Source organism: Achromobacter sp. GW823-FHT04E03 (assembly GCF_058796095.1).
Genome location: NZ_JBXAIJ010000002.1, coordinates 561483 through 617887, shown reverse-complemented (window position 1 = coordinate 617887; position 56405 = coordinate 561483). Strand labels below are relative to the sequence as shown.

53 protein-coding genes (2 of these 53 cut by a window edge) are annotated in these 56405 nt (G+C 65.3%); 17 read left to right on the top strand and 36 right to left on the bottom strand.

What is annotated here, in order from left to right; translation table 11 throughout:
- A protein-coding gene (locus tag AC1RHV_RS14195; protein ID WP_492301132.1) for a bifunctional metallophosphatase/5'-nucleotidase crosses the window boundary here: on the top strand, positions 1–435 show its final stretch. The gene continues 1485 nt to the left of window position 1, outside the view; the window shows 435 of its 1920 coding nt (coding positions 1486–1920); its start codon lies off the left edge, out of view; its stop codon occupies positions 433–435.
- A gap of 22 nt (positions 436–457) precedes the next feature.
- Here the strand turns inward: AC1RHV_RS14195 and AC1RHV_RS14190 are convergent, their stop codons facing one another.
- Both AC1RHV_RS14190 and AC1RHV_RS14185 read right to left on the bottom strand, forming a co-directional pair.
- A complete protein-coding gene (locus AC1RHV_RS14190) occupies positions 458–1582 on the bottom strand; it encodes a glycosyltransferase family 4 protein (RefSeq protein ID WP_492301130.1) in 1125 nt (374 codons plus the stop codon).
- Positions 1579–2571, bottom strand: coding sequence for a WaaZ-like lipopolysaccharide core biosynthesis protein (locus tag AC1RHV_RS14185; protein WP_119449895.1), 993 nt, complete (start codon positions 2569–2571; stop codon positions 1579–1581). Before AC1RHV_RS14185 ends, AC1RHV_RS14190 begins: the two co-directional genes overlap by 4 nt.
- 320 nt (positions 2572–2891) lie before the next feature.
- Between AC1RHV_RS14185 and panB the strand changes: the two genes are divergently transcribed.
- From panB to AC1RHV_RS14170, 3 genes are all read left to right on the top strand, one after another.
- Positions 2892–3737 carry a 3-methyl-2-oxobutanoate hydroxymethyltransferase gene (gene panB, locus AC1RHV_RS14180; RefSeq protein WP_119449894.1) on the top strand — a complete coding sequence of 282 codons (846 nt, stop codon included), beginning with the start codon at positions 2892–2894 and terminating at the stop codon, positions 3735–3737.
- A gap of 56 nt (positions 3738–3793) precedes the next feature.
- Positions 3794–4903 carry a YcjF family protein gene (locus AC1RHV_RS14175; protein ID WP_119449893.1) on the top strand — a complete coding sequence of 370 codons (1110 nt, stop codon included), beginning with the start codon at positions 3794–3796 and terminating at the stop codon, positions 4901–4903.
- Positions 4904–5098: 195 nt separating this feature from the next.
- Complete coding sequence (locus tag AC1RHV_RS14170) at positions 5099–5311, top strand: DUF1059 domain-containing protein (protein ID WP_054455373.1); 213 nt, start codon at positions 5099–5101, stop codon at positions 5309–5311.
- Between the two features lie 106 nt (positions 5312–5417).
- Here the strand turns inward: AC1RHV_RS14170 and ocd are convergent, their stop codons facing one another.
- Positions 5418–6458, bottom strand: coding sequence for an ornithine cyclodeaminase (gene ocd, locus AC1RHV_RS14165; protein ID WP_125470603.1), 1041 nt, complete (start codon positions 6456–6458; stop codon positions 5418–5420).
- A 124-nt stretch (positions 6459–6582) separates the two neighbouring features.
- Between ocd and AC1RHV_RS14160 the strand changes: the two genes are divergently transcribed.
- The 3 genes from AC1RHV_RS14160 to lhpI all read left to right on the top strand — a co-directional run bounded on the left by AC1RHV_RS14160 (position 6583) and on the right by lhpI (position 9230).
- Positions 6583–7008, top strand: coding sequence for an Lrp/AsnC family transcriptional regulator (locus tag AC1RHV_RS14160; protein WP_119449891.1), 426 nt, complete (start codon positions 6583–6585; stop codon positions 7006–7008).
- Positions 7009–7262: 254 nt separating this feature from the next.
- On the top strand, positions 7263–8195 hold the full coding sequence (locus tag AC1RHV_RS14155) for an N-carbamoyl-D-amino-acid hydrolase (RefSeq protein ID WP_175162049.1): 933 nt from the start codon (positions 7263–7265) through the stop codon (positions 8193–8195).
- A gap of 90 nt (positions 8196–8285) precedes the next feature.
- Positions 8286–9230: a bifunctional Delta(1)-pyrroline-2-carboxylate/Delta(1)-piperideine-2-carboxylate reductase gene (gene lhpI, locus AC1RHV_RS14150; protein WP_125470604.1), complete on the top strand. Its 945-nt coding sequence runs from the start codon at positions 8286–8288 to the stop codon at positions 9228–9230.
- A gap of 19 nt (positions 9231–9249) precedes the next feature.
- On the opposite strand, the gene AC1RHV_RS14145 is transcribed toward lhpI, so the two are convergent.
- Positions 9250–10149 (bottom strand): LysR substrate-binding domain-containing protein, encoded by a 900-nt coding sequence (locus AC1RHV_RS14145; protein WP_492301126.1) that lies wholly within the window; start codon positions 10147–10149, stop codon positions 9250–9252.
- A gap of 122 nt (positions 10150–10271) precedes the next feature.
- On the opposite strand from AC1RHV_RS14145, the gene dkgB reads away from it, so the two are divergent.
- Positions 10272–11075, top strand: a complete 804-nt coding sequence (gene dkgB / locus AC1RHV_RS14140) for a 2,5-didehydrogluconate reductase DkgB (protein ID WP_492301125.1) — start codon at positions 10272–10274, stop codon at positions 11073–11075.
- 178 nt (positions 11076–11253) lie between these two features.
- Complete coding sequence (locus AC1RHV_RS14135) at positions 11254–13278, top strand: C1 family peptidase (protein ID WP_492301123.1); 2025 nt, start codon at positions 11254–11256, stop codon at positions 13276–13278.
- Positions 13279–13298: 20 nt separating this feature from the next.
- Here AC1RHV_RS14135 and AC1RHV_RS14130 read toward each other — a convergent pair whose 3' ends face one another.
- Positions 13299–14078 (bottom strand): fused MFS/spermidine synthase, encoded by a 780-nt coding sequence (locus tag AC1RHV_RS14130; RefSeq protein WP_492301122.1) that lies wholly within the window; start codon positions 14076–14078, stop codon positions 13299–13301.
- Positions 14079–14237: 159 nt separating this feature from the next.
- Here AC1RHV_RS14130 and AC1RHV_RS14125 point away from each other — a divergent pair, with 159 nt between their 5' ends.
- Complete coding sequence (locus tag AC1RHV_RS14125) at positions 14238–15293, top strand: J domain-containing protein (protein ID WP_492301120.1); 1056 nt, start codon at positions 14238–14240, stop codon at positions 15291–15293.
- Between the two features lie 18 nt (positions 15294–15311).
- On the opposite strand, the gene AC1RHV_RS14120 is transcribed toward AC1RHV_RS14125, so the two are convergent.
- The 5 genes from AC1RHV_RS14120 to AC1RHV_RS14100 all read right to left on the bottom strand — a co-directional run bounded on the left by AC1RHV_RS14120 (position 15312) and on the right by AC1RHV_RS14100 (position 19840).
- Positions 15312–15731: a universal stress protein gene (locus AC1RHV_RS14120; RefSeq protein ID WP_054455392.1), complete on the bottom strand. Its 420-nt coding sequence runs from the start codon at positions 15729–15731 to the stop codon at positions 15312–15314.
- 23 nt (positions 15732–15754) lie between these two features.
- Positions 15755–16738 carry a TerC family protein gene (locus AC1RHV_RS14115; RefSeq protein ID WP_054455394.1) on the bottom strand — a complete coding sequence of 328 codons (984 nt, stop codon included), beginning with the start codon at positions 16736–16738 and terminating at the stop codon, positions 15755–15757.
- A gap of 169 nt (positions 16739–16907) precedes the next feature.
- On the bottom strand, positions 16908–17684 hold the full coding sequence (locus AC1RHV_RS14110) for an SDR family oxidoreductase (protein WP_492301118.1): 777 nt from the start codon (positions 17682–17684) through the stop codon (positions 16908–16910).
- A gap of 12 nt (positions 17685–17696) precedes the next feature.
- A complete protein-coding gene (locus tag AC1RHV_RS14105) occupies positions 17697–18611 on the bottom strand; it encodes a beta-keto acid cleavage family enzyme (RefSeq protein ID WP_119449882.1) in 915 nt (304 codons plus the stop codon).
- 5 nt (positions 18612–18616) lie between these two features.
- Entirely contained in the window at positions 18617–19840 is a 1224-nt protein-coding gene (locus tag AC1RHV_RS14100; RefSeq protein WP_370126395.1) for an ABC transporter substrate-binding protein, read from the bottom strand.
- Between the two features lie 140 nt (positions 19841–19980).
- On the opposite strand from AC1RHV_RS14100, the gene AC1RHV_RS14095 reads away from it, so the two are divergent.
- Together AC1RHV_RS14095 and AC1RHV_RS14090 are read left to right on the top strand one after the other, a co-directional pair.
- A complete protein-coding gene (locus AC1RHV_RS14095) occupies positions 19981–20730 on the top strand; it encodes a Crp/Fnr family transcriptional regulator (protein ID WP_225588860.1) in 750 nt (249 codons plus the stop codon).
- 129 nt (positions 20731–20859) lie between these two features.
- On the top strand, positions 20860–21354 hold the full coding sequence (locus tag AC1RHV_RS14090) for an Ohr family peroxiredoxin (RefSeq protein ID WP_054455400.1): 495 nt from the start codon (positions 20860–20862) through the stop codon (positions 21352–21354).
- A gap of 54 nt (positions 21355–21408) precedes the next feature.
- Here the strand turns inward: AC1RHV_RS14090 and AC1RHV_RS14085 are convergent, their stop codons facing one another.
- The 5 genes from AC1RHV_RS14085 to AC1RHV_RS14065 are packed head-to-tail and all read right to left on the bottom strand — an operon-like array spanning position 21409 to position 25665.
- On the bottom strand, positions 21409–22071 hold the full coding sequence (locus AC1RHV_RS14085; RefSeq protein WP_492301115.1) for a hypothetical protein: 663 nt from the start codon (positions 22069–22071) through the stop codon (positions 21409–21411).
- On the bottom strand, positions 22068–22883 hold the full coding sequence (locus tag AC1RHV_RS14080) for an SDR family oxidoreductase (protein WP_175161999.1): 816 nt from the start codon (positions 22881–22883) through the stop codon (positions 22068–22070). The genes AC1RHV_RS14085 and AC1RHV_RS14080 overlap by 4 nt, the downstream gene beginning before the upstream one ends.
- The gene (locus AC1RHV_RS14075) at positions 22880–23551 is read right to left on the bottom strand and encodes an iron-containing redox enzyme family protein (RefSeq protein WP_125470612.1); all 672 of its coding nucleotides are present in this window, start codon (positions 23549–23551) and stop codon (positions 22880–22882) included. Before AC1RHV_RS14075 ends, AC1RHV_RS14080 begins: the two co-directional genes overlap by 4 nt.
- 6 nt (positions 23552–23557) lie before the next feature.
- Positions 23558–25039 (bottom strand): AMP-binding protein, encoded by a 1482-nt coding sequence (locus AC1RHV_RS14070; protein ID WP_492301113.1) that lies wholly within the window; start codon positions 25037–25039, stop codon positions 23558–23560.
- Positions 25036–25665 (bottom strand): thermostable hemolysin, encoded by a 630-nt coding sequence (locus AC1RHV_RS14065; protein ID WP_192330737.1) that lies wholly within the window; start codon positions 25663–25665, stop codon positions 25036–25038. The genes AC1RHV_RS14070 and AC1RHV_RS14065 overlap by 4 nt, the downstream gene beginning before the upstream one ends.
- 126 nt (positions 25666–25791) lie before the next feature.
- On the opposite strand from AC1RHV_RS14065, the gene AC1RHV_RS14060 reads away from it, so the two are divergent.
- Together AC1RHV_RS14060 and AC1RHV_RS14055 are read left to right on the top strand one after the other, a co-directional pair.
- Positions 25792–26463, top strand: a complete 672-nt coding sequence (locus AC1RHV_RS14060) for a response regulator (RefSeq protein ID WP_125470614.1) — start codon at positions 25792–25794, stop codon at positions 26461–26463.
- On the top strand, positions 26460–27830 hold the full coding sequence (locus AC1RHV_RS14055; RefSeq protein WP_306651879.1) for an ATP-binding protein: 1371 nt from the start codon (positions 26460–26462) through the stop codon (positions 27828–27830). The genes AC1RHV_RS14060 and AC1RHV_RS14055 overlap by 4 nt, the downstream gene beginning before the upstream one ends.
- Positions 27831–27847: 17 nt before the next feature.
- Here AC1RHV_RS14055 and AC1RHV_RS14050 read toward each other — a convergent pair whose 3' ends face one another.
- Positions 27848–28978, bottom strand: coding sequence for an MFS transporter (locus AC1RHV_RS14050; protein WP_492301111.1), 1131 nt, complete (start codon positions 28976–28978; stop codon positions 27848–27850).
- A 92-nt stretch (positions 28979–29070) separates the two neighbouring features.
- Here AC1RHV_RS14050 and AC1RHV_RS14045 point away from each other — a divergent pair, with 92 nt between their 5' ends.
- Positions 29071–29838, top strand: a complete 768-nt coding sequence (locus AC1RHV_RS14045) for an AraC family transcriptional regulator (RefSeq protein ID WP_492301109.1) — start codon at positions 29071–29073, stop codon at positions 29836–29838.
- 30 nt (positions 29839–29868) lie between these two features.
- Here AC1RHV_RS14045 and AC1RHV_RS14040 read toward each other — a convergent pair whose 3' ends face one another.
- From AC1RHV_RS14040 to glmS, 12 genes are all read right to left on the bottom strand, one after another.
- A complete protein-coding gene (locus tag AC1RHV_RS14040) occupies positions 29869–31221 on the bottom strand; it encodes a type II toxin-antitoxin system HipA family toxin (protein WP_175180368.1) in 1353 nt (450 codons plus the stop codon).
- 4 nt (positions 31222–31225) lie between these two features.
- Positions 31226–31486 (bottom strand): helix-turn-helix domain-containing protein, encoded by a 261-nt coding sequence (locus AC1RHV_RS14035; protein WP_054455917.1) that lies wholly within the window; start codon positions 31484–31486, stop codon positions 31226–31228.
- A gap of 185 nt (positions 31487–31671) precedes the next feature.
- Positions 31672–32892: a pectate lyase family protein gene (locus AC1RHV_RS14030; protein ID WP_054455409.1), complete on the bottom strand. Its 1221-nt coding sequence runs from the start codon at positions 32890–32892 to the stop codon at positions 31672–31674.
- A 12-nt stretch (positions 32893–32904) separates the two neighbouring features.
- Positions 32905–34809, bottom strand: a complete 1905-nt coding sequence (locus tag AC1RHV_RS14025; protein ID WP_175180367.1) for a Vi polysaccharide transport protein VexE — start codon at positions 34807–34809, stop codon at positions 32905–32907.
- The gene (locus AC1RHV_RS14020) at positions 34802–35977 is read right to left on the bottom strand and encodes a KpsE/RkpR family capsule polysaccharide export protein (protein WP_119449878.1); all 1176 of its coding nucleotides are present in this window, start codon (positions 35975–35977) and stop codon (positions 34802–34804) included. The genes AC1RHV_RS14025 and AC1RHV_RS14020 overlap by 8 nt, the downstream gene beginning before the upstream one ends.
- Positions 35955–36671 (bottom strand): P-loop NTPase family protein, encoded by a 717-nt coding sequence (locus AC1RHV_RS14015; protein WP_054455412.1) that lies wholly within the window; start codon positions 36669–36671, stop codon positions 35955–35957. The genes AC1RHV_RS14020 and AC1RHV_RS14015 overlap by 23 nt, the downstream gene beginning before the upstream one ends.
- A 9-nt stretch (positions 36672–36680) precedes the next feature.
- Positions 36681–38021, bottom strand: a complete 1341-nt coding sequence (locus tag AC1RHV_RS14010; protein WP_492301105.1) for an ABC transporter permease — start codon at positions 38019–38021, stop codon at positions 36681–36683.
- Positions 38022–38028: 7 nt separating this feature from the next.
- A complete protein-coding gene (locus tag AC1RHV_RS14005) occupies positions 38029–39183 on the bottom strand; it encodes a polysaccharide biosynthesis/export family protein (RefSeq protein WP_054455416.1) in 1155 nt (384 codons plus the stop codon).
- Positions 39184–39224: 41 nt separating this feature from the next.
- Complete coding sequence (locus AC1RHV_RS14000) at positions 39225–41279, bottom strand: glycosyltransferase (protein ID WP_119449876.1); 2055 nt, start codon at positions 41277–41279, stop codon at positions 39225–39227.
- On the bottom strand, positions 41276–43756 hold the full coding sequence (locus tag AC1RHV_RS13995; protein WP_054455420.1) for a hypothetical protein: 2481 nt from the start codon (positions 43754–43756) through the stop codon (positions 41276–41278). Before AC1RHV_RS13995 ends, AC1RHV_RS14000 begins: the two co-directional genes overlap by 4 nt.
- A 39-nt stretch (positions 43757–43795) precedes the next feature.
- A complete protein-coding gene (locus tag AC1RHV_RS13990; RefSeq protein ID WP_119449874.1) occupies positions 43796–45055 on the bottom strand; it encodes a nucleotide sugar dehydrogenase in 1260 nt (419 codons plus the stop codon).
- A gap of 589 nt (positions 45056–45644) precedes the next feature.
- Entirely contained in the window at positions 45645–47477 is a 1833-nt protein-coding gene (glmS, locus tag AC1RHV_RS13985; protein ID WP_054455423.1) for a glutamine--fructose-6-phosphate transaminase (isomerizing), read from the bottom strand.
- Positions 47478–47629: 152 nt separating this feature from the next.
- Here glmS and AC1RHV_RS13980 point away from each other — a divergent pair, with 152 nt between their 5' ends.
- Positions 47630–48118: an Lrp/AsnC family transcriptional regulator gene (locus tag AC1RHV_RS13980; RefSeq protein WP_119449873.1), complete on the top strand. Its 489-nt coding sequence runs from the start codon at positions 47630–47632 to the stop codon at positions 48116–48118.
- Between the two features lie 11 nt (positions 48119–48129).
- On the opposite strand, the gene AC1RHV_RS13975 is transcribed toward AC1RHV_RS13980, so the two are convergent.
- The 6 genes from AC1RHV_RS13975 to AC1RHV_RS13950 form a co-directional block, all read right to left on the bottom strand.
- Positions 48130–49188 carry a glycosyltransferase family 4 protein gene (locus tag AC1RHV_RS13975; RefSeq protein WP_054455428.1) on the bottom strand — a complete coding sequence of 353 codons (1059 nt, stop codon included), beginning with the start codon at positions 49186–49188 and terminating at the stop codon, positions 48130–48132.
- Positions 49185–50507 (bottom strand): UDP-glucose dehydrogenase family protein, encoded by a 1323-nt coding sequence (locus AC1RHV_RS13970; protein WP_054455429.1) that lies wholly within the window; start codon positions 50505–50507, stop codon positions 49185–49187. Before AC1RHV_RS13970 ends, AC1RHV_RS13975 begins: the two co-directional genes overlap by 4 nt.
- Positions 50508–50632: 125 nt before the next feature.
- Complete coding sequence (locus tag AC1RHV_RS13965) at positions 50633–52045, bottom strand: MFS transporter (RefSeq protein WP_119449872.1); 1413 nt, start codon at positions 52043–52045, stop codon at positions 50633–50635.
- Positions 52018–53391, bottom strand: coding sequence for a bifunctional UDP-N-acetylglucosamine diphosphorylase/glucosamine-1-phosphate N-acetyltransferase GlmU (glmU, locus tag AC1RHV_RS13960; protein WP_175161978.1), 1374 nt, complete (start codon positions 53389–53391; stop codon positions 52018–52020). The genes AC1RHV_RS13965 and glmU overlap by 28 nt, the downstream gene beginning before the upstream one ends.
- A gap of 75 nt (positions 53392–53466) precedes the next feature.
- Positions 53467–54228 (bottom strand): PhaM family polyhydroxyalkanoate granule multifunctional regulatory protein, encoded by a 762-nt coding sequence (locus tag AC1RHV_RS13955; protein ID WP_175212841.1) that lies wholly within the window; start codon positions 54226–54228, stop codon positions 53467–53469.
- 40 nt (positions 54229–54268) lie between these two features.
- A complete protein-coding gene (locus AC1RHV_RS13950) occupies positions 54269–54946 on the bottom strand; it encodes a glycine zipper 2TM domain-containing protein (protein ID WP_492301100.1) in 678 nt (225 codons plus the stop codon).
- 131 nt (positions 54947–55077) lie between these two features.
- Here AC1RHV_RS13950 and AC1RHV_RS13945 point away from each other — a divergent pair, with 131 nt between their 5' ends.
- Positions 55078–55296 (top strand): DUF3717 domain-containing protein, encoded by a 219-nt coding sequence (locus AC1RHV_RS13945; protein WP_054455439.1) that lies wholly within the window; start codon positions 55078–55080, stop codon positions 55294–55296.
- A gap of 18 nt (positions 55297–55314) precedes the next feature.
- Here AC1RHV_RS13945 and AC1RHV_RS13940 read toward each other — a convergent pair whose 3' ends face one another.
- Positions 55315–55920 carry an SCO family protein gene (locus AC1RHV_RS13940; RefSeq protein WP_119449869.1) on the bottom strand — a complete coding sequence of 202 codons (606 nt, stop codon included), beginning with the start codon at positions 55918–55920 and terminating at the stop codon, positions 55315–55317.
- Between the two features lie 17 nt (positions 55921–55937).
- A protein-coding gene (gene cyoE, locus AC1RHV_RS13935) for a heme o synthase (protein ID WP_492301099.1) crosses the window boundary here: on the bottom strand, positions 55938–56405 show its 3' portion. The gene runs 426 nt beyond the window's last position; the window shows 468 of its 894 coding nt (coding positions 427–894); its start codon lies beyond the right edge, outside the window — the gene reads right to left on this strand; its stop codon occupies positions 55938–55940.

Below are 56405 nucleotides of genomic sequence, written 5' to 3'. Positions count from 1 at the left end.
CTCTGGCGCCTGGATGTGACCGGCGCCGAGGTCAAGAGCATGCTGGAAGACGGCATGCAGGCAGTCTACGGCGCGGGCGGCTCCACCGGCCCCTATCCTTATGCCGGCGGCCTGCGCTGGGACGTGAATGCGGCCCAGGCCCAGGGCAGCCGCGTGTCCAACATCGAAGTCCGGGATCAGGCCAGCGGCAACTGGCTGCCGCTGGACGCGGGCCGCAGCTACAAGCTGTTCGTGCTGAGCTTCAACGCCACCGGCGGCGACGGCTACAAGACCCTGGCCAACGTGCCGACCTCGCGCCGGCAGGACATCGGCGTGCTGGATGCCGACGTGCTGCAGGCCTACATCGACAAGCAGGCCAAGGACCCGGTCAGCGGCCTGCCGGTGCTGAATCTGCTGCCCGTGAGCCTGTACAGCACCAAGACGTACAGCGAGTAGCGGCAGGCGCCGGGCGCGGCCATCAGGCCGGCTGCGCCCGGCTTTCGCGGTAGACGCGCTCGGTATTGCCGACGAACGTCGTCAACGAGAACTCCCGCAGCGCGGTGCTGCGGGCCTCGGCGCCCATCACGCCCAGGACCTCGCGGTTTTCCAGGATCTTCGACAGCGCTTCGACGATGCTGTCCACCGAGGCCGGCGGCACCACCCAGCCATCGCGGCCATCGGTGACGTTCTCGGGCAGCCCGCCCACGGCGCTGACGATCACGGGCTTGCCTGCGGCCATCATCTCGCGGCAGGCAAAGGAAATCGTCTCCAGCTTGGACGACAGCACAAAGCCCACGTCCAGCGCCGACAGGAAGGGGCTGACGTCCTCCATCAAGCCCGTAAACACCACCTGCTCCGACATGCCCAGTTCGGCCACGCGGCGCATCTGCTCCGCATCGGGCAGCTTGCCCGCAATCAGCACCACCACCTGCCGCCGCTTGTTGTCGGGCAGCATGGACACGGCGGTCACCATGTCCAGCCAGTTCTTGTAGACCGCGGTGCCGGCATTGCTGCCGATGACCAGCCGACCCTGCATGTCGTTGGGCAACAGGCTGCCGCGCGCCTGCGCCGCCTCTCGGCGCGAGGCCGGACTGCACTTTTCCGTATCCACCCCGTTGTGCACCACCCGCAGGTCCTCGTTGCGGAAGACCGACTGCTTCATGCGGCGAAACGTATGGGTGCACACGCAGATGACGCGGTTGGTGCCCCATTTGGCGCGCACCCGCGCACCCAGGCTGTTGGCGCTGCGGTCGGTGTGCTGCGTGTAGACCATGAAGGGACGCCGCGCCCCCATGCCCACGGTCGCCAGCATGCACAGGCGGTGGTCGGCCGAGCCGTTGACGTGGACCACGTCGAACTGTTCGTCGCGCAGCAGGGCGCGCAGACGGCGCAGCGCGCGCAGCTGCTGCAGCGGACGGCCCTTGAATTCCAGGGCCAGCGTGCGAACGCCGGGCAGGGCCGCGGCCTCGGCCAGCAGGCGGCTGCTGGCGGGCGCGGCCACGGTCACCTGCGACTTCTCGCACAGGATGCGCGCCAGCGACATCACGTAGGTGGTGTGGCCGCCGCCATCGCCTTGGTGGAAATTGGTGTACAGAATCTTCATGGGGTCATACTCGAAAACGGCTGCTCGGGCAGCAGGCAGCTCCAGTCGCGCTTCTCGAACACGTCATCCCCCAGCCGGCTGGCGGGCGACAGGTTGTAGACCTTGATGCCGCGTTCGCCGAGCAGCCGGCTGGCTTGCCGGAAGGCGGGTTCGATGTGTCCGGAGAATTGCCGGTCCAGCGCGGTGGACAGCTGCGTTGCCGCGCTTTCATAGAATCGGGGTCCCGCCGCGGCCGTCAGGTCCAGGCCGTGCAGGTATATGGTTTTCGCGCCCAGCCACGCCAGCAGCTGCAAGCCCGTATAGGCCACGGTGCCGCCGCCGAACAGGCCGCGCGGCGGGTCCAGGCTGAAGCCGTGCGCATGCACCGGGTTGCGCGCGTCGAACAGCACCAGTCCGGGGTCGTCGGCCAAGCGCGCTTCCAGCTGCTCGGGGCGCGCGCGCGGCTGCAGCGCGCGCTGGTGCACTTCTTCGAACAGCGCGATGCGGCAGCGCACGTCCTTGCGGTCGAACAGGAAGCCTATCCAACGGTAGACCTCGGGCGTGACGAACAACGTCAGATCCTGCGCCAGCACTTGCGCCACCAGATCGCGCCTGCGGTTGACGAAACCGGCATCGAGCATGGCGTAGTAGTCAAAGCGCAGGGTAGGGTGCTGACGCCGCAGCGCGATCGAGCCGTTGACGCCCATCGTCACATCCAGCCGGCAACGCGCGTAGTCGATCTGAGCCACCGAGGGGCCGCTCAATATCAGATGGGCGTCGGCGGCGATGTCGCGCGGCAGTTGATCCAGCGGGGTGGTGGCAGGGCCTTGCACGCCGCGCAGTTCACATCCTGTCAGCCGCTCCTGCCCACCGCGCTGAACCGTCACAAAGGGCCACAAGGTTTCGTTGTGCCGGTATGCGGCGGGCCGGGTGTGGCGATAGAAGTAACGCAGGCCCTTGGTCAGCGGACGCGAACACAGCAGACGTGGAATGAGCCCGGGACTAGGCATGAGCAATGTTGCGCGGAAGCCGCGAAATAACCTTGTAAGCGGCGAATTCTACGCAGGCAGACCTGTCGAAAAAGCGAGTGAACCCTTGAAGATGTAACGCTTTTATGGAAACTCCAAAACGTCCCTAAATTTGTTGCCGACGCTTTCCACAGAGCACGGCATCGCGGCGCCCCAAAACTTTCGATTACGTTTTGCCGCAAAGATTAGCCTGCTGGGCACAGCCATGCGCTAGCTGCGGGCCGCGCCTGCGGCCTTCCGCTACGATGCGGGTATCGCAATGTCCCGATTCAAGCAATCAACCCTGGATAGGAAGAATTTCGATGTCTACGACCGCCACCCTGAACACGGCTGCCGCCCACGCACCCCGCCTGAGCGTGCCCGCGTTCCGCGCGCGCAAGCGCCAGGAGCCGCTGGTGATGCTGACGGCCTACACGGCGCGCATGGCCGAACTGCTGGACCCGCATTGCGACGCCCTGCTGGTGGGCGACAGCCTGGCCCAGACGATCTACGGACTGCCTTCCACCGTGCCAGTCACGCTGGACATGATGATTGCGCACGGCGCCGCCGTGGTGCGCGGCTCGCGCCGGGCGCTGATCGTCGTCGACATGCCTTTCGGCAGTTATGAGGAAAGCCCCGAGCAGGCCTTCCGCTCCGCCGCGCGCATCATGAAGGAAACCGGCGCGGGCGCGGTCAAGCTCGAAGGCGGCCAGAGCATGGCGCCGACCGTCGCCTATCTGTCCGCGCGCGGCATCCCGGTCATGGGCCATGTCGGCCTGACGCCGCAAGCCGTGAATATCCTGGGCGGCTACGGCGCGCGCGGCCGCGGCGAAGCCGAATACGCCCGCATCGCCGCCGACGCCGCCGCCGTGGCGGACGCCGGCGCCTTCTCGCTGGTGATCGAAGGCGTGGTCGAGCCGCTGGCGGCGTCGATCACCGAGGCCGTCGCCTGCCCGACCATAGGCATAGGCGCATCCGCGCGCTGCGACGGCCAGGTGCTGGTGGTGGACGACATGCTGGGCATGTTCGAGCGCACCGCGCGCTTCGTGAAGCGCTACGACGACCTGGCCGGCCGCATTCAGCAGGCGGCGCAGACCTATGCCACCGAAGTCCGCGCGCGGACCTTCCCCGAATCGGCCCATCTCTACGGCGCAGCGGGCGGCGCCTGATGGCGGCGCGCGTTTCTCGCTAGAATCTTTCCCATGCCTTTCTACGCACACACCTCATGAGCACGCCCCGCATGGACACGCCCCAGCTGCAGGACGCCATCGCGGACGCCATCAGCACCGCCACGCGCGGCGCCGGGCGCGTGAACATCCTGGTCGCGGGCAAGACCGGCGTGGGCAAGAGCACGCTGATCAATGCCGTATTCCGCGGCGACCTGGCCAAGACCGGCGCGGGCAAGCCCGTCACCCAGTCGACCCAGGAATTCACCCGGGCCGGCCATCCGCTCACCATCATCGACACGCGCGGCCTGGAGGTCGGCGACTACGAGCGCTCGCGCCAGCAGCTGGCGGACCTGATCCAGGAACGCTCCGCCGCCGACGATCAGGACCGGCACCTGCACGTGGCCTGGCTCTGCATCCAGGACAGCAGCCACCGCGTCGAAGACGCGGAAATCGAACTGTGCAACATGCTGTCCGATGCCGGCATCCCCGTCGTGGCGGTGCTGACCAAGGCGCGCAAGAACAGCCCCTTCGTCGACGAAGCGCGCAAGCTGCTGCCGCGCGCCAAGCAGGTGGTGGCGGTGCGCGCGCTGCCGGAATGGATCGAGGAGCTGGACGCGGAACTGCCGCCCATGGGCCTGGACAACCTGATCGAGGCCACCGCCCTGCACATCCCCGAGGCGCAGCAGCGGGCCTATGCCAACGCGCTGTCCACCCGCAACAAGAAGGCCCTGGAAGTAAAAAAAAAGCGGGCTGAGATAGAGGTCAACGTGGCCGCGGGGCTGGCCGCGTCGGCCGCCGCCGCGCCCATCCCGTTCTCGGACGCCGTTGCGCTGGTGCCCATCCAGGTCGGCATGATCGCCAAGATCGGCATCACTTTCGGCATGGAACTGAATACCGCCGCCATCACCACGCTGGTCACCTCCACGCTGGGCGCGTCCGCGGCCACACTGATCGGGCGCTCGGTGGTCTCCGGGCTGCTGAAATTCATCCCCGGCGCGGGCAGCGCAGTGGGCGGCACCATTGCCGCCACCACCGCCGGCGCCATCACCAAGCTGCTGGGCAATGCCTACGTGGCCGTGCTGTACGACTTCTGCCTGAAGCATCCGGGCAAGGACATCGACATCGCGATGATCGCCCAGGCCTTGAAGCAGCGCGTCAGCTTCTGAAGCCCGCTGCGGCCGCACTGGTATCCAAGCACTAGCGCCTGGTGGCATTTGCCGAATTGCGCCGCGACTGCGGCGTCGGATCTATACTTTTCTGACCGCCCCCGCCGCTGCGACGCGCCAGCGGCCCGGACGTCCCGCGCCGCGCGCCGGATGCTCTTGCGCAGGCCCAGGCAGCCTGCGCGCAGGGAGACGTTCATGACTCGCAAATACATCGATTGCCGCGAATACCCCAGCGCAATGAACTGCACGGTGGCGCTGGCGGCGGATTCCGAAGGCGAATTGCTGGAAGCCGCCGTGCAGCATGCAACCACGGTGCACAAGCATGCCGACACCCCCGAGTTGCGTACGCAGCTGAAATCGCTGTTCCACGACGGCACGCCGCCAGTTGAAATACCCAGCCGCACATGAGGCGGCCGCCATTGGCGCCGGCGCGGTTCGCCACGCCGGCGCTTGCGCCCATCAAAGCGTCACGGAAGCGTCCCGGTTTGCGCGGACGGCTCCGCGCGCGCCGGCATCAGGCCCGGGCCGCGACAGGTTGAGCGGCCCGCACCGCTTCGAACAGATTCTTCGGATCGGGCAGTTGCGGCGCAACCTCGATGCGGGCGCCCACGCCATGGCGCACGGCGGCGTCGCGCAGCCAGCGCAACGCCGAGAAGTCTTCCAGTGCAAAGCCCACCGAATCGAAGATGGTCACGTCGGCTGCGTTCTTGCGTCCGGCGGATTGGCCCGTCAGCACCCGCCACAATTCCGTCACCGCGAAGTCGGCAGGCATCTGCTGCAGGTCGCCCTCGATGCGTGTCTGCGGCTCGTATTCCACGAACACCGGGCCCGCGCGCAGCACGTCCGCATGCAGTTCCGTCTTGCCCGGGCAGTCGCCGCCGACAGCGTTGATGTGCATGCCAGGCTCGACCATGTCCGCGGTCAGGATGGTGGCGTAGGCCTTGTCCGCCGTCACCGTGGTGACGATGTCCGTGCCCTTGACCGCCTCTGCCGCACTATCGAAGCGCACCACGCGCAAGCCGGGCACTGAAGCCAGATTGCTTTCAAGCTTGCGTGTGGCGCCTGCGTCCACGTCATAGACGTGCAGCGTGTCGACGCCGAGGATGTAATGGAAGGCCAATGCCTGGAACTCGCTCTGCGCGCCGTTGCCGATCAGCGCCATCCTGCGCGAGTCCGGCCGGGCCAGCGCGCGCGCCGCCAAGGCGGAGGTCACGGCCGTTCGCAGCGCGGTGGTCAAGGTCAGCTCGCTGATCAGCAGCGGCTCGCCCGTGCTGACCTGCGCCAGCGCGCCGAATGCCATCACGGTGGACAGGCCGGCCTGCGGATTGCCCGGGTGGCCGTTCACGTATTTGAAGGTGTAGTACTCGCTGTCGGCGGTGGGCATCAGTTCGATCACGCCGGTTGCCGAATGGCTGGCCACCCGCGCGCTCTTGTCGAATTCCTGCCATCGAAGAAAGTCCGACAGCAGGTAGTCCAGCAGACCGGAAAAGACCTGTTGCGGGCCTTGCAGGGCCACGATTTTGGCCACGTCGGAAGTTGAAAGCAGCGTCGTCAATTTGTTCTCCCCGAGTTATGGAATAGAAATTCTGGGGGATGGGCAAACCAATTAATAGTGACAACAATCAACACAAAACGCTAAGATTCTGCCACTCTGATAGCAATAATTAGCACTTTTCACAATGGACACGCTAGATCAGAACCTGCTCGGCCTGTTGCGCGCCGATGCCCGCATGTCGGTCGCCACGCTGGCGAAGAAGCTGGACGTCTCGCGCGGCACCATCGACAACCGCATCCGCAAGCTGGAAGAGCGCGGCATCATCCGCGGCTACACCGTGCGCCTGCGTCCAGAGGTTGAAACCGAAGATATCGTCGCCTGGATGAGCATTGCCGTCGAAGGCCACGAAACCCGCAAGATCGTGAGCCTGCTGATGGGCGAACCCGCCGTGGCGGGCCTGCACGACACCAACGGCCGCTGGGATTTGCTGGCCGAGCTGCGCGTACCCACCATCGACCAGCTGTCCGAAGTGCTGGACCGCCTGCGCACGCTCAAGGGCATCGCCGCCACCGAAACCAGCATCCACCTCAAGACCTTCAAGGCGCTTTGAGCGCCGGCATACGGGGAAACCCGATATAAAACTTTGCATGGGCCCCATGACGCCGCGTTATGCATAAGGTCGCGGCGGCTTGTGTCCGCCCGACCGAATTCCCCGCCAGATCATCGTCTTAGCGTAGCGCCCGGCGCAATTTCCCTGGCTCGCCGCCAGTCGCCACAGCGGTTCCGGATTTCCGCCCGTGCATGCATGCTTGCGCCTTCAGCCTGGAGATCCACATCGTGAGTAATGCATACCCCGCCCGCAAGATGGGCCTGGCGGTCGCCCAGATGGGCGCTGTGAACCTTGCCGATTCCCGCGCGGCCGTGGTCCGCCGCCTGGTCGAAATGATGCGCGAGGCCGCCGCCCGCCGCGCGGAGTTTGTCGTTTTTCCCGAGCTGGCGCTGACCACGTTCTTTCCGCGCTACTGGATGGAAGACGCCGAGGCCGTCGAGCGCTACTTTGAAAAAAGCATGCCCAACGCCGACGTGCAGCCGCTGTTCGACACCGCGCGCGAGCTGGGCATAGGCTTCTACCTGGGCTACGCCGAACTGACGCCCGAAGGCCGCCAGTTCAACACCGCCATCCTGGTGGACCGCAGCGCCAGAATCATCGGCAAGTACCGCAAGATCCACCTGCCGGGCCACTCCGACCACAAGATCGGCGCGCCGTTCCAGCACCTGGAGAAGAAATTCTTCGAAGTCGGCGACCTGGGCTTCGGCGTTTGGGAAACCAACGACGTGAAGATCGGCATGTGCCTGTGCAACGACCGCCGCTGGCCCGAGACTTATCGCGTCATGTCGCTGCAAAGCGCCGAGCTGATCGTGCTGGGCTACAACACGCCGTCCCTCAACATCCACTGGAACGAGCCCGCGCACCTGCGCACCACCACGCATGAGATCGTGCTGCAGGCCAGCGCCTACCAGAACGCGGTGTGGGTCGGCGCGGCCGCCAAATGCGGCCATGAAGACGGCCACCACATGATAGGCAGCTCCATGATCGTTGCGCCTTCCGGCGAGATCGTGGCGCGTTCCAGCGGCGAAGAAGACGAGGTGATCACCGCCCGCATCGACCTGGCCATGGGCCAGGCCTTCCGCGACCATGTGTTCAACTTCGCCAAGCACCGCAATCCGCAGCATTACAAGCTGATCGTCGAGCGCACCGGCGCGGGCGATCCGCTGCCCACGGCGGCCATCGACTGAAGGCGACGCCTGCCCGCGGCGCGGGCGGGCGCCTTCCGCGCTGCTAGACTGCCTGCTGGCCCACAGACCGACCCGCAGCAGGCAACAACCATGCGCTTCATCGACACCGAACAAACCCGCAACGCCCTGTCCTTCGACGCCGTCATTCCCGCCTTGCGGGAGGCCTTCCGCGGCAGCGCCACCGTGCCGCCGCGGCATGTCCACGCCATCCAGTCGGGCAATGCGCACGGCACCTCGCTGATCATGCCCGCCTGGAGCGACCGCGGCTACTTCGGCGTGAAGATCATCAACATCTTCCCCGAGAACACCCACCAGGGCCTGCCCGGCCTGCACGCCACCTACAACCTGTACAGCGCCACCACCGGCGTGCCAATAGCCCAGGTCGACGGCGACATCGTCACTGTGTACCGCACGGCGGGCGCGGCCGCGTTGGGCGCGGATTACCTGGCGCGCGCCGACGCCAGCACGCTGCTCATCGTGGGCTCCGGCCGCATCGCCGGCCTGGTGGCGCAGGCCATGCGCACCGTGCGCCCGATCCAGCGCGTGCTGGTGTGGAACGTGCGTGCGGCCGGCGCCGAGAAGCTGGCGGGCGAGCTGCGCGCGCAGGGCTTCGATGCCGCGGCCGCCGCCGACCTGGAAAGCGCCGCACGCCAGGCCGACATCATCAGCTGCGCCACGCTGTCCACCGTACCGCTGATCCACGGCGCCTGGCTGCGTCCCGGCGTGCACCTGGACCTGATCGGCAGCTTCAAGCCCGAAATGCGCGAAACGGACGCGGCCTGCTTCGACGGCACCTCGGTCTACGTGGACACCGGCGAAGCGCCCACCAAGTCCGGCGACCTGCTGGCCGCCTTCGAGGCCGGCGCGCTCAAGCGCGAGGACATCCGCGGCGACCTGCACCAACTGGCTGCCGGTGAGCTGCCAGGCCGCCGCGACGACCAGGAAATCACCGTGTTCAAGGCCGTGGGCAGCGCGCTGGAAGACCTGACGCTGGCGACACTGGTGTACGAATCGGTCAGCGGCGAACGCGCCTGAACGCGCAGCGTCCGCGCCCCTATTCGAAGCCGCGCGGGCCCAGCGCCTGGACCATGTAGTCGATGAAGGATTTGATGCGCGAAGAGATCGCGGTGTTGCGGTAGTACACCGCGTTGATCGGCTGGCGCACGTCCTGCGTCTGCTTCACCAGCAGCTGCTGCAAGGCGCCGCTGGCGCGGTCTCCGCGCGTCATGAAATCCGACAGGCAGACGACGCCGCCGTCGTTCAAGGCCAGTTGCCGCAGGGTTTCGCCGCTGAACGCGCGCACGTGCGGCTTGATGTGCAGGGCCTCGCCGTCGGCCTCCAGCAGGGGCCATTCGTTCAGCGCTTCCAGCTGGCTGAAGCCCAGCAAAATGTGCGCAGCCAGATCGGCCACGCGCCGCGGCGTGCCATGCGCGTCCAGATAACCGGGACTGGCCAGCACGCGCACGCGGCTGTGGCCCAGTGGCACCGCATGCAGCGATGAATCCTTCAGGCGTCCGATGCGGATGGCCAGGTCGGTGCGGCGCTCCAGCAGGTCGATGTTGCCTTCGTTGCTGTTCAGTTCCAGCTCCACCTGCGGATAGCGCTTGCGATAGCCCGGAACCAGCGGCGCGATCACATGCAGCATGAAAGGCGAGGCTGCGTCCACCCGCAAGCGCCCGGCCGGCTGGTTGCGGCGCAGGCTCATCAGTTCCTCGCTTTCTTCCACCGCGGCCACGATCTTGCGCGCCTGCTCCAGATAGGCGCGGCCTTCCTCGGTCAATTCCAGCCGCCGCGTGGTCCGGCGCATCAGCGTGGTCTGCAACTTCTCTTCCAGCCGGCTCATGGTCCGGCTGGCGGCGGAAACGGTCTGTCCCAGCACGTCTGCGGCAGCGGTGATGGAGCCGCTGTCCACGATGGCGATAAAGACCTGCATTTCATCGAGGGTCGTCTTCATTCTTGCATTTATATCAAAAGTCTTTCGTGCATACCGGACTTTTTCCGCAAGTATCCGACGGGCACACTGCAGGCATTCCCGGGTATCTGCGCCCGGATCCGCGAACCCATCAGGAGTTGCCCATGAGCATTCCCGCCTTCGGCGTCGGCACCTTCCGCTTGCAAGGTCAAGCCGTCATCGATTCCGTGCGCAACGCGCTGGATCTTGGCTACCGCGCCATCGACACCGCGCAAATCTACGAAAACGAAGCCGAGGTCGGCCAGGCCATCGCCGAATCCGGCGTGCCGCGCGAGGCACTATTCGTCACGACCAAGATCTGGGTGCCCAACTACGCCCGCGACAAGCTCATCCCCAGCCTGAAGGACAGCCTGGCCAAGCTGCGCAGCGACTACGCGGACCTGACCCTGATCCATTGGCCCGCGCCTGGCAACGGCGTGTCCATCGAGGAATTCATGAGCGCGCTGGCCGAGGCCAAGACGCAAGGGCTGACCCGCCAGATCGGCATCTCCAACTTCCCCATCGCCGAAACCCGCGCCGCCATCGCCGCCGTGGGCCGCGAGCAGATTGCCACCAACCAGATCGAACTCAGCCCCTACCTGCAAAACCGCAAGCTCGCCGCCTTCCTGCAGGAACAAGGCATCCCGGTCACGTCGTACATGACGCTGGCCTATGGCAAGGTGCTGAAGGATCCGGTCATCGGCCAGATCGCCCAGCGCCACGACGCGACGACCGCGCAGGTCGCGCTGGCCTGGGCGCTGCAACTGGGCTATGCCGTCATTCCTTCGTCGACCAAGCGCGAGAACCTGGCCAGCAACCTGCTCGCCCAGGACCTGCGGCTGACGGACGAGGACATGGCGCAGATCGCGGCGCTGGAGCGCAATGGGCGCGAAGTCAGTCCCGAGGGCCTGGCGGCGCAGTGGGATTAAGCCGCAGCTAGTGCAAATGAACCATTGCAAATCCAGGGACTAATACTTTCAGATACTAGCGCACCGGCTTAGGCGCGCCTATATATCGCACCTACGGGCGCAATCTTCACTGTCGTCATGTCGTCTTGCCTCAAAACGCCGCCCTCGCGCTGAAAGCCTGTCTCCACTGGAGTACGCCATGGCTGCAAAGAAGCAAGCGGGGCGCGCCGCCCCGGCACGCAAGACGGCGGACAAAAAACGGCAGGCCGCCACAGTCAGCACGGCGGCGGCCAAGACGCCCCGGCCCGCAGCGAAGCGCAAAAGCCGCAAGCCGCCGCCAGCGCTGCCGTTTCGCCGCACCGCCAAGCCCGACGCCTTCGACGTCCGCGACCTGCCGTTCCGCCCCAACATCTCGGTCACGCCCAAGACCGAGATGATTCCCGCAATGGGGTTGACGGTGAAGCACCAGGAAGACACCTCGGCCTGCACCGGCTTCGCCTTGTCCACCGTGGTCGAATACCTGCTGCGCAAGTCGGAGCGCGAACCGCGCCCGGCCATTTCGCCATTCATGCTGTACTCCATGGCCAGGCGCTATGACGAGTTCCCGGGGTCGGTCGACGACACGGGATCGAGCCTGCGCGGCGCACTCAAGGGCTGGTTCAAGCACGGCGCGTGTTCCCAGGAATTGTTTCCGGCCCTGGCCATGCCAGCGGCGGCCAACGAGACCGCCGACGACTGGTGGCTGGACGCCGTCAAGCGCCCGCTGGGCGCCTACTACCGCATTGACACGCGCAACATCGTCGAAATGCACGCGGCGCTCAACGAGGTCGGCATCCTGTACGCCAGCGCGGGCTGCCACGCCGGCTGGGACGATGGCCATGGCGTCACCCCGCAGAAGGCGCCGTCCACGCCGGGAGCCCAGCCGTTCTGGATCATCCCGCCCGACAAGCAGGACGCCGCCACCGACGGCCATGCCTTCGTCATTGTTGGCTATACCCAGGACGGCTTCCTGATCCAGAACTCCTGGGGCGAGGAATGGGGAACCCATGGCATGGCGGTGCTGACCTACGACGACTGGATGCGCAACGCCATGGATTGCTGGGTGGTGCAACTGGGCGTGGTCACGCACGAGCACACCAAGATATCGAACAGCATCACGCTGCGCACCGACGGCAAGAAGGTCACGCTGGCGGCGGGAACCGTGTTGCGCAACCGCGAGATCTCGCCCTTCATCGTCAACGTGGGCAACAACGGCAAGCTCAGCAACAGCGGCACGTTCCGCACCACACCCGACGATCTGCGCGCCATTGTCGACGTCCATATGAACGCCGCGCGCGAGAAGTGGGGCTTGAAGGACAGGCCCATGGACGTCTGCGTCTATGCGCATGGCGGCCTGGTGGGTGAAGAAGATGCGGCGGAAGCCGCCGCCGAATGGATACCGCTGCTTTACGAGAAGCAGATTTTTCCAGTCTTCCTGATGTGGGAAACGGACTTCATCACCACCGTGAAGAACATCATCCAGGACGCCGCCCACAGCGTGCCGCGCACCACGGGCGGCCTGGGCGAGCGGCTGGAGCGCTGGTGGAACCAGCGCCTGGAACGCTGGCTGGCCAGGCCTGGCACCGTGGTCTGGGGCGAGATGAAGCAGAATGCCCAGGCCATGAGCGAACCGGCGCCCAAGGGCATGACGCAGGAAGAAGCCGCGATGATCATGCTGTACAAGCACTTCAAATCGCATGTCAGCGAGGGCCGTGTGCGCCTGCACATCGTCGGCCATTCGGCCGGCGCCATCGTCGCCAGCCACTTCGTGCACCGCTTGACGGCGGACGGCGGCAAACTGGAGTCGCTCAACCTGATGGCCCCGGCAGTCACGCTGGACACCTTCCAGAAACTGGTCGTGCCGCACCTGAAGACGCGGGTAAAGCGCTACCAGCAGTTCCATCTTTCCGACCGTGCCGAGGAAGACGATCCCACCTGCGGCCCGTACCGCCGTTCGCTGCTCTATCTGGTGAGCGAATCCTTCGAAGGCGGCACCACCACGCCGCTGCTGGGCATGGAGCGCTATTTCCGCGGCGCCGGCATTCCTTGCGACGCCGTGCATGTATCACCCGCGGGCAGCCCCGCGCCCGGCTCGGCCAATCCGCCCGTGGCGGCCAGCACGCACGGCGGCTTTGACAATGACAAGGGCACTCAGCAGCAGATCATTGCGTTCATCAAGCGTTGAGGGCAGGGACCAGCCGGTCGCTATCTCAACTCCAGCGTCGCACCTATGACCTTCATCGTCGGCATCAGCTGGCGCCACGCATCCTTGGACATGGACGATGGCCGTCTGAGTTCGGCCGCGGCGGGATCGTCCAGCAGGTCGCCCTTGCAGGCGAACACGATGCTGTTGGTCATGTCGTCATCCACCACCTCGAACATGGACGAACCGAACGAGGCCCGCACCCGGTCCATGTAGTCATGATGGTCCGGGTGATTGACGTGGAAATTGATCACCAGGATGCCGTCCTCGCGCAAAGCGCGGAAACAATCGGCGTAGAACTCCGCCGAGCACAGCGGGCCCGGAATCCCGCCGATGCCGAACCCGTCCAGCAGGATCACGTCGGCATGGTCCGACAGGCTGCGCATATGGTCGGCCGCGTCGGCCTGCAGCACGCGGAAGCGGTCGTCGTCGCGCGGCACCATGAAGGCTTCGCGCAGGGCAATGACTGCCGGATCGATTTCCACCACGTCGATAGCGCTGTCCGCCAGATAGCGATGGCAGAACTTGGGCAGCGAGCCGCCGCCCAGCCCCACCATCAGGATGCGGGCGGGAGCCGGATTGAAAAGCACGAAGCCCATCATCATCCGCGTGTACTCCAGTTCGAGCGCATCGGGGTTGAGGGTGGACATGCTGCTCTGGATTTCCTGCTGCGTGAAATGCAGGGTGCGGCGGGTGCCCGAGTTCTGGATAAAGGGCCGGGGAGCGGCCGCTTGCGGCTCTGCAGGCGGGAAATCTGAGGAGGTTTGGGCGTCGTCGGGCATGAAACGGAGTGGCGTGCAGGAAAATGGGAAAAGATACCACTGCGCCGCGCACCCACCCAGCGATGTAGTCTCTTTGGCTGATACCGACGTCCATGATTGCAGCGTAAGCTCGCCGTGCAGGAAGCTGAGCGCCCGGCTTCGGAACGCGGACCCATGGCAATGGCTGGCATACATACCCATTACGACACGCTCCAAGTTTCGGAAAATGCCAGCGATGAAGTCATCCGCGGCGCATACCGCTATCTCTCGCAGAAATGGCATCCGGACAAGAATCCTGACAATCCCGAGGAAGCCAAGCGCGTCATGGCGCGCCTGAACGAGGCCTACGCGGTGCTTTCCGATCCGAAACGCCGCCAAGAGCATGACGCGTGGATCGCCGAGCAACGCGCCGCCGGCGCGCCCGGCGGCAACGGTGGCGGGACGAACGGGAAAGCGCCGCCGGATTCCGGATCCACCGATACGCTGCGCGACTATTACGCCACCGAAATCGCCAAGGGACGCAATTTCTGGATATGGCCGCTGGCCTTCATCGGTTGCGCCATGGCGTTGGGCCTGGCCGCCAACCTCGTTCCATCGCTGGCCAGCATGCTGATGAAATACCGCTATTTCACCCTGCTGCTGCTGCTGGCCGGGGCATCCGCGGTGACGACCTCGGCCAGGAAAAAACACCGCGATCAACTGCTGCAACAGCACGAGACCCGGATTCTGGAGCAGCGGTACACGGAACACATGCGGCAAAAGACCGTGCGGCAGGTAGTCATCGGCGTCTCGGCCGTATTGGCAATCGGCGGCCTGCTAGCCTATTACGGCATGGGCTGGAATGAACGGCAAGACCAGCTCCAGGCCGCCAAGCCGGACAGCAAGAAGCCTGCGCCGGCCAAGCCTGCGTCCCTCCAGATCGAGAACGCCTGCGGCCGGGACTTGAGATTCGCGGTGCACTATCTGCCCGACGGAGGCGAATGGCGCACCGAAGGCTGGTGGAACGTGGAAGCCAACAGTTCCACCGGCCTGCGCGGCGACCTGGGATTGATCGAATCCACCAACGCCATCTTCTACTACTACGCCGAATCGCTGGACCGGAAAATAGTCTGGCAAGGCCGCGACGACGACGAGACCGACGCGACCTATGCGTTCAAGGGGCGCAACTATCGCTTCGACCGGGTTCGCCTGGCCCGCGACGCCGATGGCAGCTATCAGCTCAAGCTCACCTGCTAGCGCATCAGCCGCGGACGTTCAGATCAGCAGCACCGGACAAGGCGCGTGGGCAATTACCCGCGAACACACCGACCCCAACAATGCGTCCAGGAACGGCGCCCGGTGGTGCGACCCCATCACGATGGCCGTGGCCCCCACCTTGACCGCATGCGCCACGATCTTGTCCGGCGTGTGGCCCGTAAGCTCGTGGCACTCGAAGCCGACCTGGCCCGCGCGCAGGATCTCGACCACGGACTTCATTGCCTTGTCGCTCTCTTCGTGGTGCCAGGCGTCGATGTCGGCCTGGCCGATGAAGGCTTTGACGTCGCCCGTCACGTCGGGCTCGCAATGCAGTACATGCACCGTGAAATCCCGGTTCAGCAAAGGGCCGTCAACCAGATAGCGCGCCGCGGCATCGCTGTGGCTGGACCCATCGGTGGCAAGAATGATCGTGTTCATGACAGATCTCCGGTTCGTGGGACTTATCCCTTATGGCGCGCAGCCCTGGCCGCGGCCCGTCTGGGCAGGATCAGGCTGGCGCCCACGGATGCCAGCAGGATAAGGCCTACCGCCCCTAGCGACCACTGCACCGGCACATGGAACCATGGCGCGGCCAGCATCTTGCCGCCGATGATGATGAGCACCGCGGCAAGTCCGTGCTTGAGGTAGCGGAAACGTTCGCGCATGTCGGCCAGCAGGAAATACAGCGCCCGCAGGCCCATGATGGCGAAGATGTTGGAAGTAAAGACCAGGAACGGGTCGGTGGTGACGGCGAAGATGGCGGGAATGCTGTCGACCGCGAACACCACGTCGCTCGCCTCTATCATCAGCAGCACGACGAACATGGGCGTGGCATGCCGCAGGCCGCCGATGCGCACAAAGAACGACTCGCCGTGATAATCCTTGGTGATGCGCATCGACGAGCGCAACAGGCGCACCAGCGGATTGCGGGCAATGTCAGGCTGATGGTCCGCCCGGGCCAGCATCTTCGCTCCCGTCGCCACCAGCAGCACGCCGAACACATAGAACAGCCAGTCGAATTTCGACAGCAGCCAGACGCCCGCCAGGATCATGCCGACCCGCATCACGATGGCGCCCAGCACGCCGTACAGCAGTACCCGGCGCTGCAATTCCAGCGGCACCACGAAATAGCCGAAGATCAGCGAGAACACGAACATGTTGTCCACGGACAGGGACAGTTCGATCAGGTAGCCGGTATAGAACTCCAGCGTTTTCCGGTGCGCAATGTCGCGCCCCAGGGTGGCATCCAGATACCACCACATCAGGGCGCCGAACAACGCGGCCAGCGCCATCCATACGCCCACCCAGAACAACGCTTCGCGGGGCCGCACGCGGTGCGCATGGCGGCCTCCCAGCACGTAGAGATCCAGCGCCAGCACGACCAGCACAAAGCCTACGAACCCCGCCCACATCGGCAGGGTGGCAAAGGTCTCGACCCGATTCATCAGGACCTCCCGCCGTCGCTGCAAAACCGCTATGCGACAGCCAGCGGTACACAATGCATGTACGAATCCAGTCTAGAACTTCGGGAGGCGTCGAACAATTCGCCTGGATCGAACTGACGCTCAGGTTTTTCGGAACCTTCGCGGCACGCGGGGCGCCGACATCGGCAACTCAGCCCAGGTATTCCACGTTGCCGCAGACGGAAATGCTCTGGCCGCTGATGATGGCGCCTTCGTCTGAACACAGATACGCCACCTGATTGGCCACGTCCTGCGGGCTGGTCATGCGGCGCAACGACACCTTGTCCACAAGCTGCTCGCGCATGGCGTCGTTGGTCACGCCGCCGGCCGCGGCGCGGGCCGCGATGACCCGCTCAACCCGGTCGCCCGACACCACGCCCGGCAGCACGGAATTGACGCGGATGTTCGACGGCCCCAGCTCCATGGCCCAGGTCTGCGTCAGGCCAGCCAACCCGAACTTGCTGGCGCTATAGGGCGTGCGCAGCGAAAAGCCCAGCCTGCCCGCGACGGACGAGATGTTGACGATGGACCCGCCGCCTGCCACCCGCAGCAGCGGCACGGCGCTGCGCGCGCACAGGAAGGTTCCGGTCAGGTTGACATCCAGCGTGCGCTGCCACGCGTCCAGCGCGGTTTCCTCCAGCCGGTTGGTCGGGCCGGCCACGCCAGCATTGTTGACCAAGGCATCGAGCTTGCCCCATTTCCGGGCCAGTTCGCCGAACATGGCTTGGACCTGCGCTTCGCTGGATACGTCCGTCACGCTGACGCCCAGGCTTGGATGCGCTGCGGCAGCGGCCTTGCAAGCCGCTTCGTCCACGTCGCAGACGTGCACCTCGGCGCCCGCCTCCAGAAACTTGCGTGCGATCGCCAAGCCTATGCCTTGCGCGCCCGCGGTGATGAGGACGTATTTTCCTTGCAGTGAATTGCTCATGGCTTTTCCTGGTCAGAGCGCGAACTCGGGCCGGATTCCGCTCTTGAGCGGCAGTCCCAGGATCTCGCGCGCTTCGGCTGGCGTGGCGGGTTCCATGTCCATTTCACGGATGATGCGCACGATGCGCTCGGTCAATTGGACGTTGGTGGCCAGTTCGCCGTGGCGGTAGTACAGGTTGTCTTCCAGGCCGACCCGCGCGTGGCCGCCCAGCAGCAGGGCGGCCATGTTGGCCTCCAGCTGCGCGGGGCCGATGCCGCTGACGCAGAAGATGCTGTTCCTGGGCAGCAGATCCACCATCATCTGCAAATGCCGCACCGAGAACGGCATGGCATTCTGGAAGTTGCGGTGCACGTTCATGACCAGGTTGATGAAGTGCGGCCCTTCGTCCAGCCCTTCTTCGATCAGCGTCGTGGCGTCCTGCAGGATGTGCGTGGGGCTGAAGACTTCCCATTCTGGCTTGATCCCGCGCGCCTGCATGCCGGCGGCCAGTTCGCGGGCCTTGGTGAGCGGCGTGTTCATCAGGTATTCGCGGTCGCCGAACGCAAGGTTCAAGGTCGTGGCGTCCAGCGTGCACATCTCGGCGCCGGCGTCCATGCCCTTGAGCCGCTCTTCCCACAGGATCTCCCACGTGCCGGGAGAGGTTTCCTTGACCATGTCGCCATGCACGCCGCCGCCGGTGGAGTTGTTCAGCACGATGTCGCAGCGGTCGCGGATGAGCCGGTTCATTTCCCGGTACACCGAAGCGTCGCAGGTCGCCTGGTCGTCGGGACGGCGCGCATGCAGCGCCACCACGCTGGCGCCCGCGTTATAGCAGCGGTACACGTCCTCCGCGATTTCCAGCGGCTGCGTGGGCAGGTGCGGATTCTGGCTTTTGAATGCCATGCCCCCGGTCGGGGCGATGGTCACGATGACTTTACGTTTGCTCATGAGGGTCACTTCCAGAGCGCGCAGCGGCTCTCTTCCTTGGTGGTGAATGCCTGGTTGCCGTCGATGGTCTGCACGACGTTGAAGTAGTCCCAGGGCTCCTTGGATTGTTCCGGCGTCTTGACCTGCAGCAAGTACATGTCGTGCACGACGCGACCATCCGGCCGCACCACGCCGTTCTTGATGTAGACGTCGTTCAGCTTGTTTTCGCGCAGATAGGCCAGCACGCGGTCGGCATCGTCCGTACCCGTGGCCTTGACCGCGCGCAGGTATTGCAGCGCCGCCGAGTAGTCGGCCGCCTGCAACGAGGAGGGCATGGCCTTGCGTTTTTCAAAGAAGGCGCGGGCCCAGGCGCGGGTCTCGTCCGACGCATTCCAGTACCAGCTATCGGTCAGGTACATGCCTTGCGAGGCGGGCAGCCCCATGGCGTGGATATCGTTGATGAACATGATCAGGCCGGCCAGGCGCATGGTCTTGGTGATGCCGAATTCGTTGGCGGCCTTGATCGAGTTGGTCGCGTCCGCGCCGGCGTTCGCCAGGGCCAGGATCTCCGCCTTGCTGCTTTGCGCCTGCAGCAGGAACGAAGAAAAGTCGCTGGCCGATAGCGGATGCTTGACCGATCCCACCACCGTGCCGCCGCCGGCCTGGACCACCTTGGTCGTGTCCGCCTGCAATGCGTGGCCAAAGGCGTAATCGGCAGTCAGGAAGTACCAGCTCTTGCCGCCTGCCTTGACCACGGCCGCGCCCGTACCGCGCGCCTGCGCCACGGTGTCGTAGGCGTAGTTCAGCGTGTAGGGCGTGCATTGTTCATTGGTCAGCGCCGGCGCGCCCGCGCCCACCACGATGATGGGCCGCTTCTTGTCGGCGGCGACCTTGGACATGGCCAGCGCCGTACTGGAATTGGTGCCGCCGATCAGCATGTCCAGACCTGCCTGGTCAAACCATTCGCGCGCCTTGGCCGAGGCGATGTCCGCCTTGTTCTGATGGTCGGCCGTCAGCAGCTCGATCTTCTTGCCGTTGATCTCGCCGCCCATCTCCTGGATCGCCATCTTGATGGCCTCGGCACCGCCGGGGCCATCCGGCCCCGAGTACACGCCCGACATGTCGGTGATGAAGCCGATTCGAATAACATCGTCTGAAATCTGCGCCTGGACCGCAGGGGCGTGCAGCAGCGTCACGGCCAGGCCGCAGGCCAGGGCGCTGCGGGACATCATGCCTTGCATGGGCAACATGCTTGTCTCCTCTTGTGGGTTTTGGCGTCTGGCACCTCGGCTATTCTGGTGCCGGCCCCAGACCGCGGACAGTCATCATGGTGACAAAGCGCCCTAGGGTTTACCTGAGCGGCGCCACAACGGCTACGAAGGAGGCACACATGGGCGAACGGCTTGCCGACGCCGGCGACGAACCCTTGAGCGCACGGCGGCGGCGCGCGCAAGGCGCGGTGGACAAGATGCTTGACGTCGTCCCTTGGTACAAGGGCCTGCCGGAACTCGAACGCGACCTGATCCGCGCCGAATTGCGCGTGGTGACCCTGGCCGCTGGCGAGTTCCTGTTCCGCGCGGGCAGCCGTTCGCCAGGATGGTACGGCGTGGTGCAAGGCCTGGTGAAATGGTCCTCGCCCGGCGCGGACGGCAAGTCCCTGTCCCTGGCCGGCTTCAGCACCGGCAGCTGGTTCGGCGAAGCCACCATGATCCGTCGCGAGCGGTTCGAGTACGAGGTGGTTGCGCTGCGGCCCAGCCAGATCGTGATATTGCCGCGCGAGACCTGTGAACGGCTCTGGAACAACAACATCGAATTCACCAAGGCGCTGATGATGCATCTCGCGCAGCGCGTGGACTGGCTGATGAGCAGCTTCACGTCCAACGTGCTGCTCGACGTCGACACGACGGTGGCGCGCGCAGTCGCCGCGCAGTTCAACGCGGAAAGACATTCCGGCACGAATGGACGACTGAAGGTCTCCCAGGAAGAAATCGCCGGCTTGTGCGGCATTTCGCGGCAACGCTGCAATGCAGCGCTTGCGCGACTCGCCCGCGCGGGCGTGCTGGAAACCTACTATGGCGGGCTGGCCATCCTTGATGTGGACGAGTTGCACCGGCTTGCCAATGTCAAGAAGAGCGCCTAGGAAGCTGGCGTCGACGGTACAAGAAAAGATGCCAGTCAGAACAGAAATTCTGTCTTTGCGCCTGTTGGGGACAACTCTATAGTTGCCGCGGAAAAAAACCAACCGCTTATCCGCACTTGAGGAGTTCCCATGAAAGCCCCTTCCGCGCCCTCTGTTTCGCTCCTGGAGCCCTATGCCGGCGCAGAGGACCTGCCCCTGTACACGACCACCGTCTCCGTAACCGGCGGCGCCTCCGGACACGGCAGATCGTCCGGCAGAGCGGTCTCCAACGACGGCGAACTGGAACTCGAACTCAGGCTGCCCAAGGAGTTGGGCGGCAATGGCGGCGGCACCAATCCCGAGCAATTATTCGCAGCCGGCTTTGCCGCATGCTTTCATGGCGCCATGAAGCTGGTCGCCACGAAGAACCGCGTCCCGCTGCCGGCGGATTTCGCCATCCACTGCACCACGACTTTCGCGCGCGAAGCCTTCGACGGCCTGTTCTGCATCAAGGCCAGGCTGGAGATTTCCTTGCCTGGGCTGCCCAAGGACGTCGCCCTGGCGTTGGTCCACGAGACGGAATCGATCTGCCCGTACTCGAAGATGGCGGACCAGGGGATCGCGTCGTCGGTGCATCTGAGTTGATCATGAACAGCGCCCGCCCCGCGCACTGATTGGCATCCTTCGAAGCTGTCCTCCTCAGCCACGGACCTTCTTGAGCAAGGCCTCCGCCTCTTGCCTGCGTCCCCGATCGGCGACCTCGCGGCCAGGACGCGCTGGCGCATGCAGGGCCTTTTCCAGATACGGGACCGCCTCCGCCTTGCGGTTCCGGTAGACCAGATAATCCGCATAGAAGTAGTTGGGGTCGATGCCATCCGGATTGATCGCGAGCGCCTGCTGCAGCAAGGACTCGGCCTTCTTGTTGTCGCCGAAGCCGACGGGCCAGCCAGGAACCTTGTAGTACAGCACGCCGAGGCTATTGAGGGCGGACCCGGCCAGCGCCTGGCTGTCGATCTGGATAGCGGTCTCGTATTCGGCCTTGGCCTGTTTCGCGATGCCAAGCGCGCCCAGGCCGCCCTTGGCGCCAGCCCATGAACTGAGGATGATCCCTTCCCATATGTGCGGCTCGGCGCGATCGTTGTACCTCACGGTCACGGCATGTGCCTTCTGCGCCAGGGCTTCGAAGCTGTTCTCCCGCTTCGCTTCGGGCGTCTGGTATTGGATTTCCGCCCACTCCCTCTGAAGCTTGCCGATGGCGTTGTCCATATCGGCCGGTTCCGCGTGGGCTGTGGAAACGAAGGAATATGCCGTCAGGGCCAGCATGGCCGATGAGACGTAACGCAGGAAAGCTCTGCGGATCATGATGACACTCCTGATTGCGGCGGCGACGACCTCAAGGCACGCCGATGCTTGGTAAATGCGCCATCGAGCAGGCGCGGGAATAGCGAGTTGAGCCGCACGGCCAGGGCTTCGAACGGACCGGCATAGCGCTGGGCGGTCTCCGCCTCCAGCATGCGCAGTACGGCTCTGGCGACCGCCTCCGGGCTGTCCGTCGGCGATCCGGTCGCCTGGTTGAAGGCGATGACATCAGCCGCATTGAACGGCGTATCGATGGCGCGCGGCGCGTAGTACTGCACACGCACGGTAGAGTCCGCGAGTTCGCGCCTCAGGGATTCCGTATAGACGCGCAGGGCTGCCTTGGACGCGCCATACGCGGCAAAGCCGGGAACTCCCAGGCTGCCGAGCACGGAGCCTATGTTCAAGACCTGAGCGCGCGGCTGTCCAAGCAGCACAGGCAGCAGGCTGGCGGTCAACAGCATGGGCGCGACGGCGTTTGTGTCGAAGATCTGTTTGGTCTGTTCAGCGTCCATCGCACCCGCGGCGCCAAACCCCGCTACCGCCGCGTTGTTGATGAGCACGTTGGCGCGACGCGCCGCGGCGGCATCCGCGATCGCCGCCCGACCTTCCTGCGTAGTGATATCAACGACCAGGGCGTCCACGGCGCTGCGGTCGTGCGCGTCCAAGCTCAATGACTTGGCCAGTTCCAGCGTAGGACCGGCGCGCCTTCCGACCAGCAAAACGCGCGCTCCTTCGGCGCGCAACATGCGTGCGATGGCGCTGCCCAACCCGCCGGCAGCTCCCGTAAGCACGACCGAGGTCTGATTGATCTTCATGCCGGCACGCTCCCGGCGGCAGCTCGCGGCAGTCCACGGAAGATCGCGCCGTACAGACGGTAGAACATGTGCGCCGCATGAATGACGGCGGCCTGGTCGTCGGGATGCTCCAGCCGATCCATCAATTCCGCGAAATGCGCGGTGTGCTCCTGATCGAGCGTGCCATGCGAACGCAGGTAGCTGAAGGCGGTGCCGGGCAGTCCCAGCGCCTGCTGGATCCTGTCCGCAGCGTTCAAGGCTAGGGCGACACTCGTTCCCTCCAGGACATGCACCATGCCGAAGAAGCCCACCGGGTTGTTCCGCATGATGGTGTCGTAGGCATAGGCCACCATGATTTCCGTATCGGGACCAGGGCCTGCGCGCCTGATCGCCTCAGCGTCCGCGCCCGCCGCGCGCAGGTCGTTCAGTATCCATTCGTCATGGCCGGTTTCCTCCTCGATGTATTCCTCCAGCGCCGCATCCATCCAGGCCAGTCGACCTGGCATGCGCGTCCGGCACGCGCGCATCAAGGGCACCGTGTGCCGCACATGGTGATAGGCCTCGGCCAGGAAGCGGATATATGAAGGCAGCGCGACCTCGCCGCGCAGGCAATCCTGGATGATGGGCGCCTGGACCAGCGCTTCCCGGCTGCCCCGGGTTGCACCCACGAGAGAATCAAAAAATGGCATGTTCGTTTACACCGGAGAAAGAGGCCGGACGCTTGGGAACAGGTCCGGATGCTGTTGAAGAATCGCGCTTCGGCGGGGCCGTCCATTGGCGGTAGCCATGCCCCCGTCCACCGAAAACTCGGCGCGCGCGTAAAGCCAGCGGCCAATGCGGGCATAGTCAGGCAACCGCTGGTTGGTCCGTGATATGGCCGCGTCGATGGCCGCCGCCGAAGCCGTTCCCTGAGGCCAGATCACGGCGCCCAGCTCGGCTTCGCCATCGCCGTACACGACCGCGTAGCGGATCTCGGGTTGATTGCCCAGTTCGACCTCGACCCACTCCGGCGAAACATTGCGGCCAAAGCCGGTAATGAGGACGTTCTTCTTGCGGCCTTCGACATGCAGGTATCCCGCGTCATCCAGGCGGCCAAGATCACCCGTCGGCCACCAACCGCCCGCAGGCGACGGCGCGCCCAGATAGCCGAGAAACGGCGTCCCGGCGATCTCGATCTCGCCGTCGTCGGCGATGCGGACCCGCGCATGCGGCATTGGCCGGCCAGCCGAGCCCGGCATATCCGCGCCCGGCAGGTTCAGTGTCTGCACCGAAGCGGCTTCGGACAGGCCATACCCTTCGTAGGCGGGGAGGCCAAGCCGGCGCGCCTGCTCCAGCAACGGCGCTCCCACCGCGGCCCCGCCCACGGCCATCAGGCGCAGCCGCGGCGGCGCCTGCGTCCGGGTCGCTGCAAGCCAGCCGGCGTAGGCACGCAGCATCTGCGGAAGCACGATCACGCTATTGGCCTCCGAGGCACCCAGTGCCGCGTGGAACTGTCGGGGATCGAATTGGGAAGATCCCTGCAGGCCGACCTCCGCCAGCGGCGGTACGTGAATGCATGCACCTTCCAGCATGGGCGCATAGACGCCCGCAATGTTCTCCAGCAGCACGGGCAAGGGCAGGGCCGTGAGATGACTGCCGATGCCAATCCCGCGCGTCGCCTCGGCCAGGCCGCGCGCAACGTCCAGCATCTGGGCGCTGCCCAGGCATACGCCCTTGGGCTGTCCGGTGGAGCCTGACGTGAACGTGATCTTGGATGTGCCGGCAGGCAACGACATCGCCGGCAAGGCCAACAGCCTGACGGCCAAGCGGCCGAGCAGGCCGGCCGCGGACGGATCCATGCTGGAACTGGCTTGCCCGGACGAGCCAGCAGGCATCAGCAGCAGACTGGCGCCCGCCGCGATCATGGCGGTCTGCCGCTGCTCCGGCGTGAAGAACAGCGGCAATGGCAAGTGCACGGCGCCCATCGCCAGACAAGCGAGATCGACAACGATCCAATCCGCGCTGTTGTCCAGCAGAGTCGCGACTACCCGCGAACCGTAGGCGGAAAGCGCGTCCGCGCAACCTTGTACCCGCTCCGACAGTTCTGAGTAGGTCAAGGCCCCTGCCGGAGAACGCAAGGCGGGATGCAGGCGACGGTCGCCGCGCGTCAACGACGCCAGGAATTCCTGACTGGTCATGATTGAGGCTCGCCGAATCGGTTCAAAATAAGGCTCAGGCGCCCGGCGAATACCTGAGGATCATGTTCGTAATAGTTGCCCCAGTCGCGCCGTTCGCCCGAATCCAGCTGCGCGGGCGTGGCGGCGGCCAGGGGCTGATGAGCCAGGCCCATGCGCGAGAACAGGTGATGCAGTTCTGAGGTCAGGGTGCTGACCGCCCATTCGAAGCCCTGTTGATGCAGATGCAGTGCCAGATGGGGTACCAGCAGCCGCCCCGCACCCGGCCGGACGGCGGCGAACTGACCGGTCTCGACAATGTGGCGGCGGGCCACGGACATATCGCGCTGGCGCAGGTACTGCTCCACCGGCGCCGACAGGTAGCGCTCCAGGTACAAGGTCTCGGCCGCGCCGCGGAATCCTGCCGCCGCGAGGATCTGGCCGTCGGCCTGCAGACTGACCAGGGTTGGCATCCAGTGCTTCACGCGCGCGCCAAAACGCTGCCGGTAGCGCAGGTAGATATAGGATTCGACGCAGCCGCGCTGCGGGTCGTCGTAGGGATGCACGAGCAATGTCGGGCGGGGCCGCTCGAGCGGGGCCGTGTAAGGCCAATCGGCCGGCCTTGGCGAGGCCTTGCGCTGCGGCGTCATGATTTCTGGTCGGTCCATTTGAAGCGCTTGCTTTAACGATGGCCGCAGCGTACGGGCCGAACCTTAACTCCAAATTAACCGTACCTCGGTGGTAATCTGATCCGGGCCAGCACCAGGAGTTCTTGAATGCGAATTCTTATCGTCGAAGATGATCCGCTCATAGGCGATGGCCTAAAGAACGGCCTGCGGCTGCTGGGATATGCCGTGGATTGGTTCGTCAACGGCAAAGAGGGCGACCAGGCGCTGCGCGCGGTGCGCTACGATGCGGTGGTGCTGGATCTCGGCCTGCCATCTGAAGATGGGGTAACGTTGCTGACACGTTGGCGCCATGCCGGAATCGACCTTCCTGTGGTCATACTGACCGCTCGCGATGCCATCGAAAGCCGGATAGCCGGGCTCGACGCCGGCGCGGACGACTACCTGATCAAACCCATCACGCTGGATGAGCTGGCGGCGCGCCTGCGCGCCGTCACGCGCCGGCTGGCCGGCAAGCCCGAACCCATATGGCGCCATGGAGACCTGGAATACCAACCGGCCTCGCACGAAGCGCGCTGGAAGGGACTGGCGGTGGATCTGACGGTACGCGAGGCGCAGCTGCTGGAGCTATTCCTGACGCATCCCAGCCGGGTGCTGACGCGCGACTTCATCCGCGACAAGCTCTACGACTGGGACTCCGGCCTGGAAAGCAACGCCCTCGAAGTGCATGTGCATCACCTGCGCAAAAAAATCCATCCCAAGCTGATCCGCACGCTGAGAGGCGCCGGCTACGCGCTGGGTCAGGTGGAGGCCGAGGCATGACGCTGCAGCGCAGGCTGATCATTGCCGTGCTGCTGGCCGCTCCCCTGGCATGGCTGTTGACCATTGCAGGCACCTACTGGCGCGCCGCACACGAAATCAACGAGCTCTACGATACCGACATGCTGCGTCTGGCTGAACAGACGCTTGCGGTTGCGGCGCTGATCCCCCCCGACGCCAGCCTTCCCGACCCGCTTGAGGCACGCCATCCGCCGAATTCCGGCGAAGCCAGCGGCGGCGACCTGTCCGTGGCGATCTGGCGCGGCGCAGGCGCGCCGCTTGTGCTGGACGCCGAAGCACTCCAGTTCCCGCGCGATCAGTCCCTGGAAGGTTTTGTCGAAAGCACGGTCAACGGCGCGCCATGGCGGCTCTACTACCTCGCCAGCGATGACAAGGCCACGCGTGTCGCAGTGGGCCAGCGCACGGGCGAACGCGAAGATCTCGTGGTTGCCTACATCGCAAGCCAGATTGCTCCCTGGCTGATCGGACTGCCCGTGCTTATCGCGATGCTGATTCTGTCGGTGCGCCGCGCGCTGCGGCCCGTGCGCACGCTGTCGCTAGCCTTGGAAAATCGCCGCCCCGATGACGGCACGCCCTTGTCCGAGGCTGCAGCGCCGGCGGAACTCAGAATCCTGGTGCGCGCCATGAATGACTTGCTGGCACGAGTCGCCACCCTGATCGAACAGGAACGCCGCCTGACCGCGGACGCCGCACATGAGCTGCGCACGCCGCTTGCCGCGCTGCGCGCGCAGTGGGACGTGGTGCAGCGCGCGCAAGACGCGACGCTGCGTGCCGAGGCCCAGCGCAGCGTGAGTACCGGGCTGGACCGCCTGGACCGGCTGGTGGCGCAGTTGCTGACGCTGGCACGGCTCGACAGCAACGGGCCTTCGGGCTTTGACGATGCAGTCGACTGGGGGCTGGTAGCTGAGCAGGCCGTCGGCGACTGCCTGTGGATAGCAAACCGGCGCGACATCGAGATCGATATCGAATGGCCGGATGGCAAAGAAAACGCGCTTCCGACGGCAGGCAGCAACAATGCGTTGGCCATCATGCTGAAGAATCTGCTGGATAACGCCGTGCGCTATGGCCCGCGGCATACACGCGTGCGTCTGACACTTGGCGCCCGCGGCATCCACATCGATGATGCTGGCGCGGGCATCGCGCCCGAAGTCCTGCCACGGCTGGGCGACCGGTTCGTGCGCGCCGCGGGCAATGAAGAATCCGGCAGCGGCCTGGGCGTATCGATCGCGCGGCGCATCGCACACAATCACGGGCTGATGGTGCGCTATGACATGCGCGGCGCGGCTGCCGACTTTCCCGCCGGCCTGCGTGTTTCGATCCTGCGCCGTGAGAGCACCCTATCGACGTGAGGCGCAGGAGCCCCGCCTCAAGCGCGATGCCGCCATTTCACGTGCACGACGGCCGCGAACAGGGCACAACAGCCCAACAATAGATCCAGCCTCTGCCCCAATCCCGCAAGAACCAACGAGGCCCCCAGCAAGTTGTAGTAGATCAGGCTCAGGATCGCGCCAGCCGTCCCCGCGGCGCAGGAATAGGCGCGCAGGGCGTGGGCCAGGATGTTTGGTATCGCGATCGCGTAGGCGGCTGCAATCACGGCCATGCCGATGAGAAACGCGGGGCTCCGGATAAGCGCGACAACCAGCACCGCGCCTACCAACATCAGGACGATACCCAGCAGGACGAGACGCTCGGACGCGCATCCTCGCCGCAACAGCGCCGTGTTAAGGAACGCGCCGCATAACGAAGCCGCCGCCAGCACCAGGCCGCTTGCCCCGAAACCGATCCAGACGTCCTCCCACCGGGAATACAGGAATGGACCCAGTTGGTAGTAGCCGAAAATCGCCAGGTTGAAAATGGCGATCAGCGCCGCGCTGCGCCAGATCGCCCGATCTTGCAGCATGGCGCGCAACGTCGGCCAGAAGGGCACCGCCGCGTGCGGCCGAGGCCGAGTTTCCGGCCACCGCAACGCGCTGGCCCCAAGCAGTGCGACGGCAATCAGGACAAGCGCGAAAAAGACACCGACGACCCCGCCGGCCTCCGCGATCTTCTGTCCGGCATACATGCCGACCGCAGGACTCACGGCCAGCGCCATCCCCAGAATCGAAAAGACCTGGGCCAACGCCGCGCCCCGGTAGCTATCCCGCAACGCCGTCTGCGTTACGATTGAGCCCACGGCGGCACCGAAGGCGCAGATCAGCCTGGCTGCGAGCAGCTGCGTGAAATCGCCCGCCGCCATGGCCCAGCCCGCGCCCAGCGCATATAGCGCCAGCCCTGCCAGCAGCGCCGGCCGGCGGCCCCTGGAATCACATAGACGGCCCCAAACCACCACGCCGAAGGCAAAGGCCACAAACCAGAGCGACAGCGTCTGCGCAGCTTCCTCTGGTGTGGCTCGATAGGCAGTTGCGATCAACGGCAAGGCGGGGCTGTACATCGTCTCGACGATCTGCGGAAAACTCAGCAGCAGGATAACGAGCACAAGAGGCGGACGGCGGAACATGGCGGTATCGGTAAACGGAGAGCCCGTTTTTTAGCCGGGCGCTGCCGTCGCCGTTGTAGCCAGGAAGACAAAAAACATCGGAACTCGGACAAATGGCCAGGCTTGCACCCACCGACGCATTCAACCCCGACGCCATGGCCCAGCCGGTGACGGGCATCGCGTCGCGCCTGATACGGCACGATTCCGGCCCGCATAGCCACGGCCGGGGCCAGCTGCTGTTTGCCCATGCGGGCTCCATACGCCTCGCAATGCCGGGGTTGATCGCGGTGTTGCCTCCCATCCGCGTGGCGTGGATACCGCCAGGAACCGAGCACCGCGTCCTGATCCGCGGCGAAGTCGAGTACCGCTCGATCTATCTGGACCTGGCGCGTGTCGCGGCGCCGGCGGCCGCCGCCGCCATACTCTCGATGACGCCGCTATTGCGCGAGGTCTTCGAGCGCATCAGCCTGGAACCCTTCGACACCGACTGGTCCCAGGGCGCGCCGCGCAACCTGCTGGCCGTCTGCATGGACGAATTGCGCGCGGCAAGACGGGAACCCATGCTGCTGCCCGTACCCACGGACCGCCGCCTGGCCGGTCTGGACCTGGAGGAACTGCCGCCCGAACTGGAAGCCCTGTCGCAACGCGTCGGCGCGAGCGCGCGCACCATTACACGCATCTTCCAGCGCGAGACCGGCATGAGCTATCAGGCCTGGCGGCAGCTCTGGCGCCTGCTGCGCGCGGTGGATCTGCTGGTTGCGGACCAGAGCGTGACCGCGGTGGCGTTCGATCTGGGCTTTTCCAGCGACAGCGCCTTCATCGCGTACTTCCGCCAGATGACGGGGGAAACGCCGGGGCGGTATGTACTCAACGAGCGATGAATTGCAGTAGCCGCTACGCACGCGGCAAAGCTACGCGGCGAGCCTGTCCGCCGCCGCCTGCAAGCCGCCGAGTATGCCGTCTGCCACCGCCTGCGGAAATCCGGGCGGCAATCTGGCGCGGACCATGCGCACCGCCTCGGGCGTGCGCGCGATCAGATCGTCCACGACGAACTGGACTCCCTGGCCGTCCGGCGTCACGACGCCATGTCGCGCGCCCACCGTCAGCCAGTGGCGCCGCTGGATGTCGCGCATGCGCCAATGCGGGTTCTTCGAACGCACCGCCATCGCCATCTTCGCGCGGACGGGCGACAATTTGCCTGGCCCTTCGCCCAGGATCGGATAAGCGGACAGCACGTCGTATAGCGGCGTAAGTTCATATGCCCCGCCGGGCCGCAAGAACAGGCTGAAGTTCTTCGCGTGGCCGTCCGTTGCGCACAGCATCCAGAACAGGACCTGGGCCTGGAAAAACGTCCGCCGGTCTTGCTCTGCGTGGCGCGAGGTTTCGAGCAGACTCATGATGCGGTCGATGCCGGGTCCGCCGTCCGCCTCGTACTTCAGGTGCGGCGGGGTGCCGGTGGCCTGGCACATGTCTTCCTGCGGCAGGCGGATGAGACTACGCTTTCCGTTTTCGGCGTCCTGCCAGCGGCGGTCGAAACGTTCGACGGCGAGCACCTTCACGTCTTCGAAGCTGAGTACTTCCGTGCGCGCCACGGGCATGCCGTAGGCAGCCAGGATCTCCGAGCACAGCCATTCGTTTTCCACCGATTCGCTCAGGTCGAACTTCATATTGCCGACCAGCCCCAACGGCAACTTGAGGATGTGAGTCGTCGGCGTGGCGCCTTGGGGCAAGCACCATTGCCCGTCCATCCGCAGCAAGGCGGTCTTCTCTTGCGCACCTGCGATGGAAATGCGGAAATCATCCTCAGCGATGGCCAGGCCGCCGAGAGGCGCCGGCGCCAGAACGCTGCGCAACAGCTGCGCAACCTGGGCATCGTTCAAGGGCGAGGCTTGCACCGACGTCACGTCGGCAGGCGCTGTTCCCGCAGGCAGGATCTGCAAGGCGCCCGCGCAATCGCGGCCGATCTCGGCAAGCAAGGCGAACGCGTCGGTCGAGCCTGCCCGGAACCGGCGCGCAACCCGTTCGCGGATTTCCTTGCTGTCGGGCAGCAGGTTTTCGAAGTATGCGCGGACGACGTCGCCCCGATGCGGGCCATTGCCCGGCGTGAAGGGCAGGGACAGCGACAAGGGCCTGCCCGGCGCGGAGGCGACCCAGTCCTTGTCGTACTGCAGGACCTCGCCGGCGTGGGGTCGATTGCTCCATTCTCCGACATAGGTGCCATTCATCCATAGGCCCAGGACCTGCGTGTGTGAACGTCGCCCCATGGCTTTACCAGCTGGGTTCGGATGTTGTTTCGGGTCCCGGCTGCGCCCCTTGCTGGCGCAAGACCATTTCGACCCCCAGGATGCTCAACAGCTGCAGCAGCCGGTCTGCGCTGACCTTGTCGGCATTGCGCTCCAGGGCGGACAAGGTCTGTTGTGTGACCCCAAGGCGCAAGGCCGTGGCCGCCTGGGTCAAGCCGGCCTCTTTGCGGAACCCCTGGAGCAGGGCCGGCAATTGTGTCGCGGTGCGTACGGTGAAATCCATAATACAAATCCCAAGCTGTATTTCAGATATACAAAGTCTAGGCTGTAAACCTGAAATACACAATGTGATTTGTGGTTCTTTTACAGCCTATGATTTGTATTTCTTAAAAACAAATCGTAGGCTGTATTTCACCGATAACGCCAGGCTTCAACTCGCATGGTCCGGCTCCGCTTCTGCGAACCGTGCGACTACCGGCCTGCTGATCCCCCGCAACCCGTCCCGATCCTGGACACCGGCAACGGCGTATCGCCGCCCGTATTCCCCGCGTACTTGCGGATCTTCTCCGCCAGCTCCGTCGTAGGCTTTTCGTAGCCGTAGCAATAGGGCGGCGTCGGCGCAGCCTCGGGCCTGTAGTCCTGCAACACCGGCTTCGCATCGCCCAGGTACAGATTGTCCTTCAGGCGCAGGAAGGCCTTGTAGTCCCGCGTATAGCCGTGTTCGTCCTTCCGCGTTTCATAGGCTCCGCGGTCCGATTCGCCGTTTTCCAGCGCGCTGCGCTTGGCGGCGATGGGAATGTAGTGGCAGTAGTTCACGTTGATGCCTTCCACCGTCGGGAAGAACTCGGGCTCCACGCATTTGCGTTGCGTGGAGTTCTTGAAGATGTTGCCTTCGACCAGCGCCTTGGCCTCCAGGCTGAAACTCATGCCGTAGAAATCCCAGTCTTCCAACAGATTGTTGAAGAGATGGAAGGTGCCGAATTGCCCGCGCGGATTGCGCTGCACGGTGTTGAGGAAGTAGTTATGGTGCAGCGTCACGCGCGCGATCGAATCGCGGTCGTAGTTTGCGTAAAGGTTCTTCGAGGTGATGTTGTTGAGCAACATGACCTTGTTGGAATTGTGGAACTTGGTCCATGAGATCGTCACATCGGTCGAACCGTTCTTCACGTTCAGCAGCCGGTCCGACATCCGCGACAGATCCATGTGGTCCACCCATACGTCGCGGCTGTTGTTGGCCACGTTCACGGCTTGCGTCAGCCGCGACAAGCGTCCGTCTATGGTCAGGTGCGTGAGGATGACGTTCTTGCTGCCATATACACCCAATCCGTCGTCGATCAGGGTCACGCGCTTGCCGCGCCCGTCGATGGTCGTGTTGGACGGCACGCGCAGCTGCTTATCCAGGACGATGGTCATGTCGGAGGCGAAGCGTATCCACGTGGGTCCCTTCTTTGCCTGCGCGAGCGCGGCGCGCAGCGTTCCGGGACCCGAGTCCTGATCGGACGTAACGTCGATGAACTTTCCGCCCAGGCCGCCCGTGGCCTGGGCGCCGTAGCCCTCGCGCTGCTGCAGCAGCGCGGCGACGGACGGACAATGCTCGTCCGGACTTTTGCATGCGTCGGCGGCGGCCGCAGCCCCGCCGTACGACATGGCCAGGACAAGCAGCCAGCGCGCGGTCTTGATTGCAGCCTTCATCGGCATTCGCTCCTATTGCTGCGCGGACTTGTCCGCGGCCGTGACGTGGCGCCAGATGCCGCCGCTCAGGCGCAGGTTTTCCGGAGGACCGGCAAGATGCTCCCTGAGCCGTTCGAAATAGGCCTGCTGCCAACGCAGGGAATACGCCTCGGCGTCCTCGCCAGGCTTGGGCGCGGGCAACATCTCCAGCGTATAGGCGACGCGACCGTTCTCCCAGCGCGGTGCGTAGAACACCGAGGGCACGCCCATGCGATGCGCGAGGTGGGCCGCGAAGCCGGAGTACGTCACGTCCTGTCCTTCGAAGGTGGTCCGTGGCGCCGCCGGATTGGCCGCCCCGTCTATCGCCAGGCATAGCACATAGCCCGAAGTCAACGCGCGCATGCAGGCCTTGGCGACCTGCGCCTCGGTTTGGTCGGCAGTGGAGATCAGGGCTGCGGAGTAGCTGCTCTGCGCGATGCTGGGCGCGGTCGCCAGCCAACGCGACGGAATGCCCACCAGTTCCAGCGCCATCAACCCGGCGTACATGGGACCGACGTGCGCGGTGGCCACCACCACGCCCTTGCCCCCCGCCAGCAGCGGCGCAAAGAAGCGTTCGCCGGTATCCAGCTCTCCCAACACCTGCATGGCTTCTTCGACGCTCTCCTCGCGGCATTCGAGCCAGTCGAACAGCAGGTGGTCCACCAGGTGGCCCCAGCGCGCACGGCGCTCCCATTGCGCGCGGTCGATACTGGTGTCGCCGCGCATCGACCAGGCCCAGTCCAGGCGCGCCTGCGGGATCGGGGCGGTGTGCAGCCGTTCCTCCAGCTGCGCCATGGCCTCGTCGAAGGTCGCCGGCAGCCGCTGGCCGCGTTGCGCCACGTACTGTCCAAAGAGCGCCTCGGCCTCCTGCTTGCGCCCCGCCTGCGACAGCGCGCTGATGGCCGCGCGCTGCCAAAGCTGCTTTTCGGGCGACTTCTCCAGCAGATGCATCATCTGGTCGGCCGCCGCGTCGTACTGCAGCGTGTAGCGCAGCGCGCGTGCGTAGAAAGCCCGCGTCTGTTCCAGGTCTGGCGCCAGGTCGATGGCCTGCTTCAACGGCGTCAGGGCTTCCTTGTAGCGTCCGGCGCGCAGCAGGGTCTCGCCATGCAACGTCAGCAGCCTGACATCCGCGGGCGCCGCGCTCAGGCCGGCCTCGAAGTGCGCCAGCGCATGCACCTTGCGGTCATCTTCGTTGCCGCGCCGCAGATGCGCCAGGCCCAGGGACGAGCGCAGGACCGCGCAGTCGTGGCCCGCGTCCAGGGCTGCGCCGCCAAAGCGGATCGCCGCCTCCACCCTGCCGTCATCCAGCAAGGCGCGCACCGCCATCGTCGCCACGCGCTCGTTGGGCAGTTCTCGCGGGTCCAAGGCGGCAGCCATGCCGGCCGCCTCGGCAGTATCGCCGTTGCGCACGAAAGCCATCAGCCAAGGGTAGGCTTCGCCGGGTTCGTTTTCCGCCAGGTTCCGGGTCGCGCGTGCGACCTCGGCTGCCTCGGCCACACGGCCGGCCTGCACCCGCAACTGGATGCGCGCCGCATGCAGCGCCGCCGCGCCGGGTTCGATGCCGGCGGCGGCATCCGCCTCGGCGATGGCGCGGTCCCATTGCTCGGTGCGTCCGAACAGGCTGGCGAGCAGGCGGCGCTCGTCGGCGCGCGCGGGATAGACCGCGACCATGATCTCCAGCGCGGCGATCGCGGCGCCTAGCTTGCCTTCCCGCACCAGGGGCGAAACCAGCAAGCGGCGGGCGTCGCGCCAACCGTCCGCGGCCTCGCGCAGCGCCGGCTCCAGCATGGGCATGTCGTTCAGCGGCTCGGCCGCGGAATGAATCTGCTTGATCACGTCACGCAAGCGTGCCGTGGCATCAGTGCCGGCGGGACGATCCGCAATTGCCGTATCAACCATGACGCAATCCCCTCAACAACGCCAACGCCACCCGAGCGATGAACATCAGCACAAAGCCCAGCGCCAGCGCCTGCAGCAGCAGGATTCCGGTACGCGGACTGCTCGGGCGGTCCGTGGGTACTGGCTGCGCGATGATGGACAGGTAGCGTTGCAGCCGCAGCGTGTCCGTCATGGCCTGCTGGTAGGTCTGCTGCGCCAGGGTCAGGTTCGAATCCGCGAACGCCTGGGCGTTGCGCAGCGCTTCATAGGACTTGAGCTGCTTCGCTTCCGTGTTGCCCGCGCCGCTCAGGCGCTGGCGCACGGCCGCGATCCGCTTCTTCAGGGAAGCCACCTGCATCTCGGCGGGCCGCAGCATGAAATGGTCCTTGTTGCCCAATGCGCGGATCTTGTCGAGATTGATCTGCGCGGTGTTGAGCTCCCCTTCGAGCTGGCTGGACAGGTTCAGCAGCATCGTCACCGTGGCGGTGGGATCGATATTGCCGTGCGTGGTCCGCCACGCGGTCAGCGTTTCCCGGGCGGCCAGCGCCTTCTGCTCCGCGAGCTTGACCGCCTCCTCGCTCACTTTCAGCTTGTCGGCGACGCCTTTCTCGTTCATCGAGCTGACGAAGCTCTCGGCCAGCTCGATCAATGCCCTGGACAGCAGCGCGGCATCCTCCGAGGAAAACGCGCTCACGCGCAGCACGTCGATCTGTTCCAGCGCGTTGAAGGAGACCTTTACCGAGGCCTGGTAGGCGCGATAGAGATCGTCCTCGCTTGAGTCCTCTGCAAGATGATTCACAGGGTCCATGCCCGCGCGGATCAGGTACTGGCGCAGGCCGACCTTCTTGTCGAGCTGCTGCATGGCATCGCGCGACTTGAGGAAATCGGCGACCGCCCAGCCATCCACGAAGCCGCCGAGCATGCCGCCCGCGTTGCCCGTGGTCAGCAGGCTGGCCGCAGCCCCCCCGCCGCCTTGCTGCCCGGAGGCCGACTGCACGAAAAAGCGCGATTCCGCCTCGTAGCGGGGCGTGGCGAAGAGCAGCAGATACGCCAGGGCGCACGCGACCGGCGCCAGCACGATGAGCGTGTTGATCCAGCGGTGACGGCGCCGCTCTCGCAGCGCCGATTGCCGCTCGCGGCGGCGGCGTTCGATTTCGGACCTGCCCTCAGAGGCCGATTCCGCCCTCATCGAAGCCGCCTCCGAGGACGTCGTCGCCTGTGCCGGATTCGCTCCTTGATCGTCGCGGGGGGAACCTGCGGATGCACTGGTCGAGGTCGTCTTCGATGCTGAGTGCGCTTCGTTCATAAATCAAACCCTTGAAGCAATAGTCCGCCAACTGATTCTGGCGGTAACTGGAAAGAATGAGTGTCCGGCCGACCAGGCGCTCTTCGAACAGAGCCAGCCACAGGCGGGTGAAACGGCAAGGCTCGAAAGGGATGGCCCCTTCGATCACGTAGACATCGAACGCCGGCGCCAGCGCCAGCGCGAAGGAAAACTCCTGCCGCGCGTAGAGCGGCCAATGCTCCATGGGCTTGGCCAGGGTCCTGGGATCGCTGACCAGGTCCGCGACCAGTTCATGCGTGGCATCCGCGTCGATCTCGTACATTTCGCTGACGAAGTCGATCATGCTCAGGCCGTTGGCCTTGCCGCGGATGAATCCCTGGCGCCCTATCGCCCAGGACACGTTGCCATCGTGCTTGACGAAGCCCTGGCGCGGCGGCCGCAGGCCGCACAGCACATCGACGATCTGGCGATGCAATTCCGGCGCGGGCGACAGCAGCGCATAGCGCCCGACCGGAATATCGAGATCGACATTGGAAAGCAGCGCTTGCCTGCTTCCGAATGCATAGGGCTCGTCAGTGACGCCATTGAAATGGATCATCCACTTCCCTCACATCGGCTGGACGTTGGGACGGGCCAGCCGCTCGGCCGCCAACGCAAGCACCATCAAGAAAACCAACGAGGTCAGGAAGTATCCCAAGCTCGCATCGTGCGAGGCGTAAGCCTCGAAATACGCGGAGCGCAGCAGCTGCATGCCGTGCGCCAAAGGCAGCCACAGCATCCAGGGCCGCAGGTTCTCTGGCAACTGTTCCGAAACAAAGAACACGGCCGCGAAGATCTGCAGAAACCGTTCGATGATCGGCGCGAGCCTGAGAAAGAAATGCCAGTAGGTCGCGATCGATCCGAACAACACGCCCAGCGCAGCCCCGAAGCATCCCATCAATACGACGAAAAGCAGAAAACCGGACCAGCTTTTCGGCAGCGTCACGAGTTCCAGCGCATGGCCCGCGCTGATCAGTACCAGGAACACCACCAGATATACCGACACATAGATGAACGCCTGCACCAGCGCGCACATCAAGGGAGTAACGCCCTGGAAGTTCAGCAAACCGCGGGCAGATACGTAGGCCGTGCTGCTCCGGAAGGCGATCTGCCGGAACATGATCCAGGTCGTCGCGCCCAGCAGCGAGAACGTCTGCACGTCCATGCCCATGATGTAGTGCGTGCCCATCAGGATGTACAGCGACGAAATCAGCGTCAACAGCACGACCGGACCCACCAGCGTCCATACCAGGGCGATCCGGCTCTCGCCATGCATCACGCGCAGCTGGTAGATGAACATCGCCAGCAGCGTGCGGCCGACCGGCCGGACCTTCACGGAATGGCTCGGATCATGTCCTTCATGCAGGTCCTGCAAGCGGGCCCGCAGTATCGCGAGATCGCCGGCCTCGTCCTGCGGCACTTCGACTTCCAGCGCAATGTCGTTGCGCGAGGCGTGGCGGCGCGCTTCGCGCGCCTCGTCCTGCTTGCGGCGATCCACGCGGCGCGCATGCGCCGCGGCCAGCCGCTCGTCTTCCGCCACCAGCTTGGCTGGCATGTAGCCGGGCGCGAACACTTCGACGCCGTCGCGGATATCCATTTCCAGCAGGCGCACGATGACGCGCAGGCGCCGGCGCGAAAAATCCGCCAGCGTCTCATCGACGTTGCTGCGCGCGATCTCCGCGTCCAGCTCCGCCTGCACCGCCTCGTACACCGCCCGCCGGGCAGCCACGGAGTCGTGCGGCTCGCCCTGCAGGCGCGCGACCAGGGGCTTGAGCAGGACGGCCGGCGTGGCCTTTGCTTCAAACAATGCCGCCGGATCCAGGCGCCAGGCCGCGACGCCGGATCCTACTGCGTAGCTACTGTCCTTACGGCGCGAACGCCAGCCCTTGATCCTGTCCTCGTTACTCATCGACACGCTATTGGCTTATGCCGGACGAGCCGCCCGAGTCGCTGTCAATGGCGCGCGTGGCGCTGAAGCCGGCGCTCATCGTGACGCGGAACGCGGACAACACCTTCTGCACCTGCGTGAACGGCGCATCCGAGATATAGATGGCCTGGCCTTCCTGCACGGTGAATTCGCGCGCCAACGCCACTTGCTCCGGACGCGTCAGATCGAACTGATAGACCACCGGCAGCAGATCCGGCTTGCCCTCGGCGCCGGCCTTCGCAGGCGTGAACAGGAACACGGAACGCGGGTCCGCCAGCTTGTCGTCCAGGCCGCGGGAATCCGCCAGCGCATCCAGCACGCTGTAGTTGCGCTTGCTGATGGCCACGCGCCCCTGGGTGCCGGCCGCGCCCAGCACGGTCAGGTACTCCTTCGAGTCATAGGCGGTGATGACATCGCCCGCGCGCAGCAGGATGTCGTTGTTCTGGTTGCGGTAGATATCCGACAGCCGCACCGACGCCACCTGGTTGTCGCGGCGCAGGCTGATGACGAGCTGTTCGGGGTTCGTCTGCACCGGCGCGGCCTGGGCCAGCGCGCTGCTCAGGCGCTGCGAGGTCTGGGTGATGGGATACATGCCGGGCTTGGTCAGGTTGCCCTGCACCGTCACCATCTGGCCGCGCGCGTCCGCGGCGCGCGTCACGCTCACGTCGGCGCCGACAACCAGCCTGGCCAGACGAGCGACGACGGCATCATGCAGCTGCGCCAGGGTCATGTTGGCGGCGTGGAACTTGCCGAGGATGGGAAACGTCACGTTCCCTGCCGGGTCGATCTCCTGGTTGCCCAGGTCGCTCACGCCGGAGGGGTCCGCCGCGAACACGCCCAGCCCGCCGCGCTCCCAAACCTTCACATTGATGCCGTCGCCGGGAACCAGGCGGTCGAATCCGGCCTGCGTGAGATCGCGGTAGCGCACGGGAAAATCGGCCACATCGGGCACCCGGCTGGCCTGCACCAGTTCGCGCGAGACGGGCATCACGATGACGTCCTTGTCATCGTGCGCGCCCGTCATTTCGCTCAGCATCGGGCCGGAACGGGGCAGCTGGCACCCCGCGAGAGTCAACGTGGCAAGAACCACCATGGTCAGGGCTGCCTTGCGTCGCAGCCCTGAACCCGGGACGTACATATGCATAAGATCCTTTCGTTTCCGCAGCTTGATCGGTTGGACGCCAATCAGGCTTGCATCAGGCGCATGGGTTCGATATCCATGCGTTCGTCGTTCTCGGACACCACGGGCATGCACAGGCCCATGAACTTGGTCAGCATGGCGTCAAGCGAGAACAGCTTCTGCGCGCGGTGACGGCTGTGCTGCCTGAGCTGCTCGTTGCTGCGCACCTGGTCGACCATGGATGCGACTTTCTCGCAGGCCTCGTGCAGATCCGGGTGATCCACGCAACTGAGCAGATGGCCGGTTTCGTTCTCCACAAAGCACTCGCCAGCGCCGCCAGCCGGAGTCGAGATCACCGGCACTCCCACCAACTGGGCTTCGATCAGCACGTTGGGCAAGCCTTCGTAGCGCGACAGCAGGACGCTGGCATCCATTTGCGAATACCAATAGCCCACGTGGTTGGAAAGACCGACCAGCAAGAGCCTGTCCGTCACGCTCAGCTCTTCGGCCAGGGCCTCGATGTTCTCGCGCAGCCGTCCGTCTCCAACGATGACGAAGCGCGCCTGCGGCCTGTCCTTCAGGTACATCGCCGCCAGCTTGATCCACAGCTGCGGCCGCTTGTCCGGTTCCAGGCGGAACACGCCGCCTATCGTCTCGGTGGCGTCGTTCGTGCTTTCCTGAAAGGCCTTCCACTTTTCCTCATCCACGGCCGAAGCGTCCGTCGACAGATCGGGCACGCCGTTGTAAAGGATGTGAAAGCGCGTGATCGGGATGCCCAGCCATTCCGAGTAGGCTTCCGCGGCCTTGCAGCTGTTGCTGACGAAAACCACCCCCGGCACCTGGGCCAGGGCCTGGTACAGCTCGGGATATTCTTCGCGGAAGCGGTCCTTGCGGATGTTCGGCGGCAGTCCGCGGAAGACCAGGTGTATGGTCGGGGCGCCAGCCAAAAGCGCCGCCAGCGCGCCGAACAGGCAGGTTCCGTCCTGCCACAGGCTCACCACGTCGAACGGGTTCTCGCGCAGCACAGGCGTAAGCCGGGTCACGCCGTAGTGCACCGGAGGCGGCAACTGCTCCAGCAGACGGCTCAGGCTGCCCTCGGGCATGGATTGATGGGACACCGACACGGCCGGCAGCTTGTTGATCTCCGTGACCGGAATCTGCGCCTTCACCAGCACCGGCAGGAAGAAATCCAGCCCCTGCTTCTTGGTGGAACCCGCCGGCTCGGTGTGCTGCTTGACCATAACTTCGACTTTCTTCGGCATCATGATCACGTCTGCCGGCCGGCGCTCGGGCGACTCCGCCAGGCGGGTCAGTTCGCCCGCAAGCCGCGTCAGCTGGCGCTCGGCGCCGCCGGGGCCAAGACTGCCCGTGACCAGCGCCACCGACACCGGCTTCTCCGCCGACTGCTCGACGATCTTGCGGTCGCGGAAGTGCAGGATCGCATGCTTCATGGACACGATCCTGACATCCTTGCCCACCAGCCCCTCTTCCGACTCGAAGCGTTGGTAGAAGGCGTAGTCGCTGGCCAGGTCGTTGGCCAGCTCCGCCGCCTTGCTGCCGGGCGTCAGGTGCTTCATGACGGGCGCGATCGCGTCGAACGCGTCGGCCAGCAGTCCGCGCTTGCGCAGGCGCTTGGCGAACTCGACGCGCATGTTGCGGTCGGTGTTCTCGGAAATCAGCCGGCGAAAGAGTTCGTCGGACTGCTCGTGCGCACGGATGTCGCTAAGCAGCTTGGCCCGCGCGAACAAGCGGTTTGGATTCTGCGTCGAAGGCGGAAGGTGATGGTCGACCAGGGCCAGGGCCTCATCGATCTTGCGTTCCTTCACCAAGCGCGTCGCGCAGTAGCGGACGATCAGGAAATCGTCCGGGCATTCTTGCAACAGCGTGGCCCACTGCTCGGCCATGCCTTCGTTCAGGCCCGCCGCCTCCTTCAGCCTGAGCAGCAGGAAGCGGACCTTGGAGTCTGCCATGTGGTCGCGCGCCAGTTCCTGGGCGCGGGACAGGTTTTCCTGGGCGACTTGAACCCGCACCGACGCCGTGACGATCTCTTCCAACCGGGCTTGCACCGCTTGCAGATCGGATGCAGCCTCCGCTCGCTCGGTAGTCAATGGGGGATTCATGCTGCCTTCCTCCGGTTGATCTTCTCGATCCACACGAGGCAGCGTTCGATGTAGTGATCGAACTGCGCCGGATTCTCGGAACGTTCCTGCAACTTGCGCCAGTACGGCAGGGCCTGTTCGAAGCGATGCAGTCGCATGGCGCCCACGGCGGCCAGGCGCAGGCCGATGGGGTCTTCCGGAACCAGCTTCAGGATGCGCTCGCCCAACGCCAGGCGTTCGGTCGTGCTGGCCGAATCCAGCGCACGCGCTTCGGCGTACAGCACGGCGATGATGCGCCGCTTTTCATGGTCGACTTCCGACATGCCGGGCCACGACTGCGCAACACGCTCCAGCAGGTTCCAGGCTGCCTGGTGATCGCCGGAGGAAAGGATCTCGCGCGCGCCTCGGATGGCGCGGGGTCCCAGCCTGCCTAGCTGGCGCTGCGCTTCGTCCTTGGCGCCCTGGTCCGCGCCAGCATGGTCGAGCACGGTCTTGTAGGCGTCGATGGCCTCGCCATACCAGCCGCCGTGGAAGGCTACCCGCGCAAAATGCAGCTGGGTGCTGAACGAGGCGGAATCGCCGGCGGCAGCTTGCTCGAGGTGCCGCATGGCGGTCTTCTTGTCGCCTAGCGCGTCGGCCGCGCGGCCGCGCATGGCATGCAGTTCCGGGAAATCGATCTGGCTGTCCAGCGCGATGTCGGTAAGGTCGATGACTTCCTTGTGATTGCCCGCCACCAGCGCGGCCCGCACGCCCAGGCGCATCGCACGCTCGAAGGCGCGCTGGGCGCGCACGCCGGCCAGCGCATCCGGAGTCAGCAGGCGGTGCGCGCAGATGCGCTCCGCGGCATCGCGCAGGCGTCCTTCCTCCAGCGCGCGGTTGCCTTCCTCGGCCCAGGCCTGCGACTGCGAATTCAGCCAGGCGACGATATCCTCATGCTCGCTGCTTGCCAGCTTGCACGAGACCGCCAGCGTGGCCGCGGCCATGATGCTGCCGCGCCACGAGGCTTCCTTGACCAGCTCCAACGCGTCGACATCATTGAGCACGGGCGACTCGGACGCCAGGTTGCGCAGTCCCGCGCGATCGCCGGCCAGCAGCCGGTCGCGCCACAGCATGGCGAAACCGCGGCCATACGCGGGCATGGCCGCACGGACCTCGTGGACCCAGCGTATGGCGGATTCCATGTCGCCGCTGGCCTGCAGCAGCGCGAGCACGGTGTCGGCGGCTTCCACCGCGACCGCGTCTTCCGGAGAAGAGATGCGGAACAACTGCTTCCAGTTGCCCAGGGTCTCGTCCACATATCCCAATTGGCCCGCGGAAATCGCCGCGATGCGCACGATTTCGGGGGTTTCGATCTCATCGCCCAGCAAGCCTGCGGCCAGCGAGTACGCCACGTCATGGCGTCCCAGCTTGAACTGGTTGCGCATCAGGATCTGCTCAGCCTTGCTGCCGGACGCCACCGCGCCGTCGGCGCTGCCCAGGAGCGCCAGCGAACCTTCGTAGTCGCCCAGCTCTTCCTGGATGCGCGCAAACAACAGCGTGTGGTCGGGCAAGCCGGGATGGCGGCGCAGCACCTCGCGCACGCGGCGCGAGGCTTCGCGCAGTTCGCCCGAATCCCAGAGCTTCTCGATGCGGTCGGCGCTTTCATCGGCGGAGAGCTTGGGCGCGGAGGGCTGCGTCGTCGACGCATCCAGGCGCGGACGCATGAAGGTCTTGAACCACTCTGCGCACAGGCGTTCGGCGAAAGCCGGCGTGTAGTGGGTCAGGTCCAGTCCGCCATTTTCCATGGCCTCGGCCTGGCCGATCTTGTTCATCAGCGGCGTCGGGTCGTAGCAAGGCACGCCGATGCGCTGCGCGCTGGCGAGCACCGCGGCGATCAGTTGCTGGCGTTGCTCGATGGGCGCGTTGTCCGGCGTCATGGCATTGACGTGCGTGACGAACACCACTTTGTCGCGGCCCAGCAGGTCGACCAGCTGGTTCATTTCCTGCTCGATCTCCTCATCCGTCTGGTCACGCTTGACGATGCGGGCGAGCAGGTTGCGGTCGTCCGGCGTAAGCGCCTTGAAGACCGGGTCCTGGTCCAGCAGCGCGCGGCGCTCGGCCAGGCGGTCGGCGTGGGCCATGGACCAGAACATCCGGGTGCGCGTGCGGTCGGCGAAGAACTCGCTGAAGTAGCGCACCAGGTAGTTGGACTGTATCGGGTAGCCGTCTATGGTCAGCAGCTTGCGCGAAGACAGTTCGACCACATAGAGGTCAGCCGGCTTGTGGGCGCCTTTGCGCGCCTGCTCGCCATTCGAAGGCCGGAAGATCACGCGCTGGACGTCGGCAGGGATGTCGCCCTGGCCGAACATGAATCGCGCCTGCTGCAGCGCCTCGGCGCTGGTGTGCACGAAACCGTAGTTGCGCCCGAGTTGCAGCTTGATCGGGTAGCGGCCCACGGCATCGCGCAGCGGCGTATGGATGCGGCAGGTTCCAATCGGAGCGGTGGTAAAAGCAGCCATTCGGAGGCTCTCCTCTAGTGATCGATAGTGAGCCTGAACTTAAAGAGTCCAGTACAGGAGGTCGGACTGAAGCCGTTTGCTGTCGAGCACGGACTTCAGGTCGCACACCATGCCGTCGCTCTTGACCAGCGTCGGCAGGTCGTCCCAAAAGGTGTTCATGGTTTCACGGTGCGGCACCGCCAGGATCAGCACATCCATGTCGCGGAACTGGTCGCGCTCGACGAGCTTGATGCCGTACTCGTGCTCCATCTGTTCCCGATCGGCCATCGGGTCGCACGCGACCGGGGTGATGCCGTAGGCGCCCAGGGCGTTGTAAAGATCGACCACCTTGGAGTTGCGGATGTCGGGCACGTTTTCCTTGAACGTCATGCCCAGGATGCCGACGCGGGTCGTGGCATTGAGGCGGCCGTTGCGGGCCAGGGTCTGGACCACTCGCGAAGCGACGTGGCTGGCCATGCCGTCATTGATGCGACGGCCCGACAGGATGACCTCGGGGTGATAGCCCAGCTCCTGCGCCTTGGACGTCAGGTAGTACGGATCGACGCCGATGCAGTGACCGCCCACGAGACCAGGCGAAAACTTCAGGAAGTTCCACTTGGTGCCGGCGGCTGCCAGCACTTCCGAGGTGCGGATGCCGACCAGATCGCAGATCTTCGACATTTCGTTCATCAGCGCGATGTTGATGTCGCGCTGCGTGTTCTCCAGCACCTTCGCCGCCTCGGCGACCTTGATGGAGGAGGCGCGGTGCACGCCGGCATCGATGATCTTCTCGTACACGCCGGCAATGACTTCCAGCGACTCCTCGTCCTGGCCGGACACGATCTTGACGATCTTCTCCAGCGGATGCTCGCGGTCGCCCGGATTGATCCGCTCGGGGCTGTAGCCCAGCTTGAAATCGACGCCGCAACGCAGGCCGGACACCTTCTCCAGCTCCGGTCCGCAGATTTCCTCGGTGGCGCCGGGATGGACGGTGGATTCAAAAACCACGATGCAGCCGGGGCGCAGCACGGGGCCGATCGAGCGGCAGGCGCGCACCAGCAGCGAAAAATCGGGGTTGTTCTTTTCGTCGACGGGGGTCGGTACGGCCACGACGAAGAAATCGCAGCCTTCCAGTTCCGAGATCTGGTCGGTGAACTGCATCGGGGAGGCAAGCAACACGTCGCGTTCGATCTCGCCGGTCCAGTCATCACCCTCTTTCAGCCGTGCGATTCTCCGCTTGTCCACGTCAAAGCCGATGACATCAAAGCGCTTGGAAAATGCGACGGCTACGGGCAGGCCGACATATCCAAGGCCACACACTGCGATTCTCTTTACCACGGGGGACCTCACTGTTTTCGTCGTGTCGAAGACACTAGAAATTGACACCCGGGGGCACGAAATCGATGCAGAATCGAATATGTTTGCCCCGGTTCGGGCGGGCGTATTGCTTAAGAATATTTACAGCTCGATACTTGATTAGGCGTACCAAGCGGCGAGCCAACGAATCGTATAGGTGGCAAACAGCAAAATTCTTTCTAAATATTTTTATTGCTGTGCAAGTAAGTCGGATTCGTCGCAATAAACCCCGGGAAATCCCTCAAACAATTACATTCATTACATAAACCGCAACATGGCCGGCCAACGAGATTGTTAGCAAATATATAAAAGGGTTTTTGTTGGTCCGGTTTAACCAAAATGAAAAAACATAATGGCGGCGCGGGGTTATTTATTAATAGCTCGGCGCAATGTCATATTCAAAAACAGCCTGGCTACAGTCATTATTCAGAAATAACAAAGCCTGACTCCCGCTCCCCGGACAAGTAAGTATTCGCACACGCGCCGCCCCAAAAAGCAAAAAGCCCACCGGGCGGGTGGGCTTTTTGCTCGATATGGCAGCGACGATCCGGGTTTACTCCACCGTCACGCTCTTGGCCAGATTACGCGGCTTGTCCACGTCCGTGCCTCGCGCGCACGCCGTGTGGTACGACAGCAGCTGCAGCGGGATGGTGTGCAGGATGGGCGAAAGCTTGCCGTAGTGCTCGGGCATGCGGATCACGTGCATGCCTTCGGCGCTCTGGATCTTGCTGTCGGCATCGGCGAAGACATACAGCTCGCCGCCGCGCGCGCGCACTTCCTGCATGTTGGACTTCAGCTTTTCCAGCAGTTCGTCCTTGGGCGCGATGGTGACCACGGGCATGTGCTCGGTCACCAGGGCCAGCGGGCCGTGCTTGAGTTCGCCGGCCGGGTAGGCTTCGGCGTGGATGTAGCTGATTTCCTTGAGCTTGAGCGCGCCTTCCAGGGCGATCGGGTAGTGCATGCCGCGGCCCAGGAACAGGGCGTTTTCCTTGGAGGCGAAGCGGTCGGCCCAGGCCATGATCTGGGGCTCCAGGGCCAGCACCGAGCCGATGGCCACGGGCAGGTGGCGCAGCGCCTTCAGGTGTTCGGCTTCCTGCTCTTCGGTCAGGTGGCCGCGCACCTGGGCCAATGCCAGGGTCAGCAGGAACAGCGCGGTGAGCTGGGTGGTGAAGGCCTTGGTGGAAGCCACGCCGATCTCGACGCCGGCCCGCGTGATGTACGACAGCTTGCACTCGCGCACCATGGCGCTGGTGGACACGTTGCAGATGGTCAGCGTGTTTTCCATGCCCAGCGAGCGCGCATGCTTGAGCGCGGCCAGGGTGTCGGCGGTTTCGCCGGACTGCGAGATCGTGACCACCAACGAGCGCGGGTTGGGCACGCTGTCGCGATAGCGGTATTCGCTGGCGATTTCCACGGCCACGGGGATCTTGGCGATGGACTCGATCCAGTACTTGGCGGTCAGGCCCGCGTAGTAGCTGGTACCGCAGGCCAGGATCAGCAGGGAATCGACGTCCTTGAAGATCTTGTAGGCCTGGTCGCCGAAGAGTTCGGGCGTGATGGCTTCGATGTCCTGCAGCGTGTCGCCGACAGCGCGCGGCTGCTCGAAGATTTCCTTCTGCATGTAGTGGCGGTAAGGGCCGAGTTCGGCCGCGCCGGTATGCACGTGCACGGTGTGGACTTCGCGGTCCACGTTCTTGCCGTTGGCGTCCACGATCCAGACGCGCGAGAGCTGCAGGTCGACGACGTCGCCGTCTTCCAGGTAGATGATCTGGTCGGTGGTGCCGGCCAGGGCCAGCGCGTCGGAAGCCAGGAAGTTCTCGTTCTGGCCCACGCCCACGACCAGCGGCGAGCCTTGGCGCGCGCCGACCACGCGGTGCGGCTCGTCGCGGCAGAACACGGCGATGGCGTAGGCGCCATGCAGGCGGCGCACGGCGTTCTGCACGGCTTCGAACAGGTCGCCGGCATACAGGTGGTTGACCAGGTGCGCGATCACTTCGGTATCGGTCTGGCTTTCGAAGACATAGCCCACGGCCTGCAGCTCGGCGCGCAGTTCGTCGTGGTTCTCGATGATGCCGTTGTGGACCAGCGCGATGCGCGGCTCGTCGTTGCCCAGGCGCGAGAAGTGCGGGTGGGCATTGTGCGTGGCCGGCACGCCGTGGGTAGCCCAGCGGGTGTGGGCGATGCCGGTGAAGCCGCTGACCTTGTCCTGCGCAACCTGTTCGGCCAATTCGGCCACGCGTTGCGTGCTGCGCGTGCGGCGCAGATGGCCGTCGGCGTAGACGGCGACGCCGCAGGAGTCGTAGCCGCGGTACTCAAGGCGCTTGAGGCCTTCAACGAGGATCGGGGTGATGTCGCGCTGGGCGACGGCGCCAACAATGCCGCACATAGGAGAGTGCTCCGGTAAGTTCGTGTACCGACGCATTGTGCTCGTCCCCGCAAGAAATTTGATTTCTTTATGCAGTAAAAAATGGAAGTTAATTCCCTTACATGATTGTGATTAAATAATATTTCTTCTAGATCATTTTTTTGAAATTAATCATGCAAAACGCACAGATTTCCCTGCCAGAGCTGGATGATCTGGACCGGCGCATTCTTGAACAGTTACAAGAAGACAGCTCGCTGACCAACCAAGAGCTGGCGCAACGCGTGCATGCCTCGCCTCCGACCTGCCTGCGGCGGGTGCGGCGGCTGGTGGATGAAGGGGTGATAGACAGGCAGGTGGCCATCCTGGCGGCGGAAAAGCTGGGCAGCACGCTGACCGCCATCGTCGAGATCACGCTGGACGTGCAGGCGGCTGAGAGCCTGGACGCGTTCGAGCAAAGCATGCTGGCCGAGTCCGCGGTGCTGCAGTGCTACCGGGTATCGCCCGGGCCGGATTTCGTGGTGATCGCGCAGGTGAAGGACATGCCGGCCTATCACGCGCTGGTGCACCGCGCTTTCACCGCGCAGGCCAACGTGCGCAATGTGCGCACGTTCTTCTCGGTGCATCGCGCCAAGTTCGAGACCCGGATAGACCTGCGGACCTGAGGCAGGTCGGATCAGCGGCGGGCGATCAGGCGCTCGAACTGCGCTAGGTAGCGGTTGCCCATCTTCTGCACGTCGTGCTCGTCTCGCACGTAGGCATAGGCGCGCTCGGTGACTTCCTGGCGGAAGGCCGCGTCGTCCAGGCAGCGCGCCATGCCCTGCGCCATGGCCTGGAAATCACCCACGGCGCACAGCACGCCGCGTCCGTCGGCCAGGCTTTCCTTCAGGCCGCCAGCATCGGTGGACACCACAGGCACGCGTTGCAGGAAAGCATCCAGCACGCTGCTGCCCAGGGCCTCTTCCTCGGAGCTCATGACGAACACGTCGAGGATGCTGTAGAAATCTTCCACGCCCTTGCGAAAGCCGGCGAAGCGATAGACGTCCTCGATGCCGAGCTTGCGCGCCTCATCCTTGGCCTGCTGCTCGCGGTCGCCGCCGGCGCCGAAGTGCAGGAACACGAAGTCGCGGCGCGTCTTGGCCAATTCGGCCACGGCGCGCACCAGCGTGACCGGGTCCTTGTCGCGGATCAGCGCGGCCGACGTGGCCATGACCTTCCTGCCGGCCAGATCGAATTCCCGCACCAGCTGGGCGACATTCTCGGTGTCGATCTGGTGCGGCTCGACGGCGCTGCGGATGATGACGGGCTCGATCCCCAGGCGGCGCGGCTCGCCGGCGGCCATCTCGCTGATCGCCACGAACAGGTCGGCGTGGCGCCACTTGAAGCCGGTCTTCCATTCGTCGCCGGGTTTGACCACGAAGGACGTGCGGCGGGAAAACGCCACCGGCCGGCGGTGCAGCCATTTGGTGAGGACCGCCCAGGTGATGGTGTTGGCGGTCTGGGCATGAACTATGTCGTAGCGGCCGGCGCCGGCCAGGAAGGCCAGCTGCCCCGGCACGTTGCGGCAGGTATGGGCCACGAAGCCCTCCTGGCGCGCGCGCTCGGCCAAGGGCGCGCCTTCGCGGCACATCACTTCGACGTCGTGGCCAGCCTTGCGGAATGCGCGCATGCAGTACAGCGTCTGCCGTTCGCCGCCGCGCCAGCCCTTCTCGAAGTTCAGTTGCAGGATCTTCATGCGCGGCCGATGCCCGAGTACTCGAAGCCCAGGCCGCGCACGTCCGCGGGCGTGTAGAGATTGCGGCCGTCGATGATAAGCGGAGTCTTGAGCAGGGCTTTGACGCGATCGAAGTCGGGCGCGCGGAAGACCTTCCATTCGGTCGCGATCAGGAGCGCATCGGCGCCGTCCAGCGCGTCGTACATGTCGGTGGCGAAGCTGATGCCGGGCTTGCCGGCCAGCGCGCGCGCGGCCTCGTGCATGGCGACGGGGTCATAGGCGCGCACCTCGGCGCCGCGGCGCGTCAGTTCGGCGATGACTGTCAGGCTGGGCGCTTCGCGCATGTCATCGGTGTTGGGCTTGAAGGACAGGCCCCACAGCGCGATCTTGCGGCCCTTGAGGTCTTCGCCGAAACGCGCCACCAGTTTTTCGGACAGGCGGAATTTCTGCGCGTGGTTGGCAGCCTCGGCGGCCTCGATGACGCGCATGGGCAAGGCGTTCTCGGCGGCTGTGTTGACCAGCGCCTGCACGTCCTTGGGGAAGCAGGAGCCGCCGTAGCCCGCGCCGGGATACAGGAAGTGATAGCCGATGCGCGGGTCGGCGCCGATGCCGCGGCGCACTTGTTCGATATCCGCGCCCAGGGCTTCAGCCAGGTTCGCCATTTCGTTCATGAAGGAAATGCGCGTGGCCAGCATGGCGTTGGCGGCGTACTTGGTCAGCTCGGCCGAACGCACGTCCATCACCATCAGGCGGTCGTGGGTGCGTTGGAAGGGCTCGTAGATGCGACGCATGACGCCGATGGTGTAGTCGTCGTCCGCGCCGACCACGACCCGGTCCGGGCTCATGAAGTCGTTGATGGCGGCGCCTTCCTTCAGGAACTCGGGGTTGGACGCCACGCTGAAGGGGATGTCCACGCCGCGTGCGGCCAATTCACGCGCCACGACATCGCGCACCTTGTCGGCCGTGCCCACCGGCACGGTGGACTTGTCCACGATGAGCTTGCGCGACGTCATGTGGCGAGCGATGTTCTGGGCGGCGGCCAGCACGTATTTCAGGTCGGCCGAACCGTCCTCGCCGGGCGGGGTGCCGACGGCGATGAACTGCACGTCGCCGAAAGCCACGCTCTGCGCGACGTCGTCGGTGAAATGCAGGCGGCCCGCCTGCACGTTGCGGCGCACCAGGTCTTCGAGGCCCGGCTCATAGATGGGAATGCCGCCCTGGCGCAAGAGGGCGATCTTCGCCGCGTCCACGTCCAGACACATGACGTCGTTGCCCATGTCGGCCAGGCACGCCCCCGACACCAACCCCACGTAACCGGTACCCACGACCGTGATCTTCATGCCTGAACGCCTTCAAAATAGGTAATCGTTGCGCCAGATGACTCAATCCGGCGCCGGCCGTCATTATAGAAGCGGCCGGGGGCCCAAGCCCGCCGGCGCCACAATGGCGGCCTCGCGGGACCGCCCTAGGGCCGCAACTTGCTGAAGCGAACCGTATTGACCACCACCGCCAGCCCGGCGCAGATGGTCCCCAGCACCAGCGCCAGGCCAGGGCCATGGGCCAGGCTGATGCTGAACGCGATCGCGACCAGCGCCGTGCCGAAGCTCTGGCCGAAGACCCGGGTGGTGGCCTGCAGGCCGCCCGCCGCGCCGCTACGCGAACGGGGCGCGGCCGACAGCATGGCGCGGTTGTTGGGCGTCTGGAAGAAGCCGAAGCCCATCCCCGCCACGAACATGCCCGCGATGATGGGCCAGTTCGACACCGTGGCCGGCAGCGCCGCCAGCCACAGCATGCCGACCACCATCGCCGCCGCGCCCATGCCGCTGAGCGTGGCGGCCGAATAGCGGTCGGACAGCCGCCCCGCGAGCGGGGCGATGATGGCGGTGCCCACGGGCCAGGCGCCCATCAGCATGCCCACCTCCAGATACGGCCGCCCCAGCACCTGCTGGAAATAGAACGGCAGGGACACGTAGGACGCCATCTGCGCGGCGAAGGTGCAGGCCGAGGCGCCTACCGCAAAGGCCAGCGGACGGATGCGCAGCAGATCCACCGGCACCAGCGGCGCTGGCTGCTTGCCCACGCGCCGCACCAGAACCAGGCCGATGACCGTGGCGATCGCCACCAGGCCGATGCCGCGCAGCAGGTCCATGCCCATCATGTCCACGCCCGAAATGAAGACGCCCAGGGTCAGCATGCACAGCAGCGCGCTGATCCAGTCCAGCTTCACGTTGTTGCGCGGTACTTCCGGCAGATGCCGCAGGCCCAGCATCGTCAGCGCGCAGATCGGCAGGTTGACGGCGAAGATCCAGGGCCAGGGCGCCACCGACAGGATGGCCGAACCGATGGTCGGTCCCAGCACCGACATGATGGCCACGGTGGTGGCGTTGATGCTTATCCCGCGCCCCAGCAGCTTCAACGGGTAGATGTTGCGCACCAGTCCGCCGAACATGCACATGAGCGACGCCGCGCCTATGCCCTGGAACACCCGCGCCGCGGTCAGCTGCCACAGCGTGCCGGCCAGGGCGCAGCCCAGCGAGGCCAGGGTGAACAGCATCAGGCCGAAGGTGAACATGCGGCGAAAGCCGATGCGCTCGGCCAGCGCCGACAAGGGCAGCAGCATCATCACCACCGCCAGGTTGTAGGCGTTCACGATCCAGACCGCCTGGGCAGGCGACGCGTTGAGGTCGACGGCGATCGTGGGCAGCGCCACGTTGGCGATGGTGGTATCCAGAACCGACAGGCTGATGCCTGTCATCACGGTGGCCGCCGCCCAGTAACGGCGCGGCGTCGGCAGGCCGTCGGGCGGCGCGGGCTTGGCGCCGTTGGCCGGCGCCTCTCCGCTCTGCCCCGTCACGATTTCTTGACCGGGCGCTGCCATCCGTCGACGGTGACCTGCTTGGCGCGCGACACCGTCAGTTTCTCGGCCGGCGCGTCGCGGGTCAGGGTGGTGCCTGCGCCCAGCGTGGCGCCGCGGCCGACGCGCACCGGCGCCACCAGTTGCGTGTCCGAGCCGATGAAGGCGTCGTCCTCGATGACGGTGCGGTGCTTGTTCACGCCGTCATAGTTGCAGGTGATGGTGCCCGCGCCCACGTTCACGCGCGCGCCGATGTCGGCGTCGCCGATGTAGGCCAGGTGGTTGGCCTTGCTGTCCTCGCCCAGCACGCTCTTCTTGATCTCGACGAAGTTGCCGACGTGGCTGCGGTCGCCGAGTTCGGCGCCCGGACGCAGACGGGCGTAGGGGCCGACGCGCGCATCGCGGCCGACCTGCGCCTGCTGCAGATGGCTATAGGCCTCGATGTGCGTGCCCGGGCCAACGCTGACGTCGCGCAGCACGCAGTGCGGGCCCACGCGCACGCCGTCGGCCAGCGACACCTGGCCTTCGAACACGCAGCCCACGTCGATGAACACGTCGCGTCCGCAGGTGAGCGAGCCGCGCACGTCAAAGCGCGCGGGGTCGGCCAGCGTGACGCCGGCTTCCAGCTGGCGGCGAGCCTGCTCGGCCTGCCAGCGGCGCTCCAGTTCGGCCTGCTGCACGCGGCTGTTCACGCCCAGCGTTTCCCAGGACGCACCGGGCTGGGCCGCGCCCACCGGCACGCCGTCGACCACCGCCAGGCCGACCACGTCGGTCAGGTAGTACTCGCCCTGGGCGTTGTTGTTGTCGATGCGGGACAGCCAGTCCTTCAGCTTCGCGGTCGGCGCGCTGAGGATGCCGGTGTTCACTTCCTTGATCTCGCGCTCGGAGTCCGAGGCGTCCTTGTGTTCAACGATGCGGCACACGTTGCCGCTGGCGTCGCGCACGATGCGGCCGTAGCCGGTGGAATCCGCCAGCACCTCGGTCAGCACGGCGGCGCCAGTGCCGCGCGCGTCCAACAGGCGCTGCAGGGTCTCGGGCTGCACCAGCGGCACGTCGCCGTACAGCACCAGGGTCACGTCGTCCTTGCCATCGCCTTCAAGCAGCAGCGGCACGGCCTGCTGCACGGCGTGGCCGGTGCCTTGCTGCGGCTGCTGCAACACGAAGTGCAGGTCCGCCTGGCCTTCGTAGGCCTGTTTGACGCGGTCCGCACCGTGGCCGACCACAACGATGATGCGCGCCGGCTTCAGTTGGCGCGCGCTGTCCAGCACGTGGCCCAGCATCGGCTTGCCAGCCAGCGTGTGCAGAACTTTGGGGAGATCGGACTGCATGCGTTTACCCAGTCCGGCGGCAAGAATTACTACGTTAAGCATAGGTTCCAGTATGTTGAGTGGCGGTCGAGAGGCCTTGCGGCCGTCTCGCCCGACGATTTAAAGAGAGGACCGACGCTAGTTGGCGTCCGGTCCGGTTTTCTTGGCGGCCTTGCGGGGCGCGGCGGACTTGCGGGCCGCCGGTTTGGACGCCTTGGCTGCGGGCGCGGCCGCGGCCTTGGATTCGCCCGGCTTGGGTTTGGCCGCGGCATCGGCGCCAGGAGCTGCAGGTGCCGCCGGCATGGAAGCCGCAGTGGCAGCGGCGATCTGGTTGAACTGCTGCTGCAGCAGGTCCCACCAGGCCTTGGAAGCGGATTGCGCCGCGGCGCCCATTTGTTCGCTCATGCCCGGCGCGGCGGATTGCTGCTGCCCTGCGGGCTCTTCGCCCTTGGCCTTGCCGCTTTCGGCGGCAGGGCTGGAGGCCGTCGCCTTGGCCGCGGACTTGGGGCCGGGCTTCAAGCCCAGCACGACTTCCAGCGGCGAAGCCGCGCCGCTGTCCTGGAAGGCGCCCATGTCCAGATTGGCGGCGCTGTCCACGAAGGCGCGCAGCGTGCTGATGGTGGAGCGTTGGACTTCCATGCCCTGGATCGTGCTGGACAGCATGGACAGGTTCATGCGCAGCCAGTTTTCCACGGAGCGGAGTTCCGCGATGCGGCGGTCCAGGTCTTCCAGGTTCATCGGGGGAGCCATGGGCAGGCTGCTGGCCAGGCCTCCAGGTCCGGTCAGGCCCGCCCAGGCCTGGCGCATCATTTCCATGCTGGCCAGGAGCGGGTTGCCCGACAGGTCGGAATGCTGGCCCATGCCGGGCAGAACGAACGGGTTCGTGTGTTGGTCGCTCATTCCTGGTCTCCCCTAAGACAGATGTCGCCGGCAGGCGGGATCATCCGCGCAGCAGCTGATTGTTCTCCACGCGCACATGATCGCCCGACGCAAAAGCGAACGGCTGCGCGCTGCGGAATTGGCGCGTGCTGCCGTCATTCATGCGCACCGTGAGTTCATAGTGCGTCACCGTTTGTTGCTGTCTGATATTACGCTCAACTTCACGGCCTGCCAAAGCGCCGCCCACCGCGCCCAGCACGGTCAGGGCCGTCTTGCCGCTGCCGCCGCCGAACTGGTTGCCCACGACGCCGCCGACCACGCCGCCGCCGATGGTGCCGATGAGGTGGTCGCTATTGTCCTTGACGGGTACCTGCACTTGTCGGACCGATTCCACCACGCCGCAGGTGGCGCAGGCTTGCGGCGCTGGCGATTGGGGCGCGGGGCGCTGGGCGGGAGCCGGCGCCTGGGCCTGAGCCTGGGGACGCGGCGCAGCGGACGCCTGCGCCCCTTGCGCGGGCGCGGGCGGCACGGCGGCCTGCGGCGCGGGCGCCAGGTTGGCGTCTTCGGGACCGGCCTCGACCACGGGTTCGTCGGCATGCGGGTTGGCCGAAGGCGAGGGCAGCCAGCCCATCACGGCGGCCACGCCCACCGTACACATGACGATGACGGCGATCGCCGCGGCAGCGACCAGGGGATGGATGGCGCGGCGCGCAGATTCAATTTTGGCGGATGTATTCATGACGATGCTCCATCGTTACTAACCGGCAGTGGTATAGCACCCAGGCACGGTTTCGGCGTGTTGCGATGGTGACGCTTCTTTGCAGGACGCGGGCCGGTGGACAGCCATTCCCATTCGTGGACAATAGGCGGATGGATCCCATTACCCTGCCCCAGCTCGAACAGGCCATCAACTACTGGCGCAATATTTCGCCGTCGGTGGGCGACGAATCCCGCCTGTGTCCCGAGGCTGCCGCGCTGGCCACCCCTTACGCGCTCATGATCATGGCGCACCGGCGCGAGATCCCTGCCGCAGAACTGAGCGAGCCGGCCCGCGCCGCGCTTGCCGGCTGGGCCGCCGCCGGCAAGTAAGCCAGCACGGCCGCCTGATCAGCCCTTGAGCAGGGCCTTGATATCCTGCGTCAGGGCTTCCACCCCGATGTTGTTGTTGGCCAGCACGCGCGATTCGCCCTTGCCGTCCAGCAGGTAGAACGCGGCCGTGTGGTCCATGGTGTAGCTGCCGTCCTTGGTCGGCGCCTTGGCGTAATAGGCCTTGAAGGATGCGGCGGCCTTCTTTACCTGGTCCGGCGTGCCGGTCAGCCCCAGGAAGCGCGGATCGAAGGCGGTGACGTACTGTTTGAGGACCTCGGGCGTATCGCGCTCGGGATCCACCGAAATCAGCAGCACCTGGACGCGGTCGGCGTCCGGCCCCAGCTTCTTCATGACTTCGGTCAGCTCGGCCAGCGAGGTCGGGCACACGTCCGGACACTGCGTGAAGCCAAAGAACACGACCACCACCTTGCCGGCGAAATCGGACAGCTGGCGCGTCTTGCCGTTGTAATCGACCAGCTCCATGCCGCGACCCAATTGGGTGCCGCTGATGTCGCTGCCCTTGAATACGGGCGCGCTGTCGCCGCAGGCGGCCAGGGCGGCGGTGAAAGCAGCGGCTGCGCCCAGGCGCAGGACCAGCCGGCGGCTGGTGGAAAACACGGACATCGACAACCTCCAGGGGATCAGCGCAGCAGGCCGACCCAGTGGTCCACCAGCAGGGCGCCGAACAGCAGCGCCAGGTAGAGAATGGAAAAACGGAACATGCTGCGCGCCAGCTCGTCGCTGTAGGCGCGATAGAGCCGCCATGCATAGGAGACGAACATGCCGCCCAGCACCAGCGCGGCAACCAGGTAGAGTTCGCCGCTCATGCGGATGGCATAGGGCAACAGCGTGGTGGCGACCAGCGCAACGCTGTACAAGAGGATGTGCAGGCGCGTGAACTGGTTGCCGTGCGTGACCGGCAGCATCGGCAGCCCGGCCTTGGCGTAATCGTGGTTGCGGTAAAGCGCCAGCGCCCAGAAGTGCGGCGGCGTCCAGATGAAGATGATCAGCACCAGGATCCAGGCCTCGGCCGGCACCGAATCCGCCACGGTCGCCCAACCGAGCGCGGGCGGCATGGCGCCCGACAGGCCGCCGATGACGATGTTCTG

Coding starts and splice junctions, on each gene's coding strand:
- AC1RHV_RS14050 (WP_492301111.1), bottom strand. CDS start 28,978: ATGTTCCGCCGTCCGCCTCTTGTGCTCGTTATCCTGCTGCTGAGTTTT.
- AC1RHV_RS14175 (WP_119449893.1), top strand. CDS start 3,794: ATGAGCACGCCCCGCATGGACACGCCCCAGCTGCAGGACGCCATCGCG.
- AC1RHV_RS14055 (WP_306651879.1), top strand. CDS start 26,460: ATGACGCTGCAGCGCAGGCTGATCATTGCCGTGCTGCTGGCCGCTCCC.
- AC1RHV_RS13970 (WP_054455429.1), bottom strand. CDS start 50,507: ATGAAGATCACGGTCGTGGGTACCGGTTACGTGGGGTTGGTGTCGGGG.
- AC1RHV_RS14120 (WP_054455392.1), bottom strand. CDS start 15,731: ATGAACACGATCATTCTTGCCACCGATGGGTCCAGCCACAGCGATGCC.
- AC1RHV_RS14090 (WP_054455400.1), top strand. CDS start 20,860: ATGAAAGCCCCTTCCGCGCCCTCTGTTTCGCTCCTGGAGCCCTATGCC.
- AC1RHV_RS14030 (WP_054455409.1), bottom strand. CDS start 32,892: ATGAAGGCTGCAATCAAGACCGCGCGCTGGCTGCTTGTCCTGGCCATG.
- AC1RHV_RS14045 (WP_492301109.1), top strand. CDS start 29,071: ATGGCCAGGCTTGCACCCACCGACGCATTCAACCCCGACGCCATGGCC.
- AC1RHV_RS14025 (WP_175180367.1), bottom strand. CDS start 34,809: ATGGTTGATACGGCAATTGCGGATCGTCCCGCCGGCACTGATGCCACG.
- AC1RHV_RS13950 (WP_492301100.1), bottom strand. CDS start 54,946: ATGAATACATCCGCCAAAATTGAATCTGCGCGCCGCGCCATCCATCCC.
- glmU (WP_175161978.1), bottom strand. CDS start 53,391: ATGCTTAACGTAGTAATTCTTGCCGCCGGACTGGGTAAACGCATGCAG.
- glmS (WP_054455423.1), bottom strand. CDS start 47,477: ATGTGCGGCATTGTTGGCGCCGTCGCCCAGCGCGACATCACCCCGATC.
- AC1RHV_RS14070 (WP_492301113.1), bottom strand. CDS start 25,039: ATGACCAGTCAGGAATTCCTGGCGTCGTTGACGCGCGGCGACCGTCGC.
- AC1RHV_RS14115 (WP_054455394.1), bottom strand. CDS start 16,738: ATGAATCGGGTCGAGACCTTTGCCACCCTGCCGATGTGGGCGGGGTTC.
- AC1RHV_RS14040 (WP_175180368.1), bottom strand. CDS start 31,221: ATGGGGCGACGTTCACACACGCAGGTCCTGGGCCTATGGATGAATGGC.
- AC1RHV_RS14075 (WP_125470612.1), bottom strand. CDS start 23,551: ATGCCATTTTTTGATTCTCTCGTGGGTGCAACCCGGGGCAGCCGGGAA.
- AC1RHV_RS14080 (WP_175161999.1), bottom strand. CDS start 22,883: ATGAAGATCAATCAGACCTCGGTCGTGCTTACGGGAGCTGCCGGCGGG.
- AC1RHV_RS14095 (WP_225588860.1), top strand. CDS start 19,981: ATGGGCGAACGGCTTGCCGACGCCGGCGACGAACCCTTGAGCGCACGG.
- AC1RHV_RS14185 (WP_119449895.1), bottom strand. CDS start 2,571: ATGCCTAGTCCCGGGCTCATTCCACGTCTGCTGTGTTCGCGTCCGCTG.
- AC1RHV_RS14155 (WP_175162049.1), top strand. CDS start 7,263: ATGGGCCTGGCGGTCGCCCAGATGGGCGCTGTGAACCTTGCCGATTCC.
- AC1RHV_RS14020 (WP_119449878.1), bottom strand. CDS start 35,977: ATGAGGGCGGAATCGGCCTCTGAGGGCAGGTCCGAAATCGAACGCCGC.
- AC1RHV_RS14005 (WP_054455416.1), bottom strand. CDS start 39,183: ATGCATATGTACGTCCCGGGTTCAGGGCTGCGACGCAAGGCAGCCCTG.
- AC1RHV_RS14060 (WP_125470614.1), top strand. CDS start 25,792: ATGCGAATTCTTATCGTCGAAGATGATCCGCTCATAGGCGATGGCCTA.
- AC1RHV_RS14065 (WP_192330737.1), bottom strand. CDS start 25,665: ATGACGCCGCAGCGCAAGGCCTCGCCAAGGCCGGCCGATTGGCCTTAC.
- AC1RHV_RS13940 (WP_119449869.1), bottom strand. CDS start 55,920: ATGTCCGTGTTTTCCACCAGCCGCCGGCTGGTCCTGCGCCTGGGCGCA.
- AC1RHV_RS14125 (WP_492301120.1), top strand. CDS start 14,238: ATGGCTGGCATACATACCCATTACGACACGCTCCAAGTTTCGGAAAAT.
- AC1RHV_RS14105 (WP_119449882.1), bottom strand. CDS start 18,611: ATGAGCAAACGTAAAGTCATCGTGACCATCGCCCCGACCGGGGGCATG.
- AC1RHV_RS14190 (WP_492301130.1), bottom strand. CDS start 1,582: ATGAAGATTCTGTACACCAATTTCCACCAAGGCGATGGCGGCGGCCAC.
- AC1RHV_RS14110 (WP_492301118.1), bottom strand. CDS start 17,684: ATGAGCAATTCACTGCAAGGAAAATACGTCCTCATCACCGCGGGCGCG.
- panB (WP_119449894.1), top strand. CDS start 2,892: ATGTCTACGACCGCCACCCTGAACACGGCTGCCGCCCACGCACCCCGC.
- dkgB (WP_492301125.1), top strand. CDS start 10,272: ATGAGCATTCCCGCCTTCGGCGTCGGCACCTTCCGCTTGCAAGGTCAA.
- AC1RHV_RS13975 (WP_054455428.1), bottom strand. CDS start 49,188: ATGAAGATCCTGCAACTGAACTTCGAGAAGGGCTGGCGCGGCGGCGAA.
- lhpI (WP_125470604.1), top strand. CDS start 8,286: ATGCGCTTCATCGACACCGAACAAACCCGCAACGCCCTGTCCTTCGAC.
- AC1RHV_RS14085 (WP_492301115.1), bottom strand. CDS start 22,071: ATGATCCGCAGAGCTTTCCTGCGTTACGTCTCATCGGCCATGCTGGCC.
- AC1RHV_RS13965 (WP_119449872.1), bottom strand. CDS start 52,045: ATGGCAGCGCCCGGTCAAGAAATCGTGACGGGGCAGAGCGGAGAGGCG.
- AC1RHV_RS14145 (WP_492301126.1), bottom strand. CDS start 10,149: ATGAAGACGACCCTCGATGAAATGCAGGTCTTTATCGCCATCGTGGAC.
- AC1RHV_RS14000 (WP_119449876.1), bottom strand. CDS start 41,279: ATGAATCCCCCATTGACTACCGAGCGAGCGGAGGCTGCATCCGATCTG.
- AC1RHV_RS14010 (WP_492301105.1), bottom strand. CDS start 38,021: ATGAGTAACGAGGACAGGATCAAGGGCTGGCGTTCGCGCCGTAAGGAC.
- AC1RHV_RS14100 (WP_370126395.1), bottom strand. CDS start 19,840: ATGTTGCCCATGCAAGGCATGATGTCCCGCAGCGCCCTGGCCTGCGGC.
- AC1RHV_RS14135 (WP_492301123.1), top strand. CDS start 11,254: ATGGCTGCAAAGAAGCAAGCGGGGCGCGCCGCCCCGGCACGCAAGACG.
- AC1RHV_RS13980 (WP_119449873.1), top strand. CDS start 47,630: ATGCAAAACGCACAGATTTCCCTGCCAGAGCTGGATGATCTGGACCGG.
- AC1RHV_RS14130 (WP_492301122.1), bottom strand. CDS start 14,078: ATGCCCGACGACGCCCAAACCTCCTCAGATTTCCCGCCTGCAGAGCCG.
- AC1RHV_RS13995 (WP_054455420.1), bottom strand. CDS start 43,756: ATGGCTGCTTTTACCACCGCTCCGATTGGAACCTGCCGCATCCATACG.
- AC1RHV_RS13945 (WP_054455439.1), top strand. CDS start 55,078: ATGGATCCCATTACCCTGCCCCAGCTCGAACAGGCCATCAACTACTGG.
- AC1RHV_RS14170 (WP_054455373.1), top strand. CDS start 5,099: ATGACTCGCAAATACATCGATTGCCGCGAATACCCCAGCGCAATGAAC.
- AC1RHV_RS14160 (WP_119449891.1), top strand. CDS start 6,583: ATGGACACGCTAGATCAGAACCTGCTCGGCCTGTTGCGCGCCGATGCC.
- AC1RHV_RS13955 (WP_175212841.1), bottom strand. CDS start 54,228: ATGAGCGACCAACACACGAACCCGTTCGTTCTGCCCGGCATGGGCCAG.
- AC1RHV_RS14015 (WP_054455412.1), bottom strand. CDS start 36,671: ATGATCCATTTCAATGGCGTCACTGACGAGCCCTATGCATTCGGAAGC.